General features: G+C 43.5%; 42 protein-coding genes, 1 tRNA gene and 2 pseudogenes (1 of these 45 only partly in view). 27 read left to right on the top strand and 18 right to left on the bottom strand.

The genetic code is table 11. The annotated features are described in order from the left end of the window. From epd to IEY18_RS07665, 6 genes are all read left to right on the top strand, one after another. Positions 1 to 71: the end of an erythrose-4-phosphate dehydrogenase gene (gene epd / locus IEY18_RS07690; RefSeq protein WP_188919478.1), read on the top strand. Its footprint begins 946 nt before the window's first position; only the last 71 of its 1,017 coding nucleotides appear in the window; its start codon lies beyond the left edge, outside the window; the stop codon is at positions 69 to 71. A gap of 74 nt (positions 72 to 145) precedes the next feature. Continuing rightward, the gene (locus IEY18_RS07685) at positions 146 to 1,321 is read left to right on the top strand and encodes a phosphoglycerate kinase (protein ID WP_188919476.1); all 1,176 of its coding nucleotides are present in this window, start codon (positions 146 to 148) and stop codon (positions 1,319 to 1,321) included. 153 nt (positions 1,322 to 1,474) lie between these two features. Beyond that, positions 1,475 to 2,539, top strand: coding sequence for a class II fructose-bisphosphate aldolase (fba, locus tag IEY18_RS07680; protein ID WP_188919474.1), 1,065 nt, complete (start codon positions 1,475 to 1,477; stop codon positions 2,537 to 2,539). 244 nt (positions 2,540 to 2,783) lie between these two features. After that, positions 2,784 to 3,524, top strand: a complete 741-nt coding sequence (locus tag IEY18_RS07675) for a DUF481 domain-containing protein (RefSeq protein WP_188919472.1) — start codon at positions 2,784 to 2,786, stop codon at positions 3,522 to 3,524. A 147-nt stretch (positions 3,525 to 3,671) separates the two neighbouring features. Then, positions 3,672 to 4,016, top strand: coding sequence for a hypothetical protein (locus IEY18_RS07670; RefSeq protein WP_188919470.1), 345 nt, complete (start codon positions 3,672 to 3,674; stop codon positions 4,014 to 4,016). A gap of 162 nt (positions 4,017 to 4,178) precedes the next feature. Then, positions 4,179 to 5,351 carry a tetratricopeptide repeat protein gene (locus tag IEY18_RS07665; RefSeq protein WP_188919469.1) on the top strand — a complete coding sequence of 391 codons (1,173 nt, stop codon included), beginning with the start codon at positions 4,179 to 4,181 and terminating at the stop codon, positions 5,349 to 5,351. 79 nt (positions 5,352 to 5,430) lie between these two features. Here IEY18_RS07665 and IEY18_RS07660 read toward each other — a convergent pair whose 3' ends face one another. After that, positions 5,431 to 6,252 carry a transporter substrate-binding domain-containing protein gene (locus tag IEY18_RS07660; RefSeq protein ID WP_188919467.1) on the bottom strand — a complete coding sequence of 274 codons (822 nt, stop codon included), beginning with the start codon at positions 6,250 to 6,252 and terminating at the stop codon, positions 5,431 to 5,433. 453 nt (positions 6,253 to 6,705) lie between these two features. On the opposite strand from IEY18_RS07660, the gene aroG reads away from it, so the two are divergent. Next, the gene (gene aroG, locus IEY18_RS07655; protein ID WP_188919465.1) at positions 6,706 to 7,761 is read left to right on the top strand and encodes a 3-deoxy-7-phosphoheptulonate synthase AroG; all 1,056 of its coding nucleotides are present in this window, start codon (positions 6,706 to 6,708) and stop codon (positions 7,759 to 7,761) included. Positions 7,762 to 7,910: 149 nt separating this feature from the next. Here aroG and IEY18_RS07650 read toward each other — a convergent pair whose 3' ends face one another. Next, positions 7,911 to 8,093, bottom strand: a complete 183-nt coding sequence (locus IEY18_RS07650; RefSeq protein ID WP_188919463.1) for a hypothetical protein — start codon at positions 8,091 to 8,093, stop codon at positions 7,911 to 7,913. Positions 8,094 to 8,438: 345 nt separating this feature from the next. Here IEY18_RS07650 and IEY18_RS07645 point away from each other — a divergent pair, with 345 nt between their 5' ends. After that, positions 8,439 to 10,211, top strand: a complete 1,773-nt coding sequence (locus IEY18_RS07645; protein WP_188919461.1) for an ABCB family ABC transporter ATP-binding protein/permease — start codon at positions 8,439 to 8,441, stop codon at positions 10,209 to 10,211. Positions 10,212 to 10,343: 132 nt separating this feature from the next. Continuing rightward, positions 10,344 to 10,583, top strand: coding sequence for a hypothetical protein (locus IEY18_RS07640; RefSeq protein ID WP_188919459.1), 240 nt, complete (start codon positions 10,344 to 10,346; stop codon positions 10,581 to 10,583). Positions 10,584 to 11,162: 579 nt separating this feature from the next. On the opposite strand, the gene IEY18_RS07635 is transcribed toward IEY18_RS07640, so the two are convergent. Further along, positions 11,163 to 11,711, bottom strand: a complete 549-nt coding sequence (locus tag IEY18_RS07635) for a histidine phosphatase family protein (RefSeq protein ID WP_188919457.1) — start codon at positions 11,709 to 11,711, stop codon at positions 11,163 to 11,165. A 147-nt stretch (positions 11,712 to 11,858) separates the two neighbouring features. Between IEY18_RS07635 and IEY18_RS07630 the strand changes: the two genes are divergently transcribed. Continuing rightward, on the top strand, positions 11,859 to 12,479 hold the full coding sequence (locus IEY18_RS07630; protein ID WP_188919455.1) for a DUF5610 domain-containing protein: 621 nt from the start codon (positions 11,859 to 11,861) through the stop codon (positions 12,477 to 12,479). Positions 12,480 to 12,542: 63 nt separating this feature from the next. On the opposite strand, the gene IEY18_RS07625 is transcribed toward IEY18_RS07630, so the two are convergent. After that, the gene (locus tag IEY18_RS07625) at positions 12,543 to 13,538 is read right to left on the bottom strand and encodes a sensor domain-containing diguanylate cyclase (protein WP_188919453.1); all 996 of its coding nucleotides are present in this window, start codon (positions 13,536 to 13,538) and stop codon (positions 12,543 to 12,545) included. A 24-nt stretch (positions 13,539 to 13,562) separates the two neighbouring features. Beyond that, the gene (locus IEY18_RS07620) at positions 13,563 to 14,558 is read right to left on the bottom strand and encodes a response regulator (protein WP_188919451.1); all 996 of its coding nucleotides are present in this window, start codon (positions 14,556 to 14,558) and stop codon (positions 13,563 to 13,565) included. 502 nt (positions 14,559 to 15,060) lie between these two features. Between IEY18_RS07620 and IEY18_RS07615 the strand changes: the two genes are divergently transcribed. Then, the gene (locus IEY18_RS07615; RefSeq protein ID WP_188919449.1) at positions 15,061 to 15,867 is read left to right on the top strand and encodes a crotonase/enoyl-CoA hydratase family protein; all 807 of its coding nucleotides are present in this window, start codon (positions 15,061 to 15,063) and stop codon (positions 15,865 to 15,867) included. Between the two features lie 3 nt (positions 15,868 to 15,870). On the opposite strand, the gene IEY18_RS07610 is transcribed toward IEY18_RS07615, so the two are convergent. Further along, positions 15,871 to 16,722 carry a DUF3530 family protein gene (locus IEY18_RS07610; protein ID WP_188919447.1) on the bottom strand — a complete coding sequence of 284 codons (852 nt, stop codon included), beginning with the start codon at positions 16,720 to 16,722 and terminating at the stop codon, positions 15,871 to 15,873. A gap of 141 nt (positions 16,723 to 16,863) precedes the next feature. Next, a complete protein-coding gene (rapA, locus tag IEY18_RS07605; RefSeq protein ID WP_188919445.1) occupies positions 16,864 to 19,770 on the bottom strand; it encodes an RNA polymerase-associated protein RapA in 2,907 nt (968 codons plus the stop codon). Between the two features lie 318 nt (positions 19,771 to 20,088). On the opposite strand from rapA, the gene IEY18_RS07600 reads away from it, so the two are divergent. The 3 genes and pseudogenes from IEY18_RS07600 to IEY18_RS17405 form a co-directional block, all read left to right on the top strand. Continuing rightward, on the top strand, positions 20,089 to 21,453 hold the full coding sequence (locus tag IEY18_RS07600) for a PhoH family protein (RefSeq protein ID WP_229779781.1): 1,365 nt from the start codon (positions 20,089 to 20,091) through the stop codon (positions 21,451 to 21,453). A 1-nt stretch (position 21,454) separates the two neighbouring features. Beyond that, positions 21,455 to 22,834, top strand: a complete 1,380-nt coding sequence (locus IEY18_RS07595; protein ID WP_188919443.1) for a PhoH family protein — start codon at positions 21,455 to 21,457, stop codon at positions 22,832 to 22,834. A gap of 313 nt (positions 22,835 to 23,147) precedes the next feature. After that, positions 23,148 to 23,285, top strand: a pseudogene (locus IEY18_RS17405) (transposase); the annotation flags it as partial. A gap of 324 nt (positions 23,286 to 23,609) precedes the next feature. Here IEY18_RS17405 and IEY18_RS07585 read toward each other — a convergent pair. From IEY18_RS07585 to istA, 5 genes are all read right to left on the bottom strand, one after another. Further along, positions 23,610 to 25,223 carry a UvrD-helicase domain-containing protein gene (locus IEY18_RS07585; RefSeq protein ID WP_229779780.1) on the bottom strand — a complete coding sequence of 538 codons (1,614 nt, stop codon included), beginning with the start codon at positions 25,221 to 25,223 and terminating at the stop codon, positions 23,610 to 23,612. Between the two features lie 32 nt (positions 25,224 to 25,255). Further along, complete coding sequence (locus tag IEY18_RS07580) at positions 25,256 to 27,160, bottom strand: ATP-dependent nuclease (RefSeq protein WP_188919437.1); 1,905 nt, start codon at positions 27,158 to 27,160, stop codon at positions 25,256 to 25,258. A gap of 476 nt (positions 27,161 to 27,636) precedes the next feature. Continuing rightward, positions 27,637 to 28,143, bottom strand: coding sequence for a hypothetical protein (locus tag IEY18_RS07575; protein ID WP_188919435.1), 507 nt, complete (start codon positions 28,141 to 28,143; stop codon positions 27,637 to 27,639). 486 nt (positions 28,144 to 28,629) lie between these two features. Then, on the bottom strand, positions 28,630 to 29,391 hold the full coding sequence (gene istB / locus IEY18_RS07570; protein ID WP_188919433.1) for an IS21-like element helper ATPase IstB: 762 nt from the start codon (positions 29,389 to 29,391) through the stop codon (positions 28,630 to 28,632). Beyond that, on the bottom strand, positions 29,381 to 30,892 hold the full coding sequence (gene istA, locus IEY18_RS07565; protein ID WP_188919431.1) for an IS21 family transposase: 1,512 nt from the start codon (positions 30,890 to 30,892) through the stop codon (positions 29,381 to 29,383). Before istA ends, istB begins: the two co-directional genes overlap by 11 nt. Positions 30,893 to 31,176: 284 nt before the next feature. On the opposite strand from istA, the pseudogene IEY18_RS07560 reads away from it, so the two are divergent. Both IEY18_RS07560 and IEY18_RS07555 read left to right on the top strand, forming a co-directional pair. Beyond that, positions 31,177 to 31,425 (top strand): annotated as a pseudogene (locus IEY18_RS07560) (PhoH family protein); the annotation flags it as partial. A 279-nt stretch (positions 31,426 to 31,704) separates the two neighbouring features. Further along, positions 31,705 to 35,400 carry a response regulator gene (locus tag IEY18_RS07555; RefSeq protein ID WP_188919429.1) on the top strand — a complete coding sequence of 1,232 codons (3,696 nt, stop codon included), beginning with the start codon at positions 31,705 to 31,707 and terminating at the stop codon, positions 35,398 to 35,400. A 24-nt stretch (positions 35,401 to 35,424) separates the two neighbouring features. Here IEY18_RS07555 and IEY18_RS07550 read toward each other — a convergent pair whose 3' ends face one another. Continuing rightward, complete coding sequence (locus tag IEY18_RS07550) at positions 35,425 to 37,239, bottom strand: protein kinase domain-containing protein (RefSeq protein WP_188919427.1); 1,815 nt, start codon at positions 37,237 to 37,239, stop codon at positions 35,425 to 35,427. A 302-nt stretch (positions 37,240 to 37,541) separates the two neighbouring features. Between IEY18_RS07550 and IEY18_RS07545 the strand changes: the two genes are divergently transcribed. Further along, the gene (locus IEY18_RS07545; protein WP_188919425.1) at positions 37,542 to 37,883 is read left to right on the top strand and encodes a hypothetical protein; all 342 of its coding nucleotides are present in this window, start codon (positions 37,542 to 37,544) and stop codon (positions 37,881 to 37,883) included. Between the two features lie 214 nt (positions 37,884 to 38,097). Continuing rightward, entirely contained in the window at positions 38,098 to 38,754 is a 657-nt protein-coding gene (locus IEY18_RS07540; protein WP_188919423.1) for a thiopurine S-methyltransferase, read from the top strand. Between the two features lie 111 nt (positions 38,755 to 38,865). Here IEY18_RS07540 and IEY18_RS07535 read toward each other — a convergent pair whose 3' ends face one another. After that, a complete protein-coding gene (locus tag IEY18_RS07535; protein WP_188919421.1) occupies positions 38,866 to 39,891 on the bottom strand; it encodes a porin in 1,026 nt (341 codons plus the stop codon). Positions 39,892 to 40,292: 401 nt separating this feature from the next. On the opposite strand from IEY18_RS07535, the gene tcdA reads away from it, so the two are divergent. Further along, a complete protein-coding gene (gene tcdA, locus IEY18_RS07530; RefSeq protein ID WP_188919419.1) occupies positions 40,293 to 41,087 on the top strand; it encodes a tRNA cyclic N6-threonylcarbamoyladenosine(37) synthase TcdA in 795 nt (264 codons plus the stop codon). 99 nt (positions 41,088 to 41,186) lie between these two features. Continuing rightward, positions 41,187 to 42,419, top strand: a complete 1,233-nt coding sequence (gene pepT / locus IEY18_RS07525; protein WP_188919417.1) for a peptidase T — start codon at positions 41,187 to 41,189, stop codon at positions 42,417 to 42,419. 94 nt (positions 42,420 to 42,513) lie between these two features. On the opposite strand, the gene IEY18_RS07520 is transcribed toward pepT, so the two are convergent. After that, positions 42,514 to 44,136 (bottom strand): ATP-binding protein, encoded by a 1,623-nt coding sequence (locus IEY18_RS07520; RefSeq protein ID WP_188919415.1) that lies wholly within the window; start codon positions 44,134 to 44,136, stop codon positions 42,514 to 42,516. Positions 44,137 to 44,315: 179 nt separating this feature from the next. On the opposite strand from IEY18_RS07520, the gene IEY18_RS07515 reads away from it, so the two are divergent. After that, a complete protein-coding gene (locus tag IEY18_RS07515; RefSeq protein ID WP_188919413.1) occupies positions 44,316 to 44,927 on the top strand; it encodes a superinfection exclusion B family protein in 612 nt (203 codons plus the stop codon). A 470-nt stretch (positions 44,928 to 45,397) separates the two neighbouring features. On the opposite strand, the gene IEY18_RS07510 is transcribed toward IEY18_RS07515, so the two are convergent. Further along, on the bottom strand, positions 45,398 to 45,529 hold the full coding sequence (locus IEY18_RS07510) for a DUF3149 domain-containing protein (protein ID WP_188919411.1): 132 nt from the start codon (positions 45,527 to 45,529) through the stop codon (positions 45,398 to 45,400). 362 nt (positions 45,530 to 45,891) lie between these two features. Between IEY18_RS07510 and IEY18_RS07505 the strand changes: the two genes are divergently transcribed. The 6 genes from IEY18_RS07505 to IEY18_RS07480 all read left to right on the top strand — a co-directional run bounded on the left by IEY18_RS07505 (position 45,892) and on the right by IEY18_RS07480 (position 54,542). Continuing rightward, positions 45,892 to 45,976: transfer RNA gene (locus IEY18_RS07505), tRNA-Leu, on the top strand. 651 nt (positions 45,977 to 46,627) lie between these two features. Continuing rightward, on the top strand, positions 46,628 to 48,709 hold the full coding sequence (locus tag IEY18_RS07500; RefSeq protein WP_188919409.1) for a TonB-dependent receptor plug domain-containing protein: 2,082 nt from the start codon (positions 46,628 to 46,630) through the stop codon (positions 48,707 to 48,709). A gap of 9 nt (positions 48,710 to 48,718) precedes the next feature. Beyond that, on the top strand, positions 48,719 to 49,282 hold the full coding sequence (locus IEY18_RS07495; protein WP_188919407.1) for a YfiR family protein: 564 nt from the start codon (positions 48,719 to 48,721) through the stop codon (positions 49,280 to 49,282). Beyond that, positions 49,282 to 52,056 carry a response regulator gene (locus IEY18_RS07490; RefSeq protein ID WP_188919405.1) on the top strand — a complete coding sequence of 925 codons (2,775 nt, stop codon included), beginning with the start codon at positions 49,282 to 49,284 and terminating at the stop codon, positions 52,054 to 52,056. The genes IEY18_RS07495 and IEY18_RS07490 overlap by 1 nt, the downstream gene beginning before the upstream one ends. Continuing rightward, positions 52,043 to 54,124 carry a two-component system response regulator gene (locus IEY18_RS07485; RefSeq protein ID WP_188919403.1) on the top strand — a complete coding sequence of 694 codons (2,082 nt, stop codon included), beginning with the start codon at positions 52,043 to 52,045 and terminating at the stop codon, positions 54,122 to 54,124. Before IEY18_RS07490 ends, IEY18_RS07485 begins: the two co-directional genes overlap by 14 nt. Before the next feature lie 70 nt (positions 54,125 to 54,194). Further along, positions 54,195 to 54,542 carry a metalloregulator ArsR/SmtB family transcription factor gene (locus tag IEY18_RS07480; protein ID WP_188920016.1) on the top strand — a complete coding sequence of 116 codons (348 nt, stop codon included), beginning with the start codon at positions 54,195 to 54,197 and terminating at the stop codon, positions 54,540 to 54,542. An 86-nt stretch (positions 54,543 to 54,628) separates the two neighbouring features. Here the strand turns inward: IEY18_RS07480 and IEY18_RS07475 are convergent, their stop codons facing one another. Continuing rightward, positions 54,629 to 55,738: a site-2 protease family protein gene (locus IEY18_RS07475; protein ID WP_229779779.1), complete on the bottom strand. Its 1,110-nt coding sequence runs from the start codon at positions 55,736 to 55,738 to the stop codon at positions 54,629 to 54,631. A 100-nt stretch (positions 55,739 to 55,838) separates the two neighbouring features. After that, a complete protein-coding gene (locus IEY18_RS07470; protein WP_188919401.1) occupies positions 55,839 to 57,521 on the bottom strand; it encodes a flagellar assembly protein A in 1,683 nt (560 codons plus the stop codon). Positions 57,522 to 57,671: the final 150 nt, after the last annotated feature.

Below are 57,671 nucleotides of genomic sequence, written 5' to 3'. Positions count from 1 at the left end.
ATAACGAATGGGGCTTTGCAAATCGAATGATGGATACCAGCTTAGCCATGATAAAAGCAAAGATGGCTTAATAGATTTAATCAGGTCGTATGGATTCGCGGCCTGAAAACAGCTTTATTTTTTGATTAAGAAAGGAAATGTAAAAATGGCAATTATCAATATGACAGATTTAGATCTACAAGGTAAGCGAGTGCTTATTCGTGAAGATCTTAATGTTCCTGTCAGAGACGGTGTGGTCACAAGTGATGCACGTTTAAGAGCATCTTTACCTACGATTCAGCTCGCCTTAGAAAAAGGTGCTGCGGTCATGGTGATGACACACCTTGGTCGTCCAACTGAAGGGGAGTTTAATGCGGATTATTCGCTCCAGCCAGTTGTTGATTATCTTGCAAATGCTTTGGACTGTCCTGTCCGTTTGGCGAGCGAATACCTTGATGGTGTTGAAGCCAATGTCGGTGAGGTGGTTGTTTTTGAGAATGTTCGCTTTAATGTTGGCGAAAAGAAAAATGATCAAGCTCTTGCGAAGAAACTTGCTGCACTATGTGATGTTTATGTCATGGATGCATTTGGTACCGCACACAGAGCACAAGCATCGACTCACGGTGTCGGTCAATTTGCACCAATAGCTTGTGCAGGCCCGCTACTTGCTGGGGAACTATCTGCACTAGGAAAAGCGATGGATAATCCAGCGCGTCCATTAGTTGCAATTGTTGGTGGTTCAAAAGTCTCGACCAAACTCACAGTGCTTGAGAGTTTGTCCGGTATTGTTGACCAGCTTGTTGTTGGCGGCGGTATTGCGAACACCTTTATTGCGGCTGCCGGGCATCAAGTCGGTAAATCTCTGTATGAAGCTGATTTAATCGATGAAGCGAAACGCCTTATTGATAACGCTCAGAGCCGTGGTGGTGATATTCCTGTGCCAACCGATGTGGTTGTCGCTGGGGAGTTTAGCCCGACTGCTGCAGCAACATTGAAAAATGTTGATGCGGTAACTGACGAAGATATGATTTTTGATATTGGACCAGAGAGTGCTGAAGCGTTAGCAAAAGTGCTTGAGTCAGCTGGTACTATCGTCTGGAATGGCCCTGTGGGTGTGTTTGAGTTCGATCAGTTTGGTGACGGTACCAAGCGCATTGCTCAGGCAATTGCTGATTCCTCTGCATTCTCTATTGCTGGTGGCGGCGATACCTTAGCTGCGGTTGATAAGTATGATATTGCTGATAAAGTATCGTACATTTCAACAGGCGGTGGCGCGTTCCTTGAGTTTTTGGAAGGAAAAGAGCTTCCTGCTGTGGCAATGCTTGAGAGCCGTGGTAAGTAAAGTTTAATTTGAAGAGGGCTTTATCCTGCGTTCAACGTTTGATAATGCTCTCTTGACCATAATTATAAAAAGGCTTTGTTGTAAAAAGCCTCTAAAGATTCTTAAATGATAGCGATCTGGGTGAGTCGATCACCCATATAATGGAGTTTTAAAATGGCCCTTATTTCCCTACGTCAAATGCTTGATCATGCAGCGGAACATGGATATGGCGTTCCTGCATTCAACGTGAATAACCTTGAGCAAATGCGCGCAATTATGCAAGCAGCGGAAGCAACAGATAGTCCTGTTATTGTTCAGGCATCAGCGGGTGCACGAAAGTATGCACGTCCGCAGTTTCTTAAGTATCTAATGGCCGCGGCGCTTGAGCAGTATCCAGATATTCCTGTATGTATTCACCAAGATCATGGTACTGACCCGGATATTTGTCAGCGTTCGATTCAGTTAGGCATGTCTTCTGTGATGATGGATGGCTCTTTGATGGCTGATGGTAAAACACCTGCATCTTATGAGTACAATGTTGATGTTACGCGAAGAACGGTTGCTTTTGCACATGCGTGTGGTGTTTCTGTTGAAGGCGAAATTGGTTGTCTAGGTAGCCTTGAAACCGGCCAAGCTGGTGAAGAAGATGGCGTTGGCGCAGAAGGTATCTTAAGCATGGATCAAATGCTAACAACGCCTGAAGAGGCTGCTCGTTTTGTCAGTGATACACATGTTGACGCTTTGGCAATCGCGATTGGTACCAGCCACGGTGCTTATAAGTTTAGCCAAAAGCCAACAGGTGATGTGCTACGTATTGACCGCATTAAAGAAATCCATGCACGTATTCCGAATACCCACCTTGTTATGCATGGCTCATCTTCTGTACCACAAGAGTGGTTAGAAGTGATTAATCAGTTCGGTGGTGCTATCCCTGAAACTTACGGTGTGCCTCTTGAGGAGATCGTTGAAGGAATTAAACATGGTGTTCGCAAAGTGAACATCGATACTGATTTACGTTTGGCTTCGACTGGTGCAGTTCGCAAATTCCTAGCCGAAAACCCTGCAGAGTTTGATCCTCGTAAGTTCTTAAAAGCATCAATGGAAGCCATGGCAAACATCTGTACTGAGCGTTATGAAGCGTTTGGTTGTGCAGGTATGGGCTCCAAAATTAAGCCTCTGTCATTACAGGCAATGTATAAGGCTTATCAATCAGGTGAGTTAGACCCTAAGGTCAACTAAATTAAACTTGATATTGAAAAGCCGCGCATGTCGCGGCTTTTTTGTGGCTATCGTTCTCACTTCAAGTTTGCTTTGGCATTTAAGCAGGATCTAACGTGGGTTATCCATCTTTCGAGTCATGATTTTCGATTTCATTTTATAAATCGAAGTGCTACTATGCGCGCAAAATTAAGCCAATCAAGATGTTAAGCAAGCAGAAAGTCCACTAACTGCGGTGCTTTTAAGACTACATGGAGTCATGGATATGAAAAAAATGCTACTCGCTTCAGCGATTGCAATGACAATGCCTTTTACTGCAAATGCTGCGGCAAATTTTGTAGAGGGTGATGCCACATGGGCTGGTGAGGCAGAGCTGGGGGCGACGCTGACGACTGGTAACACGGATACGTCTTCTGTGAAAGCACGATTAAATATTAACCATGAGCTTGGTGATTGGGAAAATCAGTACCTATTTGAAGGCCTGTACAAAGAAGATCAGGAAGAAGTGACTGCGAAGCGCTATTTCGCTGGTTTTCAGGGCGACTATAAACTGAACGAATCAAGTTATATTTTTGCTGGAGCAAGCTATGAGGTTGACCCATTTACGGGTTATGACTACAAATTGGCAGCTGCAGCGGGTTATGGTCATAAGTTTGTATTGAGCGAAAAAAGCACTTTGAAAGCTGAAATTGGCCCCGGTTACTTGTACCAGCGTCTTGATGACGAGCAGCAGGCTGAATTAGGTTATAAAACAGAAGATAGCATGGTCGTGCATGGTGTTTTAAATTACGAAGCAGCTATCGGTGAAAGTGCGAAGTTTAAGCAAGAATTTATTGCTGATTATGGTGATAACCTCATCGCGCGCTCAGAAACGTCACTAACTGCAAATATTGTTGGTGCTTTAGCAATGAAGTTTGCAGTTGTGGTTCGTTACAATGACGAGCCACTGGATAACAAAGAAAGCACAGATACTGAAACAAACATGACGCTACTCTATTCTTTTTAAACTTACGGCGATTTCGAAAGCAAAGAGCATTAGCTCTTTGCTTTTTTTATGTCTGATTTTTACTCGATTGAGTGTAAAGTGTACTCATTGGGCTGACGTTGTTTGTCTGGTGTAACCGTTGTATGTGGATTGAATGGGGAGGCGACGATGAAATCGATACTCTTTAATTGTATGGTGCTGATATTGCTGGTTGTCGCGATAGCAGCAATACCCGCTCTTGCTGCTGAAAAAATTGTGGTTCGAAAATCGAGTGAGTCTTTTGATGCTTTTGCGGTTCGAGACCAGCTTTTGAAAGATCATCAATGGCAAGAACAGTTAAGAATGCAGCAACAAATAAACATACTACAGTCTTTACCGGTAGGCTGTATCGTTCGCCTCACGCCTTATCGGCACTATCAATGTGGTGCGGCACTGTATCGACCTTACTCTTATCAAAACCAGCAGCTCTATATACAAACTGATCCAATCCAGAACCAGCCAAATTCACCGTAGGATAGTGCCAATTGCTGAGCCTATTTCGTATTTGTCCGTACTGCGTTCGCTGCAGGTTGATTGAGCGCAGCAATAGATTTGTTATTATTTTGTAACGTTTTGGTTCGACATCTGCGCAAAACATGACTTAAGCTTAAATAGTCGCAGTGTGGAGGAAAGCGTATGCGAAACCTATTCCGGCTCAGCTTGGGCTTATGTTGTTTGGTTTGGATCGTTGGCTGTGCGAGTCACAAATCGAATCATGTGACGGCTCATGAAGTAAACCAGTTATTTCATGATGCTTATTTTTCTTCTGTGGAAGGTATACCTACGCCAGAACAACTATTCGAGTTGCCCGCATCCGTCAAAAATGAAGTACGTCGTAAATACACCATGCAAAAGCGCCACAGCGTAAGCGCCCTTGAAGAGAACGAGTGGCTCGCAAACTATATTAATGCGAGTCAAGGTGGATTTGCTTATCGAGACAATATTACTAGGGTAGCGAGCGAAACGTATGCCGATCGTGAAGGGAATTGTCTCTCTTTAGTATTGCTAACTGCGGCACTGGCTGAAACGCTCAATATCAATGTTGAATTTCAAGAGGTGGATGTTCCACCAGTTTGGGACAAACAAGGTCAATTTTACTTTGTGAATGGTCATATCAATCTTCGGCTTAACTCTGTTGAAAGCCATCAAGCGGTAAGCTTGCGGAAAACAAAAATACTCATTGATTTTTTGCCTGAAAGAGCGGTGCGAGGCTATGCAAAACGGGAAGTTGATCGTCAAACCGTGATCGCAATGTTTTACAACAATATGGCTGCAGAGTCCTTGGTGCATAAGCATTATGACCGAGCTTACGCATTGCTCAAGCAGAGTTTAAATGCAAAGCCGGACTTTGTTCCGGCGATTAATAATTTGGCAGTAATATACCGACATAAGAGTTTGTTGGAGGCGTCTGAGAGTGCCTACAAGTTTGCGCTGAATATTGCGCCGAAGCAGTTAAATACATTATTTAATTATGCTGTTTTACTTGGCTCTCAAAATCGTTTGGAAGAGTGGGCTGAAGTCCATCGTGTGCTGGAGTTAAGCCGCATAAATAACCCTTACTACTATTTTGATATTGCGCAGCAAGCTTATTTTGATAAAGAGTATCGTGAAGCCATACTTTGGTATAAGCGTGCCGTTGAAAAAGCAGATTACCGGCATGAGTTCTATTTCGGTCTTTCTAGAACGTATTGGGCAACTGGTGATAAAAAGCGAGCGAAAAAAAATATGCAAAAAGCATTGGCATTGACAGGCGATCTCAATAGTAAAAAACGCTATCAAGCCAAGTTACATGCAATGAAGGCTCATTAGTTTGCTCCAGCGGTGAGGCAAGATAATCAACTATACTGCTCGTTTGAAACTCATGAATGTTGCAAGACGTAGAGAATTGTTAGTGAAGGCTGAGAATTTTCTGATATTGCGGGGTATTTCTTAAATCTGCAATCGCTGCATCTAAGCGCTGAACTATACGTTTATTCCTGCAGGCAACTTTGCGAGGAGCCTTTTTAAACAATGCAAATTCAGTGACGCTTTTGCTGGTATCGACTCTGGTTGCTAGCATTTGTCGGTAAAATTCAAAGATCCTTCTTTCCAACACGATAGCCTGAACCCGACCTGTAAATAACATAAAGATCTGACTCTGTTGATTATCGATTTCATTATAGTTGGGGTTGTTTTTGACCATTTGAGAAAACCTTGCACCGAGAAACTTAGATGCATTTTGAAAGGCGAGTAAAGAAATGGTTTCTAAGTCTTCTACTTCATTAAGCAGTAATCGAGAGTCTGTGAGTGTGAAAACGCTATTTTGATATTCGTTCAGGCTTTGGGTGTAATGTAATTGAGGGATATTTTCAGGTGCATTGACAAGACAATCTTCCGCTTCTGAGAGCACAAGTCGCAGTGCTCTGCGATTAGGGGCTAGCGTAACTCGTTTTATAAACATATTTTGGCGAGTGAGAGCAGCATTCAACAATTCATACTGAATTCCCCCTGGTTGTTGCGGATAAAAATAAGGGGCAATGGTGTTACTTGCAGCAAAGCTGATGCCCTCATCAAGTGCAGATGAGTCGGCAGTAGAACTATTACTCCATAAAAAAACCACAAGCCAAAACAATGATTGAGTGAACAAATGAGTCACTCGGCATGGCTGCATGCTCTTAATGTTGAGATGTTTTAATTGATGCATGAGAATAAGTTTACGAACAAATCTCATTCCGCTCAATAGGCCATGAGAATGAAAGACAAAATTTAATGATTACAGAAACCCGTTCATGGCGGGAAAGACGTGTAAAACGTGTTTATATTGGGTTGTACCGTTTAGATTTAAGATGGGCCCCGCGTAGCTCTATGATGAAGAGAAGCTTTCGAAGGTCAGTAAGCTTTAGCGGGTGAGGTTAAGTTACTCTTAGCTTTGGATGAGGAAAAAACTTGTAAAATGCTTAGGGATGGTTTGAATCTGTCTTATCTATAGAATAGATAAGGCCCTGCGACTTGAACATGATTCGCAACTTTTATTTTGGTAATACACTAATTTCAATAAAATTATGCAGTTAGTAACAGATATTTTATTTCACGTGATGTTAATTGCAATCATGAGACAAACTGGATAAATTGATAAGGTTAACCTTGTGATGAGATATTCAAAAAATACCAAAGAGAGAAGCGGATGTATTACCAAAATGATGATGTTCGAATTAATGAAGTAAAAGAGTTATTGCCTCCAATAGCGGTGTTAGAGCGCTATCGAGCAACAGAGAACGCGTCGGAAACGGTATTTAAAGCTCGCAATGGTATTCATAAAATTCTTAAGCGTGATAACGACAAACTGCTAATCGTAGTCGGGCCGTGTTCAATTCATGATCCTATTGCTGCCCTTGAATATGGCAAAAAGTTAGTGAAGCTGAGAGAGCAATATAAAGATCAGCTTGAGATCGTGATGCGTGTTTATTTTGAAAAGCCAAGAACGACGGTTGGTTGGAAAGGGTTAATTAACGATCCATATATGGATAATAGCTTTCGTCTAAACGATGGCTTGCGAACGGCCCGTAAACTATTGCTTGAGTTGAATGATTTAGGCATGCCGACCGCTGGTGAGTTCCTCGATATGATTACGCCTCAGTATGTTGCTGATTTGATGTGTTGGGGCGCGATTGGAGCTCGTACCACCGAGTCGCAAGTACATCGAGAATTAGCGTCAGGCTTATCATGTCCTGTAGGTTTTAAAAACGGCACCGATGGCACGATTAAAGTTGCAATTGATGCCATTGGTGCAGCCAGTGCGCCGCACCATTTTTTATCCGTGACCAAAAATGGGCATTCAGCGATTGTGTCTACCAAAGGGAATGAGGATTGTCATATTATTCTACGAGGTGGCAAAGAGCCCAACTACAGTGCTAAGCATGTTGCAGAAATTACAGAACAACTTCAAAAAGCGAAACTGCCTGTTAATGTCATGATTGATTTAAGCCATGCCAATAGCTCTAAACAGTTTAAAAAGCAGCTGGATGTTGGGGCGAATGTAGGGGCTCAGGTCGCTTTAGGTAACCAAGATATATTTGGGGTTATGATTGAGAGTCATCTTGAAGAAGGTCGCCAAGACTATGTTGAAGGTGAAAGCTTAAAGTATGGTCAGAGTATTACAGATGCCTGTATTGGTTGGCAGGATACGGAACAACTCCTATCTACGTTGAACCAAAGTGTCATTGCGCGTCGTCAGCGATAATGTGCAATTAGGATATAGGTTGGCTTGCCATTGAATAAAAATTTCGATGGGTTAGAGTTGAAATAATACCCGTCATTCTGGCGGGTCTTTTTTTGTGTTTTTGCGTTGCTGGGAGGCAGCTTTATAGCGGGAGGCTTTTTAAACCCAAGTTACTTATTGCTTGCCAACTGATTGGCTACATAATCATTTGCTTTGGCTAGGCTGCCAAACGTTGCAATTAAGTTACTCTTTCCTTTTTCTCTGATGTCTGGATTATCTGATTCAATCATCATCCATACCCAAGTGCGAACGAGGGGAAGTGGAGGATACTGTGATTGTTTAGAATCTAACATGGCACATCCTTTATTATTGTTATTTTTTCATCAGGGCCTCAGCATGTTGGGGTTTGCTGAGTATTAATACCGTGAGCATGCTTAACTATTGTACCCAATTAGACATAAAAAGTAATACTTTGGACTGATCTTTTCGGGTCGGTTTTTTCCCGCTCCAACTTGCAACATTCTGCGCCGTCAATGAATGAGTTGTGATGGAATAAAATTCAAAAAATCGTTGCTTTAGTAACTATTTACACCTGCTCTCATGCTATTTAAAGGCTCGCTTTTGCGGTGAAATCAGCAGATACTGGGATTCCACACTATCGTTTTTATTTTTCAATTGTTAAGACAAGAGTTATCTGAATGCGCCCATCGTTATATTTTGACGGCCCTATAGAAAAGCTAAATTGGCAAGTACTGAAGCTGCTATGGCCTTATTTACTAGAGTTTAAAGGACGAATTGCGTTAGCGATGTCTTGTTTGATTATCGCTAAGTTAACGAGTGTGGGTTTGCCGTTTGTGCTGAAGGACTTAGTCGATACCTTAGACACGAACCTACAAGCACAAATCATTGCAGTACCATTGGCACTCGTGTTGGCATATGGTGCACTACGTTTTTTGACTGTGGTGATCGGAGAGATCCGTGATGTGCTGTTCGGCCGAGTAACTGAACGTGCCATACGTCGTTTAGGTCTCGTGGTGTTTGAACATTTACACCAACTCGATTTAGATTTTCATTTGGAGCGACGCACAGGGGGCTTATCTCGAGATATTGAACGAGGCACCAGTGGCGTGAGCTTTCTGATGCGTTTTATGGTGTTTAATATTGTACCGACGATTTTGGAAATCGGTTTGGTGATTGGGATTTTACTGTTCAATTATGGAGTTGGTTTTGCGTCCATCACCTTGGTTTCAGTGGTTGCCTATGGCTTTTTTTCAGTTAAAGCAACTGAATGGCGAACTGAATATGTACGAGAGGCAGCAAAAGCTGACTCCGCATCAAACACTAGAGCGATAGATAGTTTGTTGAACTACGAAACGGTCAAGTATTTTAATAATGAACAATATGAAGCAGGCTTATATGATGATGCTTTAGCAACGTGGGAAAACGCAAAGCGGAAAAATCGTCTTTCTTTGTTTGCTTTAAATGCAGGTCAAGCGCTAATTATTGCCACTGCAATGACGGCTATGATGGCGCTGGCAGCTTACCAAGTTTCCTACGGGAACATGAGCCTTGGTGACTTTGTCCTGATTAACGCATTTATGATGCAGCTGTTTATTCCACTTAATTTCCTCGGCTTTGTTTATCGTGAAATCCGAGGCGCTTTAGCCAATATTGAACGAATGTTTGGCTTGCTTGAACGCTCTCCCAAGGTCTTTGATTGTGATGGCGCGATAAAGCATCAGCAGCTTGTGGGCCATATCCAGTTTGAAGATGTTGGATTTAGCTACGATGATCGTGAAATTTTGCATGGTGTAGATTTTGATATAAAACCAGGGCAGAAAGTGGCCGTGGTTGGTGATAGTGGCGCTGGCAAATCGACTATCGTGAAGCTGTTGTTCCGTTTTTACAATTTGAATCGCGGTAAAATTACGCTCGATGGCGTGGACATTCAAACGTTGACGTTAAACTCATTGCGCCGACTGATCGCGATAGTCCCCCAAGACACTGTGCTATTTAACGATACGCTATATGCCAATATTCTATACGGTCGCCCAAATGCGTCTGAAGATGAAGTGCTGCAGGCGATTAAACTGGCTCACTTAAGTGACTTTGTTGCCGAGCTACCCGCTGGCTGGGACACGAAAGTCGGAGAACGTGGGCTTAAACTATCTGGGGGAGAAAAACAGCGGGTGGCGATTGCAAGGGCCGTGCTTAAAAACGCGCCGATCATGGTATTTGATGAAGCAACGTCTTCTCTGGATAGCCGCTCTGAAAAAGCAATATTGGAGGCTTTGAGTGACGCTGCTAAAGATCATACCAGCTTGGTCATAGCACATCGACTGTCGACGATTACCGATGCAGATAAAATTATTGTATTAAGTAAAGGGTGTATTGTTGAGCAAGGGGATCATGACTCGCTTCTTGAAGCTAAAGGTCTTTATGCAAAACTCTGGAATATCCAAAACCAATAATTGTTCATCATCAATATTATCAGCACGCATAGTTCAGCTGCAGTACAGTGTTGTCGTGTAAAATTCAGGGATAAATTGTTGGGGCGTGAAGGTGGCTTTATGCCTAGAGATTGTTGTAATGGAGCCTAGTGAGTGAACAATATCCCGATTCGAGTGATGGTCGAAGGTAAAAAGCAAAGTACCCAAAGTGATTGGTCTGCCTTGAAGGCTATGTTGGCTCAAAAACATGTAGATTGTCAGCACCTGCAAACTATTTATGATGAATTAAATGCTGGCTTAATCGTAAGTACTAGGGGCTTAACAATTGAAAAGGTGCTGAGGAGTCAGCCTCAGTACAAAGACATTCCAGCAGTCGCCACTTTATTTTCGTAGCATTAAATCGTGAATGAGTGGACTAAGGACATCAAGTTCTCTGAACATGAAACGAAGCTTGTCATATTCTCAAGAGCGTATGATAGAAGTAGTCATATTATGAACTGCGTGCGCCAAAGCGAGAATGCTGCGGCACACATAAAATATATAGATGGTATTGAGTGATGACTGGGCTGATAAAGTCTAAATTATCTAAAGAGTTCGAGATCTTCAGTATTTGTAGATATGGAACGACTAAAATGCTCTCGCTAGCTGAGATTGTTGCTGCCAACCTTCACAAAGCAAATTGAGTTTGGTCACAGTGCCTGTGGTTTCACTTACAGGCAGAAGCTTGGTTATTCTACCTTTTCTGAAACATACGAGTTCGCCTTCTATTTCAGCTAACCGATCACAGCTACGACAGCTCGCGCTAATCGCCTTGGATGGCAGTTGATTTTCTACGCAACTTGAGTTCAAAAGAACCTTCCTCGAAACATGACTAAGCCTAAAGTCGAATATTTTACACGTTTTGTGACCAAGCTTCAAAATAAATTTGATTTTTGGATCTTGCGGGGAAAATGTAAACTTTTGACGCTTGTTTTATCTCACATTTTGTATTTGTTTGAGGGTTGGTGCATCACCAAAATGCGAGCGTTTCCAGCTGATGAGTTGGTCATCTTTGAGGTTTAGCAAAAAAAGATCGCCGTAGTCTGACTCTGTTAGTTCAATAGGCTGCTTTATCCCCAAAGCCGTCAAAATCATCGGAACCGTATTGGAGTGGCCGGCAATAATTACGCTGCCAGAGCTTGATTTTGCCATGTTGATTGTCTGCGCAACATGATGAATGAGCGGCCGTTGAGCAGCAACGATAGTTAGATTCAACAGCTTTGCTTGTGCAAGTGGCTCTAGTGTCTGCTGTGTTCGTTTAAACTGCGTGGCAATAAGCATATTGATTGGCTGGTTTGCCATGAGAGCAGCAAGTGCTCTTGCTCTCTTTTGCCCCGCCATTGAAAGCTCTGGATCTTTTCCTTTTAGTTTTTCTACGTGCCTCACGACGAAAATTTGCTGCTCATTGGCCTGTAAGTTTAGGCTTGTCATGCTGGCAAAAAGTGTGAAAGCGATGAATAGAATACTAAGGTTAAATCGCATAAATGATTGGTGAATTGGCTATGAGTTCTGCCAGCAAAGGTAGCCTTTGCGTGCTCAGAGTGCCAGTTAAATCCACAAAAATAACTCAAGTTGTTCAAAATATGGTCGATAATGTATGAATAGAACCAATGTGTAGGAATGCTCGCTATGGAAATACAACAACCCCCTGCAAACCACGGTAAAGCGGTTTCTGAGGTCGCAAAAGATAAATCCCATGCTAAGTCATCTCATGGAGAAGCGGTTTCTGAGGTTGCTCAAGGAAAAAGCGCCTCTCAAATGAGCCGTGAATTGTCCAATGCCACATTATTGTCTGCGCTGGAAGAAGTGAGTATTTCTTCGGGCAATAAAGCGATGACACTCCTTTATCGCGCAGCGATTGATGCTATCGATGAATATCTCGCGCCAACTAAAGGACCCAACGCTACACAAAGAGCGTTTGACGAAGGCGTTGATACTTCACCAGAGGCGACAGCAGGACGGATTGTCGATTTTTCCACCCAGTTTTTTAGTGTGTATCAGGGGCAGAATTCTTCGTTGAGCTATGAAGAACAAGTGGATGGTTTTTTGGAAGTTATTGGCGGGGCAATCGATAAAGGAATTGGAGAAGCCAAGGACATTCTAGAAGGACTTCAGGTATATGAAGGCAGCATTGCTGAAGATGTAGAAGCCACTCAAGCGCTGGTTCATCAAGGGCTGGAGGAGTTTCGTGAGCGCATGTTAGGTGAGTCTTCTCAGGAGCAGGAGCCTACTGGTTCAATCGAAGATTAATCGATGACAAAACCTAGGCAATGACGTGAATGAAAACTGCTCATTGCCTAACGTTTTTCCAATCTATTCCGCTTTATCTGCAACTTGATCATAGTTTGCATTGGGATCGTATGTTTCTGTACGGTTTCGACCATCTTGTTTGGCTTTATACAGTGCCAAGTCAGTTTTGGAGACCCAAGACGAACTATTTTCAGGCTTATTCGCTAAATCGCAAATCCCTAAGCTAATCGTACAATTAATAGCTTTGCCCTCAAAAACAATGGAAGATTTGGCGACTTTCTTTCGCAGCCGCTCTGCAAAAAATAGTGCTTCTTGTGCAGAAGTATCACTGAGTACCACTGAAAACTCTTCGCCGCCATATCGCCCAGCACAGTCAGTTTCTCGTACCGATTGCCCTACAAGGTGTGCAATATGTTGAATAACTTTATCGCCTGCAACATGGCCGTACTGATCATTGATCCGTTTGAAGTGATCGATATCGAGCATAATCAGGCTGGCATTTGAGTCATATCGTTCATGGCGATCATATTCACGCTGCATACAAATCTGCCAATGGCGGCGGTTGTTCAGCTGAGTTAAACCATCGGTTTGGCTGAGATGTTCTAATTGTTCATTTGCCGCTTTTATTTGTTGATTGTTCACCACCGTATCTGTGACGTCGTAAATAATGACGCTAATATGCGTGATTTGTCCTGTTAATGATGCAAGCGGTAGTAGGGTAATGTTTTGATACATATGGTCGGCGCGACCGGTAATAGGGCGGTAATTTTTAAACTTGAAAATGTAAGGTCGCTGCTCCCAACTGATAAAGGCTCGGTTTTTTAACATAAATACCGATTCCATCTTTTGGGTCAGCCATTCAGATGGTAATTCTGGAAACTCTTTAAACAGGTTTTTACCTTTGATCGAATTTGGAGAAACACCACTATGGTTTTCCATAAATCCGTTCCAAAGTTGAATATTAAATTGGCGATCGAGAACAACAAGGCCAACTTCTATGGTTTGTACCATATCAATGAGCCAATGTAGTTCGTTCATTCCAGTGGGGTCGTTTGACATAACCTAAGATCCAGCCTGTTTTAATTAATCGAGTAAATAGCCAAGTTTGAAGTTCATCGTTGGGATTGAATCTTCGGTAAATAGCAGCAATAAATCACATTGAATATTGTGGTCTTCAATTCGATAGTTAATTTCCATGGCTAACGTACGATGCCATTTTGCTGAATTGTCATGGATAAGTTCGTTGACTGTGCAGTGGCGTCCAAGAACCACTGGGTGTGATTGACTAAATTGCATGTCTAATTGTTCAGATATACCATTTAGAAATGCGCCAATCAGCACGTTACCAGTATCAATCATCACTTCAATTTCTGTGGCTTCATCTTCTGGGTTACTAAGTCCCATCAGTTTTGCCATATCGTTGAAGCTCGAATCGTGAAATAACAATAGTGCTTCTCCGGCTATTCCTGCGCCGATAAAGCCTTGGCATAAAGCGGAGATCGTTGGATTTTCTTCAGTTGCTTTCAGTGCCATGGTTAATTCGCTGACTTCCAGAACATTCACGTTAGGAATAGGCAGTAGTACAAACACATCGAGTAATTTACTCAACAAATCAGCAGCTCGCCCCATCGCGACATTTGCAACTTCTTGACATGCGTCGCGCATGTCAACTTCAATCATATCTTCATCAGTGGTCTCGCCTTCATTTTCAAGCGTAAGAATCCCGTACTCTTGTAAAATATGGCTGATCGCTTCTGCACTCACGGGCTTCTGAATAAAATCGAGTGCGCCTAGAGCTTTGACCCGTTCATGAGCTTTAATTTGAATATCACCAGAGACAACAATAACAAGTGCAGGTAAATCATTCTGTTGAATGCTTTCCAAGACTTCATAACCGTCCATGACAGGCATGTTTAAGTCGAGAAAAACGACTTCGCCTTGACCTGCTTTAATTGCTTCAATTCCCTCTGCGCCATTTGCTGCAAATGTAATATCAACATCCCACTCTTTGGGCAGTGTTCTCGCCATTTGTTTTCTGGCTAAGGCAGAGTCATCGCATATTAATACAGGAATGGTCATATAAACTTATGATCCTTTTCTAAAGTGTCTCGTGTCGATTTACCCACCTCCATCAATATGGCAGAGTTTGAGTCTATCTCTCACTAAGTGTAGTGTCTTTTGCACAACACAACAGTGAATTTATGCGCCAATCGCCCTGATACTCTAGCAATATAACATTTGCTAATCACATGAATTGATTCAAAGTTTTGCAAAAAGCAATTCTGATATATTTTAGAATTGGGGTGGCGAGCTTAATTAGCTCTTATTCTAATATGTTTAAAAGTGATCTCATACCTAGTTTTAATAAAAAATGAAAGTAATGAGAGATTGAATGTCAGGGTGTTGATTTGATAATAGAGAATGGCGGCGTTTATTTCTGTGGATTGAATTCGTTTTGATTCAAGTATAAGAAAATAAATGGTTTATTTGTCAGAGATGCCCAATATTGATTAGACAAAAGGCCAGTAGTGAAAAAGTGTGGCCATGATATGATTTCAACTGGACAGACCAGGAGAAAGTCATGGATTGGAAAAGTTTAACTTTAGATATCAAAGATCAAATTGCATATGTGCAGCTGAATCGGCCTGAAAAATTCAATGCAATAGACTACACGATGTTTAAAGAACTTGATGTGGTGATCAAGCATTTGAAAAAAAATAAGCAGGTGCGAGCCGTTATTTTGTCGGGCAGCAATGGGAACTTCAGTTCAGGATTAGATGTAAAAAGTGTCGCGAGTTCTCCTTCTAAAGCCTTTAAATTATTAGTAAAAATATTACCAGGCAATGCTAACCTCGCTCAAAGAGTCTCACTCGGTTGGCAGCAGTTGCCAGTGCCCGTTATCGCCGTAATTGAAGGGCATTGTTTTGGTGGAGGGACTCAAATTGCGTTAGGCGCAGATTTTAGAATTGCAGCGCCAGATGCGCGGCTCTCAATTATGGAAGCAAAGTGGGGGTTGTTACCTGACATGGCTGGTCTCGTTGCGCTGCGGCAAATCGTTGGTAAGGATAGAGCCCTTGAATTGACGATGAGCGCTCGTATTATTGGGGCGGAAGAAGCGCAAACCATTGGCCTTATTACGCAGGTGAGCTCAGAGCCTTATGCAGAAGCCAAAGCTCTCATTCAAAGATTGACAGTGACCTCCCCTGATGCGATTGCAGCAATTAAGCTAAGTATTAATCAAAGTTGGACTGGCTCTGTCAGAAGTCTACTTGCCCGAGAAACTCTCAGCCAAATCAAGCTCTTGATTGGAAAAAATCGTGTGATCGCTTCACTGCGGCAAACGAAGCAGCCTGACAAAAGCTATATTGATCGGCAAACTTGGTCGTGATGATCAACCTTTTTTCATCACTCGATATGCAAAACCTTCAATCAAGTCGAGACAGTCTTGCCAAGCACTTGGCGTATCTAGGTTCAACATGACTTTTCGGTGACTATAGTGGTAGGGGCGATGCTTAGCTGTTTGTGCAATTCGCTCACTTAGGTTCTCTAATGCTCGTTGGTTTGCATCGGGCGAATGAATATCAAGTACTGGTACATCTAGCTTCGCTAATTGCAGTGCAAGATTATCGTTTTGCACTTCGGTTGGTCGATAGGGGTTTATCAGTACTAAGATATCAGGTTGTGGGACCTTTCGATTGGCCAGTAAGTCGATAATATGCCCTGCGGTATCATCCAGTGTGATGAGCACGCGTTTACCAGGAAAGGGTTCGCCAATAGCGTCGAGTTGATTAAATGTTTCAACGATAAAGGCTTCTTGCGTTTCATTGACTTGTTTTTGTTCTTCTTCACTATAACGCGGCATCGCTTGATTGTTTGGGTGTGAAAGTTGTTTGGTGCCAGCCTTATTGACCTCATTGACCGACGTAGCAAAATTTGGCTGCTTGCCTGCATCTTGTGGGGTCAGGCTAATGCTAGCCCAGCCCAAAGGGTTAATATGCCGACGTACAAATGATATTAGACCCGGATGGTCTGCACTTTGGCCTGAAGCGGGGAGAAGAATAACGGCGCCGAGTTTTTTTGTGCCTTGCCAGCTTCTAACAAGTACGGATTGCTGTTTTTGCTGCACTGTAATTTGTTTGATTTCAGTCGCAGGCAAATCCCGGTACTGGCGTTCAACCGCAATACAGCTTTCTGAAAGCAGTAATAACGTGGTGCATAAACAAATTAAGTGTTTGATGGTCATCGTCCGAGTATTGTGCCCAATGTTTATCATTTGAGTATATCAGCATAACAAAAGCCCCGTCATCGGACAGGGCTTAAATTTGGGGATTTCAAATGAATCGGCGAAGTCCCTGCTGGGATGCACGCAGTTCTGGATTGTTGTTTACGTATGACTGACGAGAACCATGCGCACGGCATCAAGCTGTAATTGACAGTCATCCATATAGCCACTCAATTCAATCATTTGCTGTCGTAAATACTCCAGCTCAGTATCTCGAATATTTGGATTAACCGCTTGTAGTGCTTCGAGTCGTTCTAGCTCTGAGGTCAGTTGTGATGTCATCTGAGCCCTAGCATTTTCTAACAATGCGTCTAATGCTTGGGTTGCATGGGTTTCCCCATGGGCAAATAGAGGGTGTAATGCTGCTTGTGAAGCATTGACCAACTTGCTTGCGATATGGCGATTTACCGCAGAAAGCTGCTGATCAAAACTGTCATAGGTGACTTTCTCTGACAGGTTGTTGCCACTTTTATCCAACAATACACGGATGGGTGTTGGTGGTAAGTAACGATACAGCTGACTTGATTTTGGTGCACTAGCGTCTGCCATATATATTAGCTCGAGAAACAATGTTCCCGCGGGCAGTGCTTTGTTTTTTAAGACTGCGACAGATGCTGTTCCGGTTTCTGAACCCGTGATTAAGTCAAGACCCGTTTGAACAAGTGGATGCTCTTGGGTAATCAGTGCAATATCATCGCGAGCAAGTGCGGTTTCACGATCAAATGTGACGGTGTTGCCATCTTCATGCAAGCCTGGATACGTCGGGAACATCATATGTTCACTTGGACGTAGGATAATAGAGTTTTCACCTCGATCTTCTTGATCGACACCGATAACATCCCACAAGCGAATGACGGAGCCAATTAAATCCGTGTCTTCATCTCGCGCAGCTAAACGCTTTACTAACTCGGTTGCTTTGTCGCCGCCATGACTGTTGATCTCTAGTAACTTATCCCGGCCTTGCTCCATTGCGTGCTTTAGCTCTTTGTAGCGCGACTGCGTACTGTTTAGCAATTGGGTCATGGCATCACTATCTGCCGTTGCTAATTGTTGTAGCAACTCTGACTCAAACTCTTGATATAGAATATGGCCACTGGGGCAAGTGAGTTCAAAGGCGTTTAGGCCTTGGCGGTACCACGCCATTAATCGTGCCTGAGCCGTGTCTGCTAAGTAAGGTAGATGGATATTGACATCATTTTGTTGACCAATTCTGTCCAGTCTACCAATACGCTGCTCTAATAAATCAGGGTTGAGGGGCAGATCAAATAACACCAGATGGCTGGCAAATTGGAAGTTCCGTCCTTCAGAGCCGATTTCAGAGCAGATTAATGCTTGAGCCCCTGCATCTTCTTGTGCAAAGTAAGCGCCGGCTTTATCGCGCTCGATAATAGACATTCCTTCATGGAACACGGTCGCCTGAATGCCTTCGCGAGTTCTTAAGGCCTCTTCTAAACTTAACGCCGTCGCAGCTTGGCTAGCAATAATTAAGACCTTTTTACTGCGGTGGCTCTTTAAGAAGTCAATTAACCAATCAACACGCGGGTCAAACTTCCACCAGGAAGCATTATTTTGATCGAATTCCTGGTAAGTTTTTTCAGGGCTTAATGCAAGTAATGCTTGGCTGCGTAAATCTTGCTGAGAGCTCATCATGGCGCTCACTCGCGCAGCGGTTGCATATTGCTCCGGCATCGGAACTGGATATGCATTAAAGATACGCGTCGGAAAACCTTTCACTGCAGCGCGACTGTTGCGATATAAAACTCGCCCCGTGCCATGTCGGTCTAACAACTCTTGTAAGAGTTCATCTCGTGCAGCTTGTTTAACGTCGGCTGCAACATCATGATCAGCAATAAGGCGAATGCTTGGGTCAATATCTTTTTCACTGAGCAGCTCAGTTAAGCTATTTATTGCTGAGTCAGAAAGTGGTTTACCAGATGCGAGAGCTTCTGCAGCTTCAGCGACTTCTTGATAGCTTTGTTCTTCATGAATAAAAGCTTGGTAATCATAGAAGCGATCAGGGTCCAATAAACGTAGGCGTGCAAAATGGCTTTGATGACCGAGCTGATCCGGCGTTGCCGTAAGAAGCAACACACCGGGAATCTCTTGACTTAAAGCCTCAACGACCTGATAGGCTCGGCTTGGTGCTTCTTCAGTCCATTCAAGATGATGGGCTTCATCAACGACCAGTAAATCCCAGCTGGCGTCTAGCGCTTGATCAAGGCGCTTTTTCTTACGTAATAATTCCATTGAGCAAATGATGAGCTGCTCGGTATAAAATGGATTGTCATTATCTGCAAATGCTTCAACACAGCGGTCTTCATCAAATACCGAGAAGCGTAAGTTAAATCTACGGAGCATCTCTACGAGCCATTGATGGCGAAGCGTGTCCGGAACGATAATGAGGATCCGTTCAGCGCGGCCTGTTAACAGCTGTTGGTGGATAATTAAGCCTGCTTCAATGGTTTTACCTAGGCCGACTTCGTCAGCAAGCAATACCCTTGGCGCATAGCGTTGACCGACTTCGTGGGCTATCCACTGCTGATGGGGGATCAAGCCAACCTTCGGCCCCTGTAATCCCAGTAAATCAGACGTCGCAAGTTTATGACGTAATTGCTGACTTTGATAGCGCACACCAAAGCGATCGAAACGATCAATTTGCCCAGCAAATAAGCGGTCTTGTGGTTTGTTTAAACGAATATTGTGGTTGAGCAGGGTTTCTCGTAGCGAGACCATTTCGCCCGTTTCTTCATGACGACCATGGTAGATAATTAAGCCGCTCACTTCTTCAAGCTCTTCGACAGTCATTGACCAACCTTCGTGGCTTTCGATGGTGTCACCAGGATTGAATATCACCCGGGTGAGTGGCGCATCTTCGCGGGCAAACATTCTATTTTCATCCGCGGCTGGAAATAGCAAGCCAATCATACGGCCTTCTATTTGTACAACGGTACCAAGTCCAAGCTCTGATTCGGCGTCGCTTATCCAGCGTTGACCAAGGGCAAACGGCATCTTTAACTTCTCATCTACGGGGGAATTACAAAAGGTCGCGTATGGTATAACAAACCCAATGATAATTAAATCATATCGCGTCGAAATTCATAGAGATTATAGAACAAAAAATCACCTAGGTAGTGATTGTTAAGTGACGCACTTTACGGTTGACATATGACGGCAACAAACAGGACTTATGTTGACTAAAAAAGTTGTGAAATTGGAATTGAAGGTATAAGTTAAAATTAATCAATACCTTTAATAAAAAGTAGGAGAGAAAACGCCCCGCAATGAAAGCAATGTCTAGTGAGTGCTGATATGCCCAATGGAGACGATATGGATAAAGACGACCGCAAGTTGTTTGTACTCGATACCAATGTGTTATTGCATGAACCCCTCGCAATATACTCTTTTAAAGAACATGACGTTGTTGTACCAATGACCGTTCTCGAAGAGCTGGACCAAATTAAAGATAGAAAACGCGATGTGAGTCGCGATGCTCGAGTCGCTATTCGAGCCCTAGAAGATATTCTCGGTGGTGACACCACGCCAGAACAAACGATTCAAGGTGTATCCTTACCTGCACGAGAAGGCTATGAAGGCGCAGTAGGGACGTTGTCCATTTTTCCTGATCATCAAATCGAATTTACCATCGGTTCATTGCCTGGCGGCAATAATGATAACTGTATTATTAATACTGCTCTTCATTTACAAAAGCAGCACCATCCTCGCAAAGTTGTTCTGGTTACCAAAGACATTAATATGCGCCTGAAAGCCAAAGGTGCGGGTATTTTGTTTGTAGAAGATTATCGAACGGATCAGTTGATTGATGATATTCGATTTCTTACCAAGGGCTTTCATGTCTTTGAAGGGAACTTCTGGGAACACTTAGAAAAAGTTTCAACAACCAGTCAAGGGCGTCATACCATTCATGAAGTTCCTAAAGAGGAACTTCATGTTGATAACTTGTACGTTAATCAATATTTGTTGGATGAAGAATCTAATTTCTGTGGTCGCGTTGCCGCGTGTACGGATACACATGTCCATATTTTAGACCTAGGTCAAGACCGAGTCTTGAATAAAGAAGCTTGGGGTATACGACCCAAAAATGTGTATCAGGGCATGGCGATGCAAGCGTTGCTCGATCCTGAAATTGATTTAGTGATCTTGACTGGCCCTGCCGGCTGCGGCAAAACGTTGTTGGCAATGGCGGCGGCATTAGAAATGGTGGTGGAGCGAGACATGTATGACAAGATCATCGTGACTCGAAACACACCGGAAATTGCGGAGTCCATCGGTTTTCTTCCGGGCACGGAAGAAGAAAAAATGGCGCCATGGCTTGCGGCGATTACTGACACACTTGAGATGCTACATAAGAATGATGTAAATCCGAGCGGCAGCATGAATTACATCATGGAAAAAGCAAATATTCAGTTTAAATCGGTGAACTTTATGCGAGGTCGATCGATTCAAAACTCTGTTGTCGTGTGGTACCCTAGTCTCGATATGGCTAAAAAACTGTTACCACCAAGTAATCAGATGCCTAGATTGGTCGTAACAAGAAATTATCAAATTTTAACCATGTCAACTATAGAAAATACTATAAATACTTATCAATTGTTACCGATAGAGCCGGCGAACAGCTGCCATTACGAAGTTCACAAAGCGCCACAGTTAACCTTCAACTCAGAGGTAGCATAATATGATTAAAACAACAAATTGCCCTCGTATTTTGGATACTAGTGCGTTAGTTCACGATCCGAAATCACTGTTAGCGTATAGCGATGATATCTATGTGTGCTTAACAGTGTTAGAAGAGCTGGATAACCTTAAAGAGCGCAAAAGCAAATCTGTCAGCGCTGAAGCTCGTGTATGTATTCGAATGCTCGAAGACATTGTCAATGGTCATGGCGCAGAAGAAATGGAAGCTGGCATCGCATTACCGTCAACTGAAACAGCTAAACGCGGTAAATTGTTTATCGGCATCGATACGAATCTAGAGATTAGCAATGCGTTAAAGCACGGAATTGGTAGTGATGCAGATAATCGCATTATTAATTATGCACTGCATGTACAAAACAGTTTAAAGCAAGATGTTGTCATTGTATCTCGAGACATCAACATGCGACTAAAGGCTCGAACGATGGGGGTCTTAGCTGAAGATGTTGCTGTTGATAATCAGATTGCAGATATTGACTTGTTATACTCGGGTGTTCAGTCATTCGATGGCAATTTGTTTGACCGACTCAGTTCTGATAGTGAATTTAAGATGTCAGGGGAAGTGTATACGCTTCCAGTTGAGCTTTTCAATGATGAAGTTCAAGAAAATATGTATTGGTATGATGAGGCTGGGCATATCGGACGGATTTCTGAGGTTGCTCCAGAGGGAGTCTATACAAAATTACTACCAAGAAAAGTAGAAAAGGTATGGGGAATTTTGCCCAAAAACCCAAGGCAAGAAATCGCCTTAAGTCAGCTTACAGACCCCCATTATGACCTCAACATCATTCTTGGCCCCGCAGGGTCAGGAAAAACATTTTTAGCTGTTGCTGCTGCACTGCATCAAGTATTGGAAACGAAACAATATAAGAAGATTGTAGTTGTTAGAAGTCGCGATTTTCTCGATGACGACCCAGGATTTCTCCCTGGCGATTTGAAAGAAAAGTCTCTTCCACTCCTTGCGGGCATTACTGACGCTTTGATTTCGATGCATGGTGTTGATGATGATGAAAATCACAGTACATTCGAAACAATAGAGCACATCGTTGAACGTGCCAATATCGAATTCACTTCGATGGCGTATTTTCGGGGACGTAGTTTAGATGACGCAGTGCTTATTATCGATGAAGCTCAAAATATGACACGTGCACAAACAAAAGGCATGTTAAGTCGCGCTGGTCGCAACTGCCGTACACTTTTGTTGGGAAATCTGGCCCAAATAGATGATAAGTTCGTCACGCCAGCGTCTAGTGGTGCTAGTGCTGCGGTGAATATTTATCGCAATTACGAACATGGTTCAGTGTTGATATTTGATGAAGTTGAGCGTTCTACATTAGCGGACTTCACTGAAAAGAACTTCTAAACGTCTTAAATGCTCATACGGCACATGCTGATAATATGGCGGAACTGATATAGTAACGTGTCTGAAACGTCTCTTTTCCTTTGAGTACGCGATAGCTGATGACTTTGCCAAAGGTTTGTATGGCCGGCCACTTGGCATCTATTAGCTCCTTGGGTGCACCTATAGTTTGGTATTCCCGATATTCTTTTCGGCCGCGCTGCGCCTAAATTTGAGTGGCGCTTTCGACTTCATCTCGCTGAGCGGTGAAAGTGATCTGCTTTAATCAGACCGGACACTTCAATAAAGGAATATAATCCCTGATATTGAGGTGACTATGACAAAAAGAAAAAACAGAACTTATACCAGCGAATTCAAACAAGAAGCTGTGGCACTGGTGACAGAGCAAGGATACAGCGTGCCTAAGGCGGCCGCTTCTCTCGGCATTACAGACAAATTGCTATACAACTGGAAGGCAATCATCTGGGATTTCGAAGTAGTGTTCGCCTTCTTCGGTTACTTTTATCGGTACTCTCATGGGTTGGTCACTCCTTAAACGATTGCTCTATAGTCAGCACTATAGTTTCATAATGAAAACTAAATCAAATGGTGCGCAAAGGTTTTAGGTGAAAAATAGGTGCTAGCACGGAATGGGGCAGATTCAGCTTAGAACGATCACTCTAAGCCGCAGATGGACAAATACAAGCTAGAAATAGATAGTCAATAAAACATGTTGGATTAGTTTTATTCATTGAGTTGCGGCTTTCTGAGCCTCCATAAACCAACTATATCTTGGGAATTAGCACGTATAACCCAGATATTCCTCTTGAGGTGTTCTATGTTCGCTCCATCGTCCAGTATACCCCTCAGGTCTTTGTCTCATCTCGCAGTGAGTTAACACCAACCTTTGCTTGGCACGTGACACCCCTACAAAGAAGGCACAACGGTTAGCCTCCTGATCGCCAAAAAATATCTCATTCTCAATTGCCATCATTATCACTGAGTCGTACTCAAGACCCTTGCTTTTATGGATGGTTAGAATACTGACAGCCTGATCATCTGAAAAGCGACATAGTGCCCTCAACAAGTCGGCATCAAGCCTTCTTAGATCATTTATACGATTACGAGTTTCGATTACTATCTCATCAAGCCGCTCTTTTGACTCGTAATCTGGTGACAAGGATGTAGCAATTTCAACGCCAATGAACTTCAAGAATGAACGGACTCTTTCCCACCAAGACGAATATCGGTCTCCACCAACATCCTCTTTAGTAATTGCTTGTCTTTCCCGCCGAATGAACTGACCAAAGGTTTGTTTAGCACTTGAGCGAGAATCCTCATCCTCGAATGGAATAAGGAGCTTAGACAAACTTCTCCAGGCATCTGGGTAACGCTCCCCATAGAGACATTGAAGGTAATCGACGATGAGTCTGGCTAGTGGCTCACTGGTGATATCTTGCATCTGTTGTTCGTTACGATAAGGTACGCTACGAGCTTCAAGAGCTGCCATAAGTGGAGCTGCGTACAATTCGAGTTGCTTGGAGACTAGTATGGCTATTTCAGAAGTTGGCACCAGCTCGTCTCTAATCCACTGTAATACAGAGTCTGCTATCCATTCAGCTTCATTGGCACAGGTGTCAAACCTTAACGAACTGATTTCACCCTCCTGGCCAGTTAGTTGCTCATCGGGCATGACAGATGCAGGGTCCAGAGTAAGAATTATCTCGTTTTGAAGTCGCAGTAATTTCGGCTGAGATCGAAAATTTCGATACATGTTTAGTGGTCTAGCTCCAAAGTCTCTGGAAAACTGCAAGAAAATTCCTTCTAGTGCTCCAGCCCACCCCATAATCTTTTGTTTAGTATCACCAACTGCCGTAAGGCGCACACCCGTTCCAAGAAAAGCCAATTTAACCAACTCATACTGCAGATTGGTGCAATCCTGAAATTCATCAAGAAACACGTCACTATATGTTTGCCTAATTGCGTTTCTGGCAACCTCTGAATTATGGAGTATTTTTATTGCTAAAGGGACAAGGTCAAGAAATAGTATCTGCTGATGTGGGATTTTAACTTCACCAATCGTATAGCCAATATTCAGCGCATCATTGCCAGTGAGTACTACTCTAAATCTATCAATAATGCGCTTTGCAAATGCATGGAAAGTGTAGCTATCGAGACGGGAACCAAGTTCCGCACCACAGCGACGCTGTACTCTTTCTTTCAAGTTCTTACTAGCGTCGACCTTGAAAGAAATAGCCAAAATTCGTTTGGGGTACCTTGATACACCTGTACGTAGAAGGAAATCTGCTCTTTGAGCCAGCATTTCCGTCTTGCCTGCTCCAGGTCCTGCAGTAAGCGCCAGAGATTGATTTTGCTCTGTTGCGGCGATGTATGCATTAGGTTCTAGCTGCAACCCATACGAAGGCCTCCATGAGTCTATAGCTGTCATTCTGGTATAGCCTCTAGCCGCTCTTTGACTACACGCGCTAAACGGTTTATCGATTCAGGTATGTTTCGAAGTATGTCTGCATCAGATAATTTGGCGAAAGCTTCGATATGTGACGCGGGTTTGCTCCCCAGTTTAAACAGCTGATGATAGGTGTTAAACAGCCTTCGTTCATCGGCAGCGTATTGTTCTGAATTGAAATGACTTTTACCTAGTACAGCCTTAATTGTGGACTCTTCAGGATCTTCCTTTAGCACACCGTAAGCATCTGGGTAAGCAAGTAGCATCGCGAAATCCAGATCCATCGGAAAGGAAAAATATATCCCCCTCTCCTCTAGGGCTGAACGATAATGTCCATAGTCCCTAACCATGTGCGTAGTATCGCTCCACGAAGGGATAATGTGACCTGCAGGAAGTACATTTGAAGGGTTAAATGCTGCTAATTGATCGTTCACATATTTCATTCTTCCCCAGCCGCCCTGATATCGAGCAATATCAAGATCAAGCAGAGTTATGTAGGGGATTTCCAATGCTGACAGAAGTCGCCAAAAGTGGTTCACATGTCGCCCACCAAGAGGAGCTACTGTTATAGCTGACTCATCAACTGGGATACCTTTTGCGGTAAGGAGCCTTGGAAGAACAATCTCTTCGCTGTCGCCTTCCCCGAGCACTACTAGGCGAGAAAAATATATTTCAGGAAACGCTTGGACAGCTTGACGGACAAATTTGTGCGCTTCATCGGTGGTTGGTGGCATCTGAACATGCTTCACCTGAGTGTTGCGAGAAGTGCAAAGTCGGAGGTAACGAATGTCTTCTGGTTTTACGCGACGTAACATTGAAGGCGCGTGAGTGGCAATCAAAGCTTGGGCATCACCGCTATTTGTCATTTCCTTTAGAGCATTAACTATTCGCCCAAGATAATGAGGCGAGAGGCTATTTTCTGGCTCTTCCAGAGCAACGATAGTGAAAACTGGTGGTTTGAGTTTTTCAACGTCGAATGATTTATCCGTACCACTGAGGGTGGCTTTGTTAACCATCTGGGATGACAAAACCAAGGAAAGATACAGCATCGACTTTTGGCCATCGCTCAAACGAGTAAAGTCAACGAAACCCTCGTCATGTCCAGGACCAAAGGAAATCGAAGTATGCCTTAGTAAGGCTTCGACTTCCGATGCCACAAATGTAACCTTTGGGTCAGTAAAAAAGTTTCCTTTATGCAGTTTGTTCCATGTAGTTGTGAGCCCGTGACTCAGAGCCATGATGGAAGGGTTTCCAACTAAACTGTTAGTTATTTCACCTGCTAGTCGACTGATGGTTTCTCGCTCATCCTTCCACTGGATTGCACGTAACATCCTTCCCAAAATGGCGTTGGAACCATAGGCTACATGGTCGGCTGGATCGCGCCTGGCTGGAAGGTAGTGAACATGGATATGATTGCGTTCACCACGCGGTACCTTCGCGCAGCTAAGTGGAGAGTCATCTGGGTTTACTTCAAGCACATAATCGAATGATTCTTCGATATCTCCATCAATTCCCATCGTTGCTGTAAGGCGATAGCGAACTCTAGGTAAACCGTCTGTAATGTCCAACCGCATATGTCCGAAGTGAGGGGCTACGGTGCTGCTATCGATGTCCTCTCTCAACTCTGGAAAAGAAAATTCAGCTTCCAGCCAAAGAGTCCGTTCTTCAGGAGTTTCCTCTTCCCTTGATGGTACGTGAAAATCTGAGCGCTGAACTCTACGCATAGCAGGATTGAAAGCGAACATGCGACTCAGAGCCAATAGGGCAGCCGTTTTACCTGAACCATTTGGACCAATTAAATAGGTCACGTCGTCGAGTGTAAGAGTGGTTGGCTCAGGCCCGAACGATTGAAAGTTCGATAACCGGATAAAACTAAGCTTCATATTCAATCCCAATAAAAACTTTGTGATTATTCAATTAATAGAAACGGCCTATCGATTTTAATAGGTCTTTCCTAGCAACGTCATCTCATAACGTTACTCAGGCGGCTAACAACTGCACCTAATTCGATGTTAGTATAATGTCGTTTCTTACTCACTTATTCAACATAAAATCAACATCTTATAATTCAAGCCTGAAAATTACACTGCTCCTTGACGTTTGATTTCTAGATGTTCAGCGTTCAATAACTTTTGGTAAGGGAAACTCATATGAACAAGATGTGGACGAGTATTTACTCTGAATGATTTTGGGGCATTTTCGTGCTTCATGCCCCGCCAGAAAGCTTCTGGACATAAATGAGTTAGTTCTTTAGCTCTAGGTAACACATTAAGATTAGTATTTTTATGGGATAACGCTTAGAAGCGTGATATGCCGCCCACCTAGTAGGCGACACTATTTCTTGGATAGAGGCGTGGTTTTATCTAGTGGCACTAACTTCGCACTCAATTGATAGCTTGCGCCCCTTGCCTCTTACCTCTAGTTTTCCTGATAAGTCATTTGTGATTAGTAGCTTAACGCTCCAGTCTTGCAATTCGACATTTTCAGATAAGGCATCACTCTTGTCACCAAAGTAATGGAAATCAATTTTGAAAATGGTTGCTTCCACCTCTGAACCTTCTTTTGCAACCCTCTTAGACACTTTAAGCGTTTGTAAGTCGGGAAAGTGAACGCCTTGAAGGCACTGCCCGGTAACCTGAACTGGTGCCCCATTGCTTGATATGGACACCTTACTCAAGCCGAAGTCTTGGTCTACATACGCAGAGTATTTGACCTTATCAACATCAACTAGGTGAATTTCACTTAGCTCCACATAAAGGTCTGGTATACCTGTATATGAAAGGCTAGACGACTCTTGCGGTGCTGCGTAAGAGGTGCAACTTGATACTGCCAAACAAATAGTCACCCAGAACATACTGTAATTCATTTTTGATTATTCCTTATTTGCAGGTGGCAGATATTCGTAACCATCTGGAGTTGCCAAATACAGCCCAGTTCCGCCTTTAACAAAGTCATTGTCATTTCGTGAGAAATCCTTCACATCAGCAGTCCCTCTCCTCTGTCTAGAGTTCCAGAGGCTTGGATACATTTTTCTCAACTCTCTGGTAATTTTGAAGCGCCTAACGTGTGCATGTATTGCTTTTCCCAGAGGTTTTTCATTTGATGATGAGCAGGATTTTGTAGCAACACCACATTGTAGCGGTGAGCCGTCTGTATAAATTTCAGCAGAAAATTGGTCACCCGAAGTGCAGATGTTTGCACAATGCTCTACGCTAGTGTCTTGTGATAAGCCGTAAATCTCACTACTCAGTCGCGTAAGAAAATCCTCTGTTAATTTGCATCCAAAAGTGATCCACCATTTGCATTGAAAAGTGATCCACCTTTCCGACCTAATTATGGTCACATAGATAGTTTATTTTCCAGTTTTCTTCTCCTTAGATTTCTTCGTTGACTCTTTAAATCGATAACTGTCGTTACCCGTTTCTATGATGTGGCAATGATGCGTCAGCCTGTCTAGCAAAGCTGTTGTCATCTTTGCATCGCCAAAGACTTTTGACCATTCAGTGAAGTTCAGGTTTGTCGTGATTAGCACGCTGGTTTGCTCATATAACTTACTGAGCAGGTGAAATAATAATGTACCTCCCGCTTGGCTAAAAGGGACGTAGCCCAGCTCATCTAAGATGATTAAGTCGCATTTGGCCAACCGATTAGCCATGCGTCCGACGTAGCCAGCTTGCTTCTCTAGCTCCAAGGTGTTGACCAGTTCAAGGGTGGATAAAAACCTTACACGCATTTGATGGTGTTGGATTGCTTGAACGCCTAAAGCGGTAGCAAGGTGCGTTTTACCTGTGCCAGGACCGCCAACAAAGACTACGTTTTGACTGTCTTGAATAAATTCACAGCGATGTAAACCACGAAATAGGTATTCATCCACACTACTTTCGCCAAAGTTAAAACCATACAAGTCACGATATGCGGGGAAACGTGCAGATTTCATTTGATAGGCGATACTGCGTACCTCTCTGTCTGCCACTTCAGCCTTAAGCAGTGTTTCTAGTATGGGTAAGGCTTGCCGATAAGCTGGTGAGTCTTGGGATGACAGCTCGACAATACTGCTGACCATGCCATGTAATTTCAAGGTTTTTAAGGTGCTGAGTAAGGCTTCATTGTGCATAGCGTTTTCCTCTTAACGTGTCATAACGAGACGAATCACTTGTAGGCTCGGTCACCAGTTTTAATCCTATATCGACAGGCAGATGAGCCGGTAAAATGTCTGGATTGAGCATGCGGTTTAAACAGTTAATGACATGTTGTTTGGAGAAATTACCTGCGGCGAGCGCCATTTCTATCGCACGTTCAACCAGAGCCTCATCGTGATAGAGGACTAATGCTAAGATTTCAGCCATTTCTTTATCACCACCTTGACGCTGTAACAGCTGAGATTGCAGTTGTTTGAAGCTTTCTGGTAAAGTTTCAAATGGAGCACCATTGCGCAATGCTCTAGGCTTTCGCTGCGCCACAAGTAGGTAGTGTTGCCATTGATAAATGACCTGAGCTGGCAAGTCATGATTGGGTTGGAACGCGCGAGGATGCTCTGCGATTTTTTGTCCTTCTGCGATAAAGGCTAATGTATCAGGGTAGATATGTAAGCTAATTCGGCGGTTGGCATAACTGGCTGGCACTGAGTATTTGTTTCTATCGAAGTTCACTAAACAGGTAGAAGATACGGGTTTAATTTGCTCAATAAAGCCATCAAAGGGTGCGGTGATTTTCATTAGCTGAGAGCGTTCTTGCAGCCAAACGTTATGCACTGTTTTATGATGAAATTCAGGATGTTTACGTGTTTGCCAATCTTGTACGCAGGCCATTTCTAACCATTGATTTAGTTCATCTAAGCTATGCATTCTGGGGATGCGCTGCCAGATGGTAGAACGTGCATCACGCACATTCTTTTCAACTTGCCCCTTCTCCCAGCCAGATGCCGGATTACAAAAGTCCGCTTCAAATAAGTAGTGGCTTACCATGGCTTGAAAGCGCCGATTAATCTCACGTTCTTTGCCTTTTTTAACGGAGTCCACAGCCGTTTTCATGTTGTCGTAAATGCCACGTTCTGGTACGCCCTCAAACACCCTAAATGCATGGTTATGAGCATCAAATAGCATCTCATGGGTTTGGGTATAGTAAGCCCGTAGAATAAAAGCACGGCTATGGCTAAGCTTAAAATGAGCGACTTGAAGCTTAGTTTTTCGGCCATCGATATAAGCCCAATTCTCACCCCAATCAAATTGAAAAGCTTCTCCAGGTGCAAAACTTAAAGGCATGTAAGTATGCTTAGAAGCGGCTAACTTTTCCTCTTCGCGCCATTTACGGGCAAAGGCGGCCACTCTGTCATAAGAGCCGCTGTAGCCCAAGGGCACTAAATCTTCATAGATATTTTTTATCGTTTTGCGTTGTTTTCTAGGTCTTTTGGCTTCACGTTTCAGCCAACTAATAAGAATTTCCTTAAACTCATCAGTCTTACTCAGAGATGAGCGTTTAGGGTACTCAGGTACAGGGATTTTGCCATTTAGATAGCGCCTGACGGTATTTCTCGATAATCCTGTCCGTCTAGCAATCTCTCGTTTAGACATACCATCACGGAAATGCCAACGGCGAATAACGTTTAATAAAGACATGTCGATCACTCCATATTTCTCCCGCTTCAATGACGCAGGAGTTAATTAAATATGTGGATCAGTTTTCGGTGCAAATCAGGGGGGAAAGTGGATCACTTTTGGGTGCAAATTAACACCCGTCGTCATCACACTCAAATCGTGGGAGCTTACCTAAGTTGACTTTAGATCTCTTTATTTTAACAACTGTATTACCCATTTAGATTCTCCGAGTGATTCTATTGGATGGTAACACATTTGCGGGGGGGGGTTAAAACTAGGGTTATCGTAACAAGATGAGGACTAGGGTAATCCTTGATGAGTGTCAGAACCTCACGGCTTCACAAATTAAAACCATGATCACGCGTATGGGGGAGGGCACTAAGCTTATTTGTAGTGGCAACCTATCGCAGATCGATTCAAATTATCTAACGGGCGTTACCTCCGGTTTAACTTACATCGTTGAGCGTTTTAAAGACTTTGAAGGCAGTGCAAACATATATCTAAATGGTGTCGTGCGTTCACGTTTAGCTGAGTTTGCAGAAGAACATCTTTAATTGGTTTACGCTAAAATGACGGGTGAGAAAGAGGCTCAAGTAGAGCCTCTTTTTGTGCGTATCACTTGAGTGTGATGTACCGATAAAATTACTGTGAATTGAGCGTACATACACTTTGTATTACGAGGATTATTTCGTGTGCAAGGTGACGGGTTCCTGATAATATGTGCTCAACTTATTAGGCATGTTATTTTTGAGTGAACTGACACTTTTTGATGCCTCAACAAGCAATTAAATTGATTTTCTTGCAAGAAATATTTGTCTTCCCAAAGGTCATGAATGAAATCAAATGAGCCCGATCTTCAATTAACCGCGCCGATTCAAAAAGGCTATAACCGTGCGGTATTTTACACCTATATTGGGGTGATCGTGATGGCGCTGTTAACCGCCTGGGTGTTTTTTGATAAGCAAAAGACACAGTTGATGAGTGAGCGCGAGCAGCAAATTGATCGTCATGTTTTGCAAGTTGACTTACTATTAGAGTCGAGTATTCGAGCCGTTAAAAGCTTGAGGGATGTCGCGATTAATCACCTAAGACTTGGTGAGCAGGTTCGCCGAGAAAGGTTACTGGATTATGAAAAATTCGATGAAACGGGGAAGTTTTTTACGCTAGAACCTAAGTATGCAGAGAGTCAGCGTTCCTTTAGGAACATGGGGCGTATTACAGGGGTCGGACAGTTGGCCGAGCGCAGTGATAAGTTCTATCAGGAACTCGAAATGTTATTTGAGTTGTCTTTGGCTTTTCCTGTTGCAAAGGAAGCAGCGCCCAAAGCCTCATCGATTTACTATATTTCAAAACGCCGCTTAATGTCTTATTTTCCGTGGCCTAAAGATGAGCAGAGATTTAGAGAGGAGTTGCTCAATAAAAAGCAATTCCAATTGGCAACTCCGGAAATGAACCCGCAGCGCAGCGTATTTTGGAGTGAGGCCTATGTCGACCCGACGGACAAAGGCTTACTGACCACGCTTGGTGTGCCAGTGTACTTGAAGAATGAGTTTATCGGTTCAATTAATCTGGATATGACGCTTGCTTCTTTGGCTCGACAGATCCGCTTATATTTCAAAATGCCGGGCACGGTGATATTGCTAGATCAAAGCAATAATATTTTATCTCATAGCAATATCGATAGCATGGATATCAATCGGGTCTACCATATCAGCCAGCGTATTCCATCAGAATTACATTCCATTCCTGAACATGAGTTATTTGAAGCTGATGAAGGGGTGATCCGCAATGGATATTATATTCACTCTGTTGCGTTACATAATGCACCTTGGCGCCTACTCTACCTGCAAGATGTTGATGACTTGTTCATGGATTCGTGGCAAAAGTTACAACAAACTTTTGTGCTAGTCGTTATCGCACTGTCTGTGCTGGTAACCATAGTGCATTGGCAAACACGCCGCTCATTTGTTAGTCCGGCATCAAGGCTGCTTGCACATCTTGAGGGGTGCTCTCAAGAGCCCAAAGGCCCGCCTAAGGTAATAACACCGGGTTGGGAACCTTGGTTTTTACTGGTGAGTCGTATTTTTGAAGAAAACCAGCAATACACGACCCATCTTGCCGAGCAAAATAAGCGCCTCGATAAGCTGGTGGCGCGACGAACAGAACGATTAAAAGATACGACTGAGCGTCGAGAGCGCGAATATGCATTGCTACGTTCTTTGTTGGACTCAATCCCAGAAGCTATTGTATTTAAAGATAAAGAAGGCCACTACCTTGGTTGTAATAAGTCCGCTGAGCGAATGCTGGGTTATACCGAAAGTGAAATGGTTGGATTATCATCGGATGTGATAACAACCCCTGAAATTGGGAAACGGATCCGTGCTGAAGATCAACAGGTGTTGTCAGAGCGAATGCCGTTACGTTACCAAGAAAAAGTAGAATTGGCCGGTAAGCCAGTATTGCTCGATACGTTAAAACTACCTTTCTATAACCGTCGTGGTGAATTGTTGGGATTAATTGCGGTATGGCGTGATGTGACTCGTGAGTATGAATCAGCTGAGCAATTGCGTTTGTCTGAAGAGCGTTATCACCTCGCCATGGATGCGGTAGAAGATGGTTTGTGGGATTGGTATTTAGACTCAGAGCAAATCATATGTAACTCAGCGTATTATTCGATGCTTGGCTATCAAGCGGATGAGTTTCCTGCACTTTGGTCAACCATTGATGAATTGATCCATCCAGATGATCGCATCAGAGTCGCCGAATATCGAGATCATTATCTGACCGATCACCAAGATGCATACGATATTGAGTTCCGTATGCAGGGAAAAAATGGCGAATATCACTGGGTATTGAGCCGAGGACGGGTGGTTGAGTTTACGGATGAGGGGCAGCCGAAGCGACTCGTCGGTACCCATAAAGACATTACGCGTCATAAGCACAATGAAGTGGCGCTGCTTGAAGCCAAGCAAGATGCTGAAATGGCCAATCTTTATAAGAGTGAATTCTTGGCAAATATGAGCCATGAAATTCGCACCCCAATGAATGCCATTATTGGTATGTTACAACTCGCGCAGCGAACTCAGCTTACTGAGCAGCAAAAAGATTACTTAGAGAAGGCCGGTTTCTCTGCGCAGTCCTTGCTGCGCATCATTAATGATATTCTCGATTTTTCGAAGATTGAAGCCGGCAAGCTTGAACTTGAACGTGTTGCGTTTCCACTCGATAAAGTCCTTGATCATGCGCTGGATCTAAATGCACTCAAAGCCCAAGAAAAGGGTGTTGAATTGCTCTTGTACGCGCCTGTGACAGCAGGCTTAATGTTGAGTGGAGATCCGCTACGTTTAGGTCAGGTTCTTGTCAATTTACTTTCTAATGCCGTGAAGTTTACCCAGTCTGGTGAAATTGAGTTGGGCTGTGAAGATGTGGGAGAGCGTGATCATCGCATTACCCTTAAATTCTGGGTGCGAGATACCGGCATTGGTATTAGTCGAGAGCAACAGCAAAGCTTGTTTGATGCATTCTCACAAGCCGATGGTTCAACAACACGCCGTTATGGTGGTACTGGCCTTGGACTTTCAATTAGTAAACACCTCGTTGCTTTGATGGGTGGAAAGATGGAGGTTCATAGTGAGCCCAATGTTGGTAGTACCTTTAGTTTTACCATTAGCTTTGAAATTGCCGAAGAAGCCAAAGTTCCGCCTTTAGTCGTTCCCGAGAAGTTAAATCATCTATCGGCACTCGTGGTCGATGATAACCCTACCGCGCTACAAATTTATTCAGGCGTGATGCGTGATTTCCACTTTGAGACGGATATCGCGGCGAGTGGTGCAGAGGCTCTATACAAGCTTTCTAAGCAGCCCGTTGATTTGCTTCTGCTCGATTGGATGATGCCCAAAATGGATGGTTGTGAAGTGATCCGGGCGATTGATGAAATGATTGCTGATGGCACGCTACAACGACGTCCGGTGATTATTATGATGACGGCCTATGCTGCAGAGCCTTTACGGCAGGAAGTTGAGCAAGCCAATATTTTTGCGTTGTTGCAAAAACCATTTAAAGCATCGGTTCTTTTTGATGAGATTATTACCGCCTTTGCTGACTCCCCGCCATTGACGCTAGAATCCAGCGAAGAGGCTCCCGAATCAGATGAGTGCAAAGGCTCAATTTTATTGGTGGAAGATAACTTTATTAATCAGCAAGTGGCGACAGAGCTACTAAAAAGTGCGGGTTATGAAGTCCATGTGGCGGATAACGGCCAGATAGCAATTGATATGATTGACCAACAGCCATTTGATGCCGTGTTGATGGATATTCAAATGCCTGTCATGGATGGTTTAACGGCGACCCAAGCGTTACGAAAACAATTTACACTTGATGAGCTGCCGATTATCGCGATGACCGCGCATGCAATGTCGGGCGACCGAGAGAAAAGTTTAGCGGCAGGAATGAATGCGCATATTACCAAACCTATCGTATTAACTGAGCTGTTTGATACCTTAGATCATTGGATCAATCGAGAAGGCTAAAGCTAATTTTTGAAAACTTTTTCCTTAAGCGTTGAAGTCATTTGGGTTTCTTGGATAGAAGTCATCGTCGAGTTTTTCTATTGCACTGAATTTTCGCGTATTTTTATATGGTAGCTTCATAAAGCCCGATACCCCATGGCCTTGAATTTTATCGATATGATTGATGATTCGGTCAAGACTTGCTCGAAATGCCGCTTGTTTGCGGGGATTCAATAAACGCAAATAACTATGCACTTTGAGGTGAGTTGGTAGGGCTTCAAAAATAATACAGCCCGTATGGTGGATTTGGTTAATCCAGCCTAATTCAGTCATAATTTCGGCGGGTAAGCTTAAGTTCTCATCAGGATCTCTTCCATCCTCAAAATAGGAGTGCAACCGGGATTTATCTTCAAGACTGGGAGCATTGCCAACTTCAAATGGCAATTGCTGTCCGCGATTGGCATGAAAGGGTTCATTTGCGGAATCCCGTTCAAAATGCAGTGTATCTTTAGCGTTAAAAAAGCATGCTTTAAATACCCCAGTGCGTTGAATACCACGGGCCAAAGTGACCATATTGTTGACAGCTTGGATCAATGCAAACTTCTCTTCAGCTCGATAAAGAGCAAGATTGGAGTCGATATATACTCCCTCGTTTTGCCAGTGAATTGCCAGCCCACCGACAATGGGGTATTGCGCTAATCGACCTACTGCGGCAACGAACCCTTTCTCGGTATCCCCCATTCCAGCCATAAAATTGCGGTAGTATTTTTCCAGCTGAATATCATCCATTTTCTCAATGGGATCGTGTTCGTTATGCTCCTTTAAAAAGGACTTTCTTGAGCTGTAACTGACAGTTTCAACGTCTTTGTCTTTGGCTTGTTGCCACACAGGAATAAGGCCAATACGTTCTTTTGTAGGCAATACGGGTAGATGAATTTGATGGCGATAATCCATCATTTTTAGAAAATAATCGCCAGCTTTTTGTCTGAGTTGTGGGTCATCACTTAGCATACCGTCTAGGGTTCGAGCTAACTCAATGGGTAAGCCTACACTTGTTGCTGGAATTACATTTTTGCCAAAGCGACTGGTTTGGCCCGAAGCTAACGCATAGAGTGTTGCGGCGACACCTTGCTCATCAAATCTGGGGCTTGAAAGTGCGCCATTTAGTTGTTCTTCGCCGATGAAATACACGTCCCCCATGCGCGCATTGGTATGTTGATGATCGCTCGACATCAAATCCATCACGCTGTCGTTTACTGGCAGGCCATTTTCATCCCGTTGTGCGAACACCGCTGAGCCCCAATCAATTAATGAAAGGTGCTCGGTTTGACGGTCATAAACTAAATTAGACGGCTTTATATCGCCATGAACAAACGGTCGGCCTTTTCTGAGATAAATAAGAATATTGGCAAGTTGTTTGGCAATGCTCATGATGGTGGCAGGTGGCAGGGAGCCTAGGCGGCGACACATTTGATCAAGATCTTCACCCACGGCGTGTTCCATAACGAGAATGCCTTGTTTGCCGGCTCGCTCGAACTTGATTGCTGCAGGGATATTGGGATGAGTTAACAGCCCCAACATAAATGCTTCTTCTTCAAGTCGATCTTGTACATTTTGAGGGAGAGTGATCCGAGAAAATTTAAAGACATGAGATTGTTGTTGCTGGTTTATGCCGGCAAAAACAAATCCGTATGCGCCTTTACCAATCATCTCAATTTGGCCATAACCAAGCTTGGTCAGTTGTTGTTTACACAGCCTGATCCAAGCTTTATGTTTGCGGGCATCATTCGCTTTCAGCAGATAAATGGATTGCTCTTCTGAAATGTAAAAATGCTGCAACTGCGGTGCATGGCTACTCACAAATAACGCATCCTTTGATAAAGACTGACGGCGTGATGAAGGATTATAAATATTATCTTATTTTGTATAGGTTTGGCACTCACCTGGGAAAATTCGATGTTGAGCAATCCCTACGACTTGAGACTGAGTGCGATCCGCTTCAATAAATGCTAACTAAATGCAAGTTATAGAATACCTACTCTACAATTTCGATTTGCATCTTGACCTACGTCAAATTTGTCCACCTAAAATGTAGCTAACCTTAAGATATGCTAATATGAAACTAGTGATGACACCTAGATTGCCGATTGTGAGGAGGGCACATGTCACAGCTTGATAAAGCCCTATTAATAGAGCTATTTGAATATCCACGTAAGCGTATCATCCAGTCAATGGAGTTGCGCCAATGTCCCCATGCTGGTTTTTTTAACAAAGCAGATGAAGAGTGTATATATTGCCATCAAGGGATGGAATGCGTTTGGATGAATCACAATGATGAATTGGTGGATTTACAAGAAAAGTCGGTTGACGATTTGAAGCAGCAGCTTTTAATTGCCGTTGACTATATCGATTCCAATTTGAGTCCGCACCATCTATCACGTAGACAATGCCAATGTGAAAATTGTGTCTGGCTCAAGAAAGTACAAGCTACGCTTGGTATATAATGAGACAAGCTACGTTCGTTAAATAAATGCCAAATACTGAGCTCAATGAAAAAGCCAAAGTCGAATGAAAGACTTTGGCTTTTTTAGTGTTTGTAAATTTGGAATGAGTCCGCCTGAGACCATCCATTGGTCTATTTTGTGATGCTGCCTTTGCAAGTGTTGAAGACAAGTATTAGGATAATCGAATGAAATAGCATAGAGGAAGATAAAGAACATGGAACCAAGTTTTTGGCATGAAAGGTGGGAAAATGAGCAAATCGGATTCCATCAAGGAGATGTGAACCCTTTTCTGATCCAACATTGGCGTGATTTAAACTTACCAAATGATGCCAGCATTTTTGTCCCTTTGTGCGGTAAGTCGTTAGACATGTGCTTTCTCGCTGAGCAAGGTCATCAGGTGATTGGCTGTGAATTGAATCAGCAGGGCGTCGAGCAATTTTTTTTAGACAACAATTTACCTATGCAAACCAGCTCTCATGGCACGCATCCGTGTTATGCGACCGAACAATTGGCCATTTATCAAGGTGATATATTCACTTTGAGTGAGGAAGTCACCCGTGAGTGCAGCGGCTTTTATGATCGTGCTGCTTTGATCGCTTGGCCAGAATCGATGCGTCACGCTTATGTCAAAAAACTAGCGGCTTTACTACCCTCTGGTAGCCAGGGCATGTTGATTACGCTGGATTTTGAGACCGATGTGATTAGTGGACCACCATTCGCTGTTTCGGAGTTGTGGGTCAACCAGCATCTCAGTGAGTTTTTTGAAATTCAACAGCTTGCCTGCATCGATGTATTAGCTGATAACCCTCGTTTTTTAAATAAGCAAGCCACTTGGCTCAATGAAGTGATTTACCGGCTCGTACGTAAATAGCCTTGAGACGTGTAGCCGTACATTTACTAAAGAAATTTATAAAAAAAGCGACTCGATGAAGAGTCGCTTTTTAGTTAACTTTTGTATTGAGCTCGCGAGCGCTTGTTTAAATTAGAAGTTGTAACGCACACCAACGGTGAATACATTTTCATCTTCTAAATCAACTTTAGCATCAGCAACAACGTGCTCACCTTCGTACATAGCGTAGTGGCCATAGACCATGGTTGACTTAGAAACTTTATAATCAGCACCAACAGTGAATTGTGTGATATCAATATCAGAAGTCGCAGTAGGAGCACCTACAGAGTTTTTATAGTACTTACCGAAACCTGCATCGTCTTTACCGAATTCAGCTTTTAAGTTCACGCCATTTAGGTTGTAAGCAACGTTGACGAAGTAAGTTGAACCATCGATTGCGCTGTCTGTTGTTTTCTCTGTTTGCTGGTAAAGTCCACCTACTTTAAAGTCACCCAGTTTTACTTGAGCAACACCGCGAATCGCATCAACACCAGAGATCGCTTTGTTGTAAGCAACCGCTGCGTAGTACCCTTGTTTCTTCAGCTTCTTGTCACCAAATACGGCACTGACGGCATACATATCTTCATCAGTATCTTCATAGTTATCGTCCATCAAGTATGTTGCATTGATGGTGAACATATCGGCGATTTTTGGTGAGTAGTAAGTAATGCCATCAGCCGCACGTGTTTGGCCTGTTAACATACGGTCGATATCTGCGTTGCTGTTGCCAAATAGGTCGACACCACCTTCAGACTTTTTGAAAACTGTGTCATTGCGGCCAACAAGTACCGTGCCTGCGTGAGCTTTAATACCTAGGAAGGTGTTACGCGCTTTGAATGGATCCGAGCTGCCAGTGTCGGTTGTATTTTCAACTTGGAATTCCATTTGATAGATAAGCGTTGCACCATCAGTAATTCTTTCAGTGCCTTTTACACCGAGGTGCGAGAAGTTGTTCTCTAGAACGGTGCCGTCTTTTTTGTTCTGAGTCGTGAAGCCATTGTCAGAATTAGAAACAGTTAAATCTAAACGACCATAAAAGTTAGGGCCATCAGCCAAAGCACCGAAAGATGCAAGGGTCAGTACGGTTGCAACAGACGTCGATACGATAGTCTTGTTCATGTTTTCAAACTCCCAATATTTTAAAATTATTTTTTTATAAAACTGTTATTTCTTTGTTATTGCTAGTAATAGTGAGGTTTCGCTCGCTATATCGCCGCTGATTCTTACAGCTTTATTCGGCAAAAGTTGTGCGGGAGTTCAAACTTTTCAAGCTAATATACGTATGTAGCCAGTTTTTACGTGAATTTTTTCTTTGCTCGTGAACAGTTGTCATAAATTTGTGCTACCTCGCCATTTATGGCTTGCTGAATGATTTTACATTTTTAAAACAAGTCGCTTGTTCGCTATAGCGGAAAGTAGGCCAGTGCTGGATATGTTCGGTGGCATAAAACCATGAGAGAAAATTTGGGGCAGCGGATGAAATCAGCTAGAATTGCCGGCTGCAATTAACAGGGGGCAATATGTCGGATGCATTTCAAAATCGGTTTGGTGGAATAGGGCGGCTATATGGCGAACAAGCTCTTAAGACTTTTTCCAAGTCCCATGTTGCGATTGTCGGTATTGGTGGTGTCGGAACTTGGGTGGCCGAATCATTAGCCCGAAGTGGCATTGGTCATATAACTTTGATCGATTTAGATGATATTTGTGTCACCAATACTAATCGTCAAATACATGCCATCGCAGACACCATTGGGGAATCTAAAGTTGCAGTGATGGCTGAGCGTATTCGTCAAATCAATCCTGAATGTATCGTGCATGAAGTTGAAGACTTTATTGCCGCTGACAATCTTGCTGAATACTTTGTGGGGGCGAAACAAGGTGGTGACATTGATTACGTGGTCGACTGCATTGACGCCGTGAAGCCCAAAGCCGCTCTAATTGCTTGGTGTAAAAGAAATAAGATTAAAATTGTTACCGTTGGCGGTGCGGGCGGGCAAACTGACCCAACGCAAATACAAGTTGCTGATCTTGCGAAGACAGTGCAGGACCCATTGCTAGCAAAAGTGCGAAATATTTTACGTCGTGAATATAACTTTTCTAAGAACCTATCCCGCCGCTTCGCTATAGAAGCAGTATATTCAACTCAACAGCTGGTGTATCCACAATCCGATGGTAGTGTTTGTGCAACGAAGGCCGCATCAGAAGGGACTATGCGAATGGACTGTGCTTCAGGTTTTGGCGCGGTCACTATGGTTACCGGGACTTTTGGCTTTGTCGCAGCGAGTCGAGTATTGCATAAGCTGGCGAGCAAATAGTGCATTGGAAGGCTTGAGCGAATATCTTGATCTAAATCGCCTTTGATTATTTTGGGGGCTGCTAATATTGGGCAACTTTTTTAGCTGGACCCTAGCCCCATGACTCAAGTACTTTTAGAGCGTTTTCTTCGCTATGTAAGTTTCGATACTCAATCTGACCCCTCTCAATGTTCAATTCCGAGCACCGATAAGCAATTCAGGTTTTCAGAATTATTATTTACTGAACTCAATCAGCTCGGATTCCAGCAAGTTGAGCTAACCGAAAAAGGTTATTTGACTGCCGTGGTGCCAGCAACGCAGCCCGATCTTCCTTGTATAGGTTTCATCGCCCATGTTGATACCGCGCCAGACTTTAGTGGTGCTAATGTTAAACCTCAGATTATTGAAGATTATCAAGGTCAGGTCATTGCACTGGGCGATACGGAAGTGCTTTGCCCTAAGCAATTTCCGAGTCTAAAGCGTTACATTGGTCAGAGCTTGATTACTACTGATGGCACCACGCTTCTTGGAGCCGATAATAAAGCGGGTATTGCAGAAATTATTACTGCGCTTCACACCTTGATTGAGCATCCGGAAATCCCCCACGGAGAAGTGAAGCTTTGCTTCACGCCCGATGAAGAGATCGGGCGCGGCGCTGATCATTTCGATGTTGAGGGCTTTGGGGCTGATTGGGCATACACAATTGACGGGGGCGAGATTGGCGAACTAGAGTATGAGAACTTCAATGCTGCCTCTGCGGTTGTGACTGTTTTTGGAAATAACTGCCATCCAGGGACGGCTTATGAAGTGATGATTAATGCCCAGACCATCGCTTGCCAATTTCATGCACAAATGCCTCTCAATGATACGCCAGAGCACAGCAAAGACTATCAAGGTTTTTTCCACTTGATTGGAATGGAAGGGGTGACTGAGCAGGCGAAACTAACCTATATTATTCGTGACTTTGACCGAGATCAGTTTGAGCGAAGAAAGGAACAACTGGTTGAACAAGTCGAGTCTTTCAATCGCCAGCTCACAGGCGCACGGATTGAAATTAATATTCAGGACTCCTACTTCAATATGAAAGAGCAGGTGACACCCCACATGCATATTATTGATATCGCCAAGCAAGCAATGGAGAATCAAGGGGTTGAGCCGTTAATCAAACCGATTCGAGGTGGAACGGATGGCGCGCGTTTATCATTTATGGGGTTGCCTTGCCCGAACCTATTTACAGGTGGGCATAACTTTCACGGTAAGCACGAGTACATTTGTATTGAGTCGATGCAGAAGGCGGTTGATGTGATTCTTGAGGTGGTCAAGCTTACTGCAACGAAGAATTGTAAGTCGTAAATCACGAGTTTTTGTTCGATACAGATTGAAGAATACTGGTAGCCTCGATGTCGATGAGGAAGCGGTTAAACTCTTGTGTAGGGAGGGCCGAGCTTTAGCTCGGCTTATCTTTCGATTCTGCAAGAAAACCAACAGGAAGACGAATAATGAATTTAGCACCACCTAAGACCTTACTATTCTCGTAACTAATTGTCCCTTTTAGCAATGTTGCCGCGTTATACGCTGCAGAAAGCCCTAGGCCGGTCCCACCTTTACCGCGAGTTGTGGTAAAGAAAGGCTCAAACATATGCTCTGCTATGTCTTGAGGGATACCGTCGCCATTATCTTGAACACAGATTCGAATGTGTCCTTCATCCATTTTAGCGTGAATGAGCAGTTGGTTATTTTGTTCATTAGAAAATGCATGGGCAAAAGAATTGGAAATAACATTGGTCAAGACCTGATTAAACAATGAATGGTTCGTTGTTATTCTCAAATCTGGTTGCACATCAATCTTCACGATTGCTTCCTTGGGGGTATGCATCACTGCGACTGCCCCTGATATTTCTTCAATGGTGCTTTTGAGATTGAAGTCTTGATCTTCTTCTTGTTTTTGTTCTGCTGCGACGGTTTTAAACTTTTTAATCAGCTCACTGGCTCGTGTCACATTATTCACAATTAAGTTGCAGCTTTCTTGGTACTCATCCAGCAGCATGTTGATTTGTTCCAATGATGGCGACTGTGAATTAATGAGCTCTATTAGTTCATCTAAGCGAATGATTTGCGTGCTGGCAGCTGTTAAACAAATACCGATGGGGGTGTTTATCTCGTGAGCGACTCCAGAAACCAGACCACCTAAGGCCGCCATTTTTTCTTGCTCAACGATGACTTGCTGTGCCTTTTTAAGAATAAGTAAAGATTGTTCCAGCTCTTCGGTACGTTCTTTGACTTGGTGTGCGAGTTCTTCTTTGTAACTTCGTTCGACTTCTAATAGCCTTTCTCTGTCTGCTAAAGCATCTTGCAAGCTCGCTTTTGACTGCTTAATTGCAGTAAAGGAATGGCGTAATTGCGTTTGCATTTGGTTTATTGCTGTCGCGACTTGATCAAATTCATCTTTTTTTGTGTAGTTTTTAAATTGTATGGGTTCAAAATCCTCATCTAAATCAATTTCTTGGCAGTATTGACTGAGTTGGAGTAGGTGGCGGGTAATGTTGAGCCACACAAAGAGCAGAATAAAGCCCGCAACCAAAAAGGTTTTTACAGCATTAGAAAGCAAAATGAGAATGGCTCGATCCCAGAGGCGTTCATAGATTGCATTTAAGTCAGCTTGAATAATTAATGAACCAACGCGCATTTCGTCGGTACTGGAGCGGTAATGCAATTCGAATTTTTTCTGAATAACGCTGGTTAATTTCTGTTGATGCTCACCAATACGCCATTGCTGGCCGCTGTCATCTAATACTTCTAAATAGGTGATGTCAGGTAATTGGATTAATCCATTGAGCTGGGTGTTGAGTAGTTGCTCGTCCATTACCCAAATGCTCGCAGCAAGGACGTTGATGTTAACTTTTTCAATATCGCTAAAGGCACGTTCAATCCGACCAATATCGCTACGATAATCTGCCAGCAACTGAAAGCCCGTCGTCATTAGAGTGATCAACGAGCTAAACAGCACAATTGAGATAGTAAGCCGTCTTCCTATAGGGCTTTTAATCAACTTATTATGAAATCGTATCATATGTTTTTTGTTATATTTTCATATCCTTGAGCGTATTGTTTAAGCATAGTCTGGCTGTAAAAAAATGCAGGGAAATATTGTATCGAGATTTAGATTCATACTTACTGCTCAGTAGCATATTGCTGGCATTAGACTTGCAGTTACTGGATTGTATTGAAAATCTGGCGCAGGAACTTGCTATGCAAAAATTTAAATTAGACTCATTAATATCTCTTAAAAACAAAGGGTTATTGTTCCAGTTAATGCTGTGGTTGACGATCTCTTGTGGTGGCTTACTCGCACTACCTGGATCTACCTTGTCAATTTTACGACTCGATCAATTTGTATCGAGCAATGCTCATTTTATTGGTTTGGGCATGATAGTGGGCTTTGCTTACTTAATCAGTGGCGTTCTAAACCTTGCTTTAGATGCATCGATTGCGCATTTAACTCAGAAGAAAGTTATTCAAACTGTGGAAAGTAAGGTGTTATTGCTTGATCCTGCAGAAAGGGCGTTACTAAGAGAGTTTTTCTTACAGGGCAGTACGAAGTTAACCTTGCCACAGGATGAGGAAGCGGTTAAGTCGCTTATCAAATCATCGATACTGGAATGTTTGGGCAATGAGCGTCACTATGCAATACATGGCCCAACGGCGGATTACAAAATTTCCATGCATGCTCGAGAATATTTGAATCGACAGGTATTACGGTTGCCCGCAGGTGAACCTTCACAAGAAGAAATGCAATTATTAATTCGCAGTCGCCCGCATTTTGTTGGTGGAATTGTACAACCAAGAAAGCACGCTGCTTAGCCCCGCCTCCTTGCAGAGTTTTACCGGTACTAGTGCCATCTTCTGGTGCTAGTACCTCTAAGTTTCATGGTGCTGGCATTTTAAAGGCTGGCTGAGCCTATCAATTCTCGCTATATATTTATCTAAGCGTCAGACTTATAAAAAATCTCATCCTGCCCCGTCGTAAAGCCGCAATTTCGCATCCCATTTGCTAATGGGCGTCATGGTGGGCTCCTATGCAAACCGTAAAACATACAATTTACAGTCACACCATTCCGTTTTAGGGGAGTGCTTAAGAAAGCATTTTGATAGAGGTTTCAAAGGATGTGGTAAAACTGGCCATGAAAGCCATGCGTTATAAACTGAGTCTAAGGTTTGCTCAGAAGGCGAAATTGAGAAATTCCTTTGAGGATTATTGCATATAAAAATGGGAGCCTTAAAAACAAGGCTCCCAAAATACTCAACATTACACACGCATTTAGGAAGTAGTTCTAGTTATGATCTCTCGATTTCACGATAAACATCCAAAGCATGTAAGACATGATGCCTATGGTGCAAAAGATAACAATCATTGAGAGTAAGCCCACTGGGTTGCCGAACATTAAGTCTAACCAAAAAGCCATGATTGAAATCCTCTTTCTCGTGAAGTCCCCATTAAATTACCTTTAAATCGCACCACAAAATCTGATCTTGATCAATAAACAGGCTTTGCTAAATGTGTTGGGCGTCTCATTGATGGCGAATTGTGATTGCGATCGACTGTTTTATTGTTGAACTCATAGCTGCTCACATTTGATTTTTTTGCCTTATGATGAGTGGATGCTCAATAAAGTGGATGCCCAATAAATGAAGCAGCGTTTGAATTTTACCCATTTGACATCGATATGAATTAAAACGCTTGCCATTCAATATTCCAAATGTATAATTCTGCTCACTTACTCAGATGAGGTATTTGACCTTGGCTTGGGTAAAGACAATTTGATATGCCGGTGTGGTGAAATTGGTATACACGACGGATTCAAAATCCGTTGCTTTCGAGCGTGTCGGTTCAAGTCCGACCACCGGTACCATCAAATCTAATAAAGCCTCAACTTTTGGTTGGGGCTTTGTTGTATCTAGACTAATCAAAGTCTTAGCTCAGTTTTTCTTCCTCGTTATCAACAAATTTCACTCTCGAATTGACCCACTTTATCGACCTTGAGATTTCTACCATGGTTTATCTATGGCGCATCGCATGCCGATTCTGTGCTCAAGGCAATCCTAGTAAATCCAACAAATGCTAAAAGCTGTCATCTCACAAGCTAGTATCACCAAGGCTTGTGGACTTGAAGAACCATGGTAAGACCATGGTGACTTTACGGTGCTATGCAGTTCTGGTTTGGCTGCTATGTGGTTCCTAAACGTTTTGATGGACTGTCGAAAAGTCGGTTTGAGATAGGTGGCGATTCACTCGCAGCTTTATGGGTTGGGTTTACCGCTATCTCTGCCTGAAAAATTCTCTATATCAGATCTTTCATATTCTTTGATTCATTTAAAGTTTTTGCTTCTATGGCCGATACAGGTTTGTCCAAATTGAACAATATTGTTCATTAGTCGGAAGACTTACGTGATAGCTATCACTAATCAAAGATTATTAAAGATCAATTGTGCACGAAAGTGCTATTAATTTAACAGTTAATTTACGTATGTATATTTGTTTTCCTAAATGAGAAGTATTTCATATGCATTTTAGAATTTTGCTGTCTCTTACTTGTATTTCTGCCTTTGCCGCCCCCCTTTGCTTTGCCGAAAAAGCATTACAAAGTGACTTCTCTGAAATGAGTTTTGATGAACTGATGCAAGTTGAAGTGACATCTGTGAGCAAAAAGGCAGAAAAGCTATCGAAAGCTGCTGCCGCTGCTTATGTTGTCACTTCTGAAGAAATCCGCCGCTCCGGTGCGACTTCAATTCCTGAGGCGCTGCGACTTGTGCCCGGTGTCGATGCTGCGCAAGTTGACCCCAATAAATGGGCGGTCGGCATTCGTGGTTTTAATGGACAGTTTACCAATAAATTACTGGTAATGATTGATGGCCAAAGTGTTTATACACCAACATTTTCAGGCGTGTTTTGGGAAAATTTTGACTACTCGATTGCAGATATTGAGCGAATCGAAGTGATTCGCGGTCCTGGTGCAACGCTGTGGGGAGCGAATGCTGTAAACGGTGTGATTAATATTATCACTCGTGAGGCATATGATGAAAATCGCGCCGCTGTTGCAATCACCGCCGGTAACGAAATTAAGCATATTGCCAATATCAGTGGTGATTACGTGTTCAGTGATGCTGTTAAAGCGCGGGCTTATGCCAAATCTAAACAGTTAGATGGAGGCATTTCTGCTTCGGGACCAATGCTTGAGGCAGGCCGAAAGCAACATAACGATGCAGAATATAAGCAATTGGGCGGACGTATTGACTGGCAAATCTCTAGTGAGCAATGGCTGACGGTACAAGCAGATTTGTATCGTAACGATATTAACCAAGAGCATACTTTCCCTCTATTTGAATCGCCTTTTTTGAATTCGTTAGTTGAAGATACATTAGAAGGAGAAGGCGCAAAAATTCAGGCGCGATGGCATAAAATTACCGGCTTAGACTCTGAGCTACAGCTACAATTCAGCTATGACTATTATGACCGTGTCGATGGAAAGCTGACCGAACATCGTGATACTGCCAATATTGAGTTCCAACATCAGTTCGCTCCTCGCGTTGATCATGAAGTGGTTTGGGGCGGTGGTGTACGCTGGAGTGAAACCGAAATTCTACCAAGCATGATCATTTTGCAGAGCGTTCGTGATGATGTTTATAGTTGGAATTTATTTGCACAAGATACGGTGACGTTTCCTGAACAACATCTGTCTTTAACCGCCGGTGTTAAAATTGATGGCTTTGAAAACGGTGATAGTGAAGTTCAGCCCAATGTTCGAGCAAGCTGGCAACCCAATACGGCAACGACTTTGTGGGGGGCTATTTCTCGGGCAAAACGCACGCCATCCTTTGCAGAAACGCAAGTCGAGTTAATTTTGGAAACGAGTCCCCCGGTAGGACTCGCACCACTTCCAACAAGGATTCAGGTCAATGGGCAATCAGAGTTTGGTGCAGAGCAAGTCGATGCATACGAGCTTGGTTGGCGTTGGCAAGCAGCCCCCAACTTAGCATTTGATGTCGCAGCGTTTTATAACGAGTACTCAGATCTTCGAAACTATCTTCCAATCTATTTTGACCCAAGTGTACCGCCAATTGATGTCATTGGTATGCAACCATTCATTGCCATTGACTTAGAGTCTGAGAATAGCATTGAAGGCCATAGTCAAGGCGTTGAAGTCTTGGCGCGGTGGCAAGCAAGTGAGTCAGCCCAGTACCGATTTGTCTATAGTTATATTGATACCCAACTGGAAGACAAGTTGCTTGGTCGTGATTCTCTTGTTGGTGCGAGCCAAATTTCTGCCGATGAGGATCGCTCACCGAATCATTTAGCATCCATATGGGGGGCTTTCGATCTGGCTGACAACGTAGAGCTCGATGTGCGCCTTTTTTATTCCGGAGAGCGAAGCTGGGTAAGAACGCCGGTTTTACAAGAGTTTCATATTGATAGTCAAGTGAATGCCGATTTAAGGCTATCATGGCGTGCTAGTGAACACCTTGAGTTGTCATTGGTGGGACGAAACCTTTTAAAAGATGAGCATCAAGAGTTTATCTCTGAATCTTGGCCCGTGCCGACTCAAATAGAGCGTAGTGCTTTCTTGAAAGCTGTTTATGCTTGGTAACCTAGTGAAATGAATCCTTTAAAAATTGTTAGTGGGATTTTTACAGTCGCCTTCATTTGGCTGGGGATGACTGAGCTGCAGGCTGCACCGAAATCGTCGCCGCAACTTGCCAGTTTAAAATCTGCTTATATTTACAACATTGCCAAGTTTACTCGATGGCCAGAGGGAACCTGGCATCGTAACGATGAGTCGTTAATTTTATGTGTATATGGGCGTGGTGATGTTGTCTCCGAGCTAAAAAAGCTAGAAGGTAAATTGGTCGACAGCCACCCAATTGTATTGAACTCGCCAACCGAACAGGCAGAGTTTTCAAAATGCCACCTGCTATATATCAGTCCGCAGGAACGGAAACGTTTCCGCTACCTTTTTGATTTGCTACCAATGCGCAGCTTGTTAACGATAGGGGATGACCCAAGTTTTATCAGCAGTGGCGGTATGGTGAATTTCAAACAGCTCAATAAACGTTTGCGTTTTGAAGTGAACATGGACCAGCTTCGCTCCTCTGACCTGACTTTCAGTTCGAACTTGATGAAACTCGCGATTCAAGTTGAACAGCAGGGAGGGCGCCGCTAATGGGCTTACCACATTATTCGCGACTATCTTTACGTCAACAGCTAACGGGAATTGGGCTGATTTCTGGCACTATCGTCGCGATTACCATTGTTTGTTTGTTTGGTGCCTTACAATATTTTTATAGCCATGAATCGGCGAAAACCCAGCTAGAAACGCTCTCCAAAATTGTCGCGGTTCAAAGTACGGCAGCGGTGAGCTTTATGGATACCCAAACAGCGCAAGAAACATTAGATAGCTTAGCTGTGAAGCCCGATATTTCTATGGCGAAAATATATGACCAGTTTGGGAATTCACTCGCGGAATATATACAGCCTAGTTTTGAGAGGCATTCGCTCTATGGCTTGGCCACTCACTCACTTGAAGAGCTTCAACGTTTACAAACGGACGAAGTTTTATTGCATATTGAGCCGGTAAAACTCAATGGGCAATTGCTTGGTTTTGTGATGTTATTGAATGATCAGAGCCAGTTGACTCATCAATTACTGGTACAGGCTTCATTAGCGCCGATTTTTGTCATCTTCGGAACCATTGTTGCACTGATGTTAGCCATTCGATTGCAGCGAAAAATATCTAGCCCACTCATTCACCTTACGCAGGTGATGCGGCAGGTTTCTGCAGACAAAAATTACCACGTGCGGATTGAGCAAGCTCGAGAAGATGAAATCGGCTCCCTGATCCAAGGGTTCAATATGATGTTGGAGCAAGTGGAGCAGCGCGATCAGGCATTAGAAGAGCATGGTGAAAACTTAGAGAATGAAGTTGCAGCCCGTACCGAAGAGTTATTATTGGCAAAGGAGAAGGCTGAAGCAGCAAGTAAAGCAAAGAGTGAATTTTTGGCAACCATGAGTCATGAAATCAGAACGCCAATGAATGGCGTTTTAGGGATGGCTGAAGTGCTGCGGGATACGCAGCTTGATCCTCGACAGCAAAGGTTTTCAGAAGCTTTATATCTATCGGGCAAAAACTTACTTGCTATCATTAATGACATTCTGGACTTTTCGAAAATTGAAGCTGGTAAAGTGGAAATTGAAAAGGTGCAGTTTAACCTAATTGAAATGATTGAAGATTTGGCTGTTCTCTACACAGAGCAAGCTCAAAGGAAGCGGTTGGCCTTGCAAATTTTGGTTGCGCCTGAGCTCCATAGTACATTTCAAGGGGACCCGATACGAATTCAACAGATTTTGACCAACCTATTGAGCAATGCGATTAAATTTACTGAGTCGGGCTCGATTACTTTAAAAGTAAGTCAAACCGATGATTTGAAAATCCGCTTTGAAGTCGAAGACACTGGGATTGGTATTTCCAAAGATAAGATAGGCCATATTTTTAGCGCATTTCAGCAAGAAGACAGCACCATCAATCGCAAATATGGGGGCACAGGGTTAGGGCTGTCCATTGCGAGGCAGTTAATCGAAATGATGGGGGGTGAGTTAGTCGTGGATTCGGTGGCCGGCCAAGGGAGTAACTTTTCATTTTGCTTACCCTTAGTTGCAGTCGCGTCAGTTGAGCAACATATTCCTGAGTCACTGTCCTGTTTACAAGGTCGGCAGATGTTGGTTGTCGATGACAATACCGTTAATCAGCAAGTGCTCGCAGAACATTTAAGTGCATTAGGTGTCACTTGCGAGTTTGCCAATGACGGTCACCAAGCACTGAGTATGCTTGATGCTGCGGAAAAAGGTCAGCGACAATTTGAGCTTGTATTCCTCGACATGCACATGCCGTCGATGAATGGCTTAGAGTTGGCGCAACGTATTCGTGAACGACAGTTTAAGCAGCCCCCAAAAACCATCATGCTGAGCTCAATGGTGACGGATCGTAAAACAATCCACAGTAAACAAATTGACCATTTATTGCATAAACCGGTATTAAAAAGAGAACTCATCCGTGCTTTACAGTCGGTGTTAACTGTAGATGAGGCCGTCGATACTGCTGACAATCAAGCCTTGCACTTCGCTTATCCTTATCGAATTTTAGTTGCAGAAGATAACCTGGTAAATCAACAGGTTGCACTGGCAATGCTGGAGTCGTTCGGTTTGCAGGTTGATTTGGTTAGTCATGGTTTAGAGGCGGTTGAGGCTATACAAAGCCGGGTTTACGATCTGGTGTTGATGGATATGCAGATGCCGCAAATGGATGGCTTACAAGCAACAAAGCAAATTCGTGCGCTTGAATCTTCTGGCGCTGTTGAATCAAACTTACCCATACTGGCAGTGACTGCGAATGCAGTGGAAGGAGATCGAGAGCAGTGTGTTGCAGCAGGAATGAACGGCTATTTAAGTAAGCCATTTTCACGTGAGCAGCTATTTGACACCTTAATTCCTTGGCTGATCACTCCGAGAAGTAGTTTTGCTGAGTCTCACCGTCAAGTGAGTGAAGCGACGGAATCGGACTCAATTGTGGATCCCGCCGCCCTGGAGCGCATTGCATCTTTGCAAGCGAGTCCGCAACAAGCAGCAGCGTTGGTGGAGAAGGTGATAGAGCTCTTTTTGGGTTCGCTTTCTCAGGCATTAGAACTCTTTTCCAATGAAACTCTGGTGCCAAATAACTGCCGCCAAGTCGCCCATTCTTTAAAGTCGAGTTGTGCCAATGTGGGGGCTACGGAGTTATCAAGTTTATGCCGCCAATTGGAAGAGGCCGCCGAACAGGAAGACGTTCATACAATGAACCTCTTGATCGTCGATATTCGTCATCAAGCTCAGTTGGTGATGCAGTATTTCACTAAGCAACAATTGCAGGCCGCAGAAAAAGGAGTCACAGATGCATCTCAATGAAACAATTCTGATTGTTGATGATGATGAAATGACTCGATTGCTTCTCGTGCAAGCTTTGGTCTCGCTTGGGGTCAGCACGATTGAAGCTGTCGATGGTGAAGAAGCCATGCAGCAGTTTGAACGCCATCTACCAGAACTTGTATTGCTGGATGTCGACTTACCAAAGTGCAATGGATTTGAAGTGTGTAAAGCAATCCGGCGAACCCCAAAAGGGGCGGATGTGCCGATTGTGATGATTACTGGTAAAGACGATACGGCGTCCATTGAGCAAGCCTACCAATTTGGTGCAACTGATTTCATCGTCAAGCCGATTAACTGGGCTTTGATAGCCCATCATGTGCGCTACGTTTTACGTTCAAGTCGAAATTTTAAAGCGTTGAAAGCAAGTGAAAGCAAGCTTGAGTATGCGCAGGAGTTTGCCAAACTTGGGCATTGGCGCCTTGATTTACAACAAGATGTTCTGCAGATTTCTCGGCCGCTTGCTAAGATGTTCCAATTGGACGATATTGAGTTCCCCCATGGGTTGAGTCGATTTCTTAATTTGGTACATCCCAGTGAACGATTGCATGTGAAAGCGCTATTTCAAAATGCGATCAACACCAGACAGCGATTTGATCTCGATGTTCGCATGATTCTACTTAATGAACGCTTAGTTCATGCCCATATGCAGGGGCAAGTAGTCGTTGATGACGGCGTAGAGTACTTATCTGGTGTGTTGCAAGACATCTCTGAACTAAAAGAGTCTCAAGCCCAAATCACCCATATAGCGCACCATGACCCACTTACTGATTTGCCCAATCGAGTTTTGTTTCAGCAGCAGCTTGAATCTTCGATTGTCAGGGCAAAGCGCAATCAAACAAAGCTAGCTCTGCTTTATATCGACCTTGATCGGTTTAAGAACATCAATGATTCTCTCGGTCATGATATGGGCGATTTGTTGCTGCAAGAAGTTGCTAAACGTATCACGAGTAAATTGAGAACTTATGATCTATTGGCGCGACTCGGAGGCGATGAATTTGCCATTATATTAGAGCCCATTAAGCAAGATGAGGAGGCGTTGCTGATGACTCATCAGCTACTCGATATATTTGAAGCGCCTTTTGCCCTCAAATGCAAGACTGCCTATGCTCGCGGCAGTATCGGTATCTGCTTATTTCCAGATAATGGGACCTCGGCGGAAGAGTTACAACGAAACGCTGATAGTGCGATGTATCAAGCAAAACGAGCCAGCGCCCAGCATTTTGCGTTTTATTCCCATGCCTTAACGGCACAAGCACAACACCAGTGGACCATAGAAAATGGGCTGCGAAATGCGATTGAGCAACAGGATTTCGAGCTGGTTTACCAACCGAAAGTGGCGATAGATACTCAAGAGGTTGTGGGGGTGGAAGCGTTATTACGTTGGACACCATTTGATAAAGCATCGATTCCACCGAATATCTTTATTCCGATTGCAGAAGAAACTGGGCTAATTATTGCGATAGGTGAATGGGTTATCCAGCAAGCCATTTCACAGCTTCAGCGATGGCAAAACACCAACCGTCGCGAACTCAGTATTGCAATTAACGTATCGGGGCGACAATTGCACAGCCAACACTTCACTGAGTTTGTTGAAACTTCCCTTGAGGCCGCACAAGTTCGAACGGGGTTGTTAGAATTTGAAATGACCGAAGAGTATTTGGTGTCCACAACTGAAACCGAAACTTGCTTAGCGACGTTAGAACGCTTGAAAATACTCGGCATTCGTCTAGCCATTGATGATTTTGGAACCGGCTATTCTTCTTATGCACAGTTAAAAAACTTGCCGATCCATACGCTGAAAATCGACAAATCTTTTATCGACAACCTCCCCGAAGACTCTAAAAATTTGGCTATTGTAAAATCAATGATTAACCTTGCCGATAACCTAGGGATGCAAGTTGTCGCAGAAGGAGTAGAAACGCACAAGCAGCTACAGTGTTTACGACAACATGGAGCCCATTTAGTGCAAGGGTTTTATTTTGCGAAACCCGTTGCGCCAGAAATGTTAGAGCAAACTATCGAAGAGATTAAAAACAAACGGCCGTAGTCGAGACGGTTGAAGGTCGTAGTGATTATTGGTATAAGCTGTGGCTACGAACAAAAATGGGGAAGGCACTATTAACGCGTTAAGTTTTTATAAATGTTTAGCGGATGAAACTCGACTTAAATGTTTACTGTTGATGCTAAATGAGGGTGAGCTTTGTGTGTGTGAGTTCGTCAGCGCACTTGCTTTACCGCAGCCCAAAATTTCTCGACATCTCGCTTTGTTGCGGCAACAGGAGCTTATTCAAGATCGTCGTCAAGGTCAGTGGGTGTTTTATCGTGTCAATCCTCAGCTCGCCACATGGGCCACGAATGTCTTAAAAAATACCCTTGCTGCAAACCCTGAGTTTATTCGTGAAAACCTAGCCAAATTAAATGAAATGGGACAACGTCCTGAGCGTTTGAGTGCTTGTTGCCCGTAATTTTCGTTAGCATCGCGTTAAAACGGCGGCAATGCTGATGCCGCCTGAGCCAAATTGTTATTTGATTATAAGAGATTTGGACTTGCTTAGCTTTGTAGCACTTTGAGTGGTAGGCCCAATATGTCATCGCCTGTACCCGCCAAAAGCCAAATAATACCAATTAACAATCCAACCGTTACGACATACCAAATGGTTGAAAAGATTTGACCGTAGCGATCTAAAGGAATTAAGTCGTTATGATGACGGGTTTTCCATTCTAAAAAAATCTCTATGCTACCAATGAGTAGTAGAAAACCAAATAGGGCTAAACCTAAGCTGTAGCTAATAAATATCCCCAGTGCCGCAGCAATGGCACAGACAGCTAGGCCAAGCTTACTATTCATTGAAAAACTAATGCTTTTTAATATGTGTCCACCGTCAAGGGGTAAAATAGGTAGCATGTTAAAGAGGTTTAAAAGTGCATTCATTGCGGCGATACCCGCGAAGAAAATGTGATCGGTTAAGCCGTAAAGGATGAGTGCAAGTAGAGACATAAATAGCCCAAAAGTGGGCCCCATGATGGATATGACAACGTTTTGCCAGCGCGTATTAATTTTGTCATCGCTGACAGCCATCCCTCCCATAAAGGGGATCAGGTACATGCCTTTGGTTTTCATTCCAAAATAACGCATCGCTTTGATATGACCATATTCATGAACGATAAGACAGCCAATCAAGGTGAGCGCAAATGGCAGAGAAAACAACCAAGAGTATGCGGCAAGGCTTGCTCCAGCCAATACGACTTTGATCATTTTGGCGCTTTTGAGCAACTTAAACCCAAGTGAAGCGAGGCCAATGATGCTAATTTTTGCTTTTGCTGCGACCTTGTGTTTTGGCGCTGATTGTTCCAATTGTTTCTGTGTTCGACCCCCTTCATCTTGTAGTTGATCGTTGACGAATATTCGATATTTTAAATGAAAGGGTTGCCAGCACAGATCAACTTCGACTTTGACATGAATGCTCACCGTGCGTTCTGCATCGGTTCCGGCATGAGAGACTTGTTTGAGTTCAAACTCATGGGATTGGATAGCGGGTTGTTCACTGTTGGCTTCAATGACTGAGACCGCTTTGTTGTCCCAAAAGACTTGTTGCCAGCCAGCCATAGAGGCTTCAAAGCGCAATGGTCTCCCGAGGCACTCTGTGTTAAATAATTCCACGTTTACTTACCTAGTATGATGAAAAACACACTCACGGGGTGAGTGTGCTTGTTGGATATAAATTCAAGGGCTCTACAGTAGCGCTTTGCCTAGAGAAGTTCTATTTTTTACTATCACTCGCATAATTAAATTGAATTTCTTGATCGACATTGAGCAAAGTACAGGGACCGTGTTCTCGATTGCTTTTGTGCCACGCTGGGCCGATATGAATTTCCGCATTCGGGAATATATGCTTTATCGCTTCAACTTTATGCTTCTGATAATATTCTTTTATCTCTTTTTTTAGCGCGTGAAACTCTTCTTCTTCCCGTTCTTTTTCGGCAACAATCATTTTTTTCTGTTCAAGCATCATGTTGACTTGCTCAACCATTACATAATCGTCTTGCCACTCTTCTTGAGGGGGGAGTTTTTTAATCCGAGCATTGATATCGAGGCCTGCAACTACAATGGATTTGACGCTTTCGCTGAGCTCTTTGAGGTTATGTTTCATTTCGTCTTGATTCATTGCACAATAGATTTCTGTTTTCGTGCCCGCTGTAGCGCCAATCACGACGGCTTTTACGCCATTGTCAGCATGGACGGTCCCGCCAATGAGGTCGCCTCTGCGATTATTCGGATCGCAAACCGTAAGGCTAGCATTGGTTTTGGTATGGCTGTGCAATAACTGTTTGGTGACGAGAACTTCGCCTTCAGCTTGTAATTCTGAATACTGAACAAACTGAGCGCAAATTTGTCCTTTTGCTTTAATATGAGCAGAGACTTCAAAGTCTTGATTTGGTTGTTGTCGCCCAATAATCCCCTTGCTCACAATAATATCTCCGTCAGCTTCTAGGGTGGCTGAGTCGACAAACCCCATTACGGTGATATCGCCTGTGCTTTTAACTTGCATGCCTTCGCTAACATCACCAGTGATAAGTACGCTGCCTTTAAAGTTAACGTGACCAAATCCTACGTTGACATCTTTGATTTGCAATACATCATCAACTTGCATGCCTTTGGCGGTTTCAACCGGTTGGCCTGATACTGTGGCAATGAGCTCTAATGAATTGCGAGGAGATCGCTCCGTGCCTTCTCCTGGGGTAAAGTCAGCATCTTTGCCTGGTTTTGCTGGCAGCGTTTCGCCAAGAACATTGAACCCCGGGATACCTTCGGTGGCCGGTTTTTTACGCATGAGGACGTCATTGGGCTTAACCATAACCATTGAGCCTAAATCCCGCATATCGACCGTGCCGTCTTCTCGCTCTTGTGGGTGTAGTAACCTCTCTCTTGCCAAGGCAACTTTACGCTCGATAACGGCGTTCACACCGTGCACAGCCTGTTTTCCTTGGGCAATAATTGTTTCGCAAGTTTGGCCGGGCTTTAAACGCTCATAGTGTTTGATTAAGACTGTGATGCGCTTCTTTTTTAACCCCATTTTAATTTGGTGGTTTTTGAGGGCTTGCAAGATGTCATTGAGCGTGAGTGCTTGCCCTCCCCAAGGGGCGGTGAGTAGCGCTGATGCTTCCATTTTATCTTTGCTGATCGTGATATCAATGGTGCCATTTTTGCGTTCAGCTATCGGGTAGAATAGCTCGACACCTTCATCTTCACTGCCTAAGGCTGAATTGACTTCTTTGATAGCTTTTTCATGCACAGGCAGCATGGGGCAAAAGCGACGAAATTCCGATTGCTTGAGCAGCGTGAGAATATCGTCGGCTGAAATAGGGCCGTGCAAGGCCGGAGTAATTCGCAGCTCTGCTTGATTACCGTCATGACTCAGTTGAACTTGATCTGGAGCTAGCATCTAAACCCCTGGTAATACAATAATAATCAGTCTTATTACATCACCTGAGTATAACAGCAGTTTCTTTCATCAATACAGCCCTAAATCAGACTAAAGTCTCAGTGAGTGAGCTTGCTTGAATAAACCTCATACTTGCTTTGAAAGTCACAT

Origin of the sequence: Shewanella gelidii (assembly GCF_014647855.1) — a bacterium.
Classification (GTDB): domain Bacteria; phylum Pseudomonadota; class Gammaproteobacteria; order Enterobacterales; family Shewanellaceae; genus Shewanella; species Shewanella gelidii.
Note: the sequence above shows the minus strand (reverse complement) of the source record. Positions and strands in the feature narration are given on the sequence as shown.

Excerpts from the sequence above, each read along its gene's own strand:
- IEY18_RS07685 (WP_188919476.1), top strand. The coding sequence starts at position 146 with ATGGCAATTATCAATATGACAGATTTAGATCTACAAGGTAAGCGAGTG.
- IEY18_RS07660 (WP_188919467.1), bottom strand. The coding sequence starts at position 6,252 with ATGAGATTTGTTCGTAAACTTATTCTCATGCATCAATTAAAACATCTC.
- IEY18_RS07555 (WP_188919429.1), top strand. The coding sequence starts at position 31,705 with ATGAAATCAAATGAGCCCGATCTTCAATTAACCGCGCCGATTCAAAAA.
- IEY18_RS07675 (WP_188919472.1), top strand. The coding sequence starts at position 2,784 with ATGAAAAAAATGCTACTCGCTTCAGCGATTGCAATGACAATGCCTTTT.
- istB (WP_188919433.1), bottom strand. The coding sequence starts at position 29,391 with ATGCACAATGAAGCCTTACTCAGCACCTTAAAAACCTTGAAATTACAT.
- IEY18_RS07495 (WP_188919407.1), top strand. The coding sequence starts at position 48,719 with ATGAATCCTTTAAAAATTGTTAGTGGGATTTTTACAGTCGCCTTCATT.
- IEY18_RS07595 (WP_188919443.1), top strand. The coding sequence starts at position 21,455 with ATGATTAAAACAACAAATTGCCCTCGTATTTTGGATACTAGTGCGTTA.
- IEY18_RS07485 (WP_188919403.1), top strand. The coding sequence starts at position 52,043 with ATGCATCTCAATGAAACAATTCTGATTGTTGATGATGATGAAATGACT.
- IEY18_RS07665 (WP_188919469.1), top strand. The coding sequence starts at position 4,179 with ATGCGAAACCTATTCCGGCTCAGCTTGGGCTTATGTTGTTTGGTTTGG.
- IEY18_RS07625 (WP_188919453.1), bottom strand. The coding sequence starts at position 13,538 with ATGTCAAACGACCCCACTGGAATGAACGAACTACATTGGCTCATTGAT.
- rapA (WP_188919445.1), bottom strand. The coding sequence starts at position 19,770 with ATGCCGTTTGCCCTTGGTCAACGCTGGATAAGCGACGCCGAATCAGAG.
- IEY18_RS07620 (WP_188919451.1), bottom strand. The coding sequence starts at position 14,558 with ATGACCATTCCTGTATTAATATGCGATGACTCTGCCTTAGCCAGAAAA.
- aroG (WP_188919465.1), top strand. The coding sequence starts at position 6,706 with ATGTATTACCAAAATGATGATGTTCGAATTAATGAAGTAAAAGAGTTA.
- IEY18_RS07580 (WP_188919437.1), bottom strand. The coding sequence starts at position 27,160 with ATGAAGCTTAGTTTTATCCGGTTATCGAACTTTCAATCGTTCGGGCCT.
- IEY18_RS07515 (WP_188919413.1), top strand. The coding sequence starts at position 44,316 with ATGCAAAAATTTAAATTAGACTCATTAATATCTCTTAAAAACAAAGGG.
- IEY18_RS07635 (WP_188919457.1), bottom strand. The coding sequence starts at position 11,711 with ATGCGATTTAACCTTAGTATTCTATTCATCGCTTTCACACTTTTTGCC.
- IEY18_RS07600 (WP_229779781.1), top strand. The coding sequence starts at position 20,089 with ATGGATAAAGACGACCGCAAGTTGTTTGTACTCGATACCAATGTGTTA.
- IEY18_RS07470 (WP_188919401.1), bottom strand. The coding sequence starts at position 57,521 with ATGCTAGCTCCAGATCAAGTTCAACTGAGTCATGACGGTAATCAAGCA.
- IEY18_RS07520 (WP_188919415.1), bottom strand. The coding sequence starts at position 44,136 with ATGATACGATTTCATAATAAGTTGATTAAAAGCCCTATAGGAAGACGG.
- IEY18_RS07535 (WP_188919421.1), bottom strand. The coding sequence starts at position 39,891 with ATGAACAAGACTATCGTATCGACGTCTGTTGCAACCGTACTGACCCTT.
- IEY18_RS07670 (WP_188919470.1), top strand. The coding sequence starts at position 3,672 with ATGAAATCGATACTCTTTAATTGTATGGTGCTGATATTGCTGGTTGTC.
- IEY18_RS07575 (WP_188919435.1), bottom strand. The coding sequence starts at position 28,143 with ATGAATTACAGTATGTTCTGGGTGACTATTTGTTTGGCAGTATCAAGT.
- IEY18_RS07490 (WP_188919405.1), top strand. The coding sequence starts at position 49,282 with ATGGGCTTACCACATTATTCGCGACTATCTTTACGTCAACAGCTAACG.
- IEY18_RS07610 (WP_188919447.1), bottom strand. The coding sequence starts at position 16,722 with ATGACCATCAAACACTTAATTTGTTTATGCACCACGTTATTACTGCTT.
- IEY18_RS07540 (WP_188919423.1), top strand. The coding sequence starts at position 38,098 with ATGGAACCAAGTTTTTGGCATGAAAGGTGGGAAAATGAGCAAATCGGA.
- istA (WP_188919431.1), bottom strand. The coding sequence starts at position 30,892 with ATGTCTTTATTAAACGTTATTCGCCGTTGGCATTTCCGTGATGGTATG.
- IEY18_RS07650 (WP_188919463.1), bottom strand. The coding sequence starts at position 8,093 with ATGTTAGATTCTAAACAATCACAGTATCCTCCACTTCCCCTCGTTCGC.
- IEY18_RS07500 (WP_188919409.1), top strand. The coding sequence starts at position 46,628 with ATGCATTTTAGAATTTTGCTGTCTCTTACTTGTATTTCTGCCTTTGCC.
- IEY18_RS07545 (WP_188919425.1), top strand. The coding sequence starts at position 37,542 with ATGTCACAGCTTGATAAAGCCCTATTAATAGAGCTATTTGAATATCCA.
- IEY18_RS07630 (WP_188919455.1), top strand. The coding sequence starts at position 11,859 with ATGGAAATACAACAACCCCCTGCAAACCACGGTAAAGCGGTTTCTGAG.
- IEY18_RS07645 (WP_188919461.1), top strand. The coding sequence starts at position 8,439 with ATGCGCCCATCGTTATATTTTGACGGCCCTATAGAAAAGCTAAATTGG.
- fba (WP_188919474.1), top strand. The coding sequence starts at position 1,475 with ATGGCCCTTATTTCCCTACGTCAAATGCTTGATCATGCAGCGGAACAT.
- IEY18_RS07510 (WP_188919411.1), bottom strand. The coding sequence starts at position 45,529 with ATGGCTTTTTGGTTAGACTTAATGTTCGGCAACCCAGTGGGCTTACTC.
- IEY18_RS07615 (WP_188919449.1), top strand. The coding sequence starts at position 15,061 with ATGGATTGGAAAAGTTTAACTTTAGATATCAAAGATCAAATTGCATAT.
- tcdA (WP_188919419.1), top strand. The coding sequence starts at position 40,293 with ATGTCGGATGCATTTCAAAATCGGTTTGGTGGAATAGGGCGGCTATAT.
- pepT (WP_188919417.1), top strand. The coding sequence starts at position 41,187 with ATGACTCAAGTACTTTTAGAGCGTTTTCTTCGCTATGTAAGTTTCGAT.